The 57671-nt window shown below is 63.5% G+C and carries 38 protein-coding genes and 2 pseudogenes (1 of these 40 running past the window's edge); 22 read left to right on the forward strand and 18 right to left on the reverse strand.

The genetic code is table 11. The features are described 5' to 3' along the window. Nucleotides 1-357 precede the first annotated feature (357 nt). Nucleotides 358-1515 (forward strand): pyridoxal phosphate-dependent aminotransferase, encoded by a 1158-nt coding sequence (locus tag DLM46_RS33550; protein WP_115108306.1) that lies wholly within the window; start codon nucleotides 358-360, stop codon nucleotides 1513-1515. Between the two features lie 504 nt (nucleotides 1516-2019). Here the strand turns inward: DLM46_RS33550 and DLM46_RS33555 are convergent. Further along, the gene (locus DLM46_RS33555) at nucleotides 2020-3033 is read right to left on the reverse strand and encodes a 1-aminocyclopropane-1-carboxylate deaminase (protein ID WP_115108223.1); all 1014 of its coding nucleotides are present in this window, start codon (nucleotides 3031-3033) and stop codon (nucleotides 2020-2022) included. Nucleotides 3034-4336: 1303 nt separating this feature from the next. Between DLM46_RS33555 and DLM46_RS33565 the strand changes: the two genes are divergently transcribed. Next, nucleotides 4337-5524 carry a TIGR03118 family protein gene (locus tag DLM46_RS33565; RefSeq protein ID WP_115108227.1) on the forward strand — a complete coding sequence of 396 codons (1188 nt, stop codon included), beginning with the start codon at nucleotides 4337-4339 and terminating at the stop codon, nucleotides 5522-5524. A gap of 587 nt (nucleotides 5525-6111) precedes the next feature. Then, complete coding sequence (locus DLM46_RS33570) at nucleotides 6112-7239, forward strand: amidohydrolase family protein (RefSeq protein WP_115108229.1); 1128 nt, start codon at nucleotides 6112-6114, stop codon at nucleotides 7237-7239. Between the two features lie 213 nt (nucleotides 7240-7452). Here DLM46_RS33570 and DLM46_RS33575 read toward each other — a convergent pair whose 3' ends face one another. Further along, nucleotides 7453-8433, reverse strand: coding sequence for an MBL fold metallo-hydrolase (locus DLM46_RS33575; RefSeq protein WP_244306466.1), 981 nt, complete (start codon nucleotides 8431-8433; stop codon nucleotides 7453-7455). A gap of 435 nt (nucleotides 8434-8868) precedes the next feature. Here DLM46_RS33575 and DLM46_RS33580 point away from each other — a divergent pair, with 435 nt between their 5' ends. The 3 genes from DLM46_RS33580 to DLM46_RS33590 all read left to right on the forward strand — a co-directional run bounded on the left by DLM46_RS33580 (nucleotide 8869) and on the right by DLM46_RS33590 (nucleotide 11216). Beyond that, a complete protein-coding gene (locus tag DLM46_RS33580) occupies nucleotides 8869-9513 on the forward strand; it encodes a DUF1326 domain-containing protein (RefSeq protein ID WP_115108231.1) in 645 nt (214 codons plus the stop codon). Then, nucleotides 9510-10301, forward strand: a complete 792-nt coding sequence (locus tag DLM46_RS33585; protein WP_115108234.1) for a DUF2182 domain-containing protein — start codon at nucleotides 9510-9512, stop codon at nucleotides 10299-10301. Before DLM46_RS33580 ends, DLM46_RS33585 begins: the two co-directional genes overlap by 4 nt. 612 nt (nucleotides 10302-10913) lie before the next feature. Next, on the forward strand, nucleotides 10914-11216 hold the full coding sequence (locus DLM46_RS33590) for a DUF1330 domain-containing protein (protein WP_115108236.1): 303 nt from the start codon (nucleotides 10914-10916) through the stop codon (nucleotides 11214-11216). A 301-nt stretch (nucleotides 11217-11517) separates the two neighbouring features. On the opposite strand, the gene DLM46_RS33595 is transcribed toward DLM46_RS33590, so the two are convergent. After that, nucleotides 11518-12339, reverse strand: coding sequence for an IclR family transcriptional regulator (locus DLM46_RS33595; protein WP_244306467.1), 822 nt, complete (start codon nucleotides 12337-12339; stop codon nucleotides 11518-11520). 44 nt (nucleotides 12340-12383) lie between these two features. Here DLM46_RS33595 and DLM46_RS33600 point away from each other — a divergent pair, with 44 nt between their 5' ends. From DLM46_RS33600 to DLM46_RS33620, 5 genes and pseudogenes are all read left to right on the forward strand, one after another. Continuing rightward, nucleotides 12384-13349 (forward strand): nitrilase-related carbon-nitrogen hydrolase, encoded by a 966-nt coding sequence (locus DLM46_RS33600; protein WP_115108237.1) that lies wholly within the window; start codon nucleotides 12384-12386, stop codon nucleotides 13347-13349. Further along, the gene (locus DLM46_RS33605) at nucleotides 13346-14272 is read left to right on the forward strand and encodes a threonine/serine dehydratase (protein ID WP_115108239.1); all 927 of its coding nucleotides are present in this window, start codon (nucleotides 13346-13348) and stop codon (nucleotides 14270-14272) included. The genes DLM46_RS33600 and DLM46_RS33605 overlap by 4 nt, the downstream gene beginning before the upstream one ends. 471 nt (nucleotides 14273-14743) lie before the next feature. Further along, nucleotides 14744-16525 (forward strand): Rieske (2Fe-2S) protein, encoded by a 1782-nt coding sequence (locus DLM46_RS33610; protein WP_208866386.1) that lies wholly within the window; start codon nucleotides 14744-14746, stop codon nucleotides 16523-16525. Between the two features lie 393 nt (nucleotides 16526-16918). Next, entirely contained in the window at nucleotides 16919-17488 is a 570-nt protein-coding gene (locus DLM46_RS33615) for a YdeI/OmpD-associated family protein (RefSeq protein WP_115108241.1), read from the forward strand. Between the two features lie 158 nt (nucleotides 17489-17646). Continuing rightward, nucleotides 17647-18075, forward strand: a pseudogene (locus tag DLM46_RS33620) (transposase); the annotation flags it as partial. Nucleotides 18076-18622: 547 nt separating this feature from the next. Here DLM46_RS33620 and DLM46_RS33625 read toward each other — a convergent pair. Continuing rightward, nucleotides 18623-19846, reverse strand: a complete 1224-nt coding sequence (locus DLM46_RS33625) for a S53 family peptidase (RefSeq protein ID WP_115108242.1) — start codon at nucleotides 19844-19846, stop codon at nucleotides 18623-18625. A 460-nt stretch (nucleotides 19847-20306) separates the two neighbouring features. Here DLM46_RS33625 and DLM46_RS33630 point away from each other — a divergent pair, with 460 nt between their 5' ends. The 10 genes and pseudogenes from DLM46_RS33630 to DLM46_RS33675 all read left to right on the forward strand — a co-directional run bounded on the left by DLM46_RS33630 (nucleotide 20307) and on the right by DLM46_RS33675 (nucleotide 42997). Next, nucleotides 20307-21011, forward strand: coding sequence for a hypothetical protein (locus DLM46_RS33630; RefSeq protein WP_115108243.1), 705 nt, complete (start codon nucleotides 20307-20309; stop codon nucleotides 21009-21011). A 340-nt stretch (nucleotides 21012-21351) separates the two neighbouring features. Next, nucleotides 21352-21723 carry an HAD family hydrolase gene (locus tag DLM46_RS33635; protein WP_115108244.1) on the forward strand — a complete coding sequence of 124 codons (372 nt, stop codon included), beginning with the start codon at nucleotides 21352-21354 and terminating at the stop codon, nucleotides 21721-21723. 53 nt (nucleotides 21724-21776) lie between these two features. Then, nucleotides 21777-23357, forward strand: coding sequence for a methyl-accepting chemotaxis protein (locus tag DLM46_RS33640; protein WP_115108245.1), 1581 nt, complete (start codon nucleotides 21777-21779; stop codon nucleotides 23355-23357). A gap of 359 nt (nucleotides 23358-23716) precedes the next feature. After that, nucleotides 23717-24190, forward strand: a complete 474-nt coding sequence (locus DLM46_RS33645; protein ID WP_133300423.1) for a hypothetical protein — start codon at nucleotides 23717-23719, stop codon at nucleotides 24188-24190. A 160-nt stretch (nucleotides 24191-24350) separates the two neighbouring features. After that, nucleotides 24351-24626, forward strand: a pseudogene (locus tag DLM46_RS40690) (M20 peptidase family dipeptidase); the annotation flags it as partial. A 75-nt stretch (nucleotides 24627-24701) separates the two neighbouring features. Next, nucleotides 24702-25991, forward strand: coding sequence for an MFS transporter (locus DLM46_RS33655; protein ID WP_115108250.1), 1290 nt, complete (start codon nucleotides 24702-24704; stop codon nucleotides 25989-25991). A 389-nt stretch (nucleotides 25992-26380) separates the two neighbouring features. Beyond that, nucleotides 26381-27592: a type III secretion system cytoplasmic ring protein SctQ gene (gene sctQ / locus DLM46_RS33660; protein ID WP_115108252.1), complete on the forward strand. Its 1212-nt coding sequence runs from the start codon at nucleotides 26381-26383 to the stop codon at nucleotides 27590-27592. A gap of 3 nt (nucleotides 27593-27595) precedes the next feature. Further along, complete coding sequence (gene sctR / locus DLM46_RS33665; protein WP_115108254.1) at nucleotides 27596-28264, forward strand: type III secretion system export apparatus subunit SctR; 669 nt, start codon at nucleotides 27596-27598, stop codon at nucleotides 28262-28264. Beyond that, nucleotides 28261-29079, forward strand: coding sequence for a lytic transglycosylase domain-containing protein (locus DLM46_RS33670; RefSeq protein ID WP_115108256.1), 819 nt, complete (start codon nucleotides 28261-28263; stop codon nucleotides 29077-29079). The genes sctR and DLM46_RS33670 overlap by 4 nt, the downstream gene beginning before the upstream one ends. A gap of 220 nt (nucleotides 29080-29299) precedes the next feature. After that, nucleotides 29300-42997, forward strand: a complete 13698-nt coding sequence (locus DLM46_RS33675) for an LWXIA domain-containing protein (protein ID WP_165848117.1) — start codon at nucleotides 29300-29302, stop codon at nucleotides 42995-42997. 56 nt (nucleotides 42998-43053) lie between these two features. Here the strand turns inward: DLM46_RS33675 and DLM46_RS33680 are convergent, their stop codons facing one another. The 14 genes from DLM46_RS33680 to DLM46_RS33745 form a co-directional block, all read right to left on the reverse strand. After that, a complete protein-coding gene (locus tag DLM46_RS33680) occupies nucleotides 43054-44085 on the reverse strand; it encodes an EscU/YscU/HrcU family type III secretion system export apparatus switch protein (protein WP_115108260.1) in 1032 nt (343 codons plus the stop codon). Nucleotides 44086-44092: 7 nt separating this feature from the next. Then, the gene (gene sctT / locus DLM46_RS33685; RefSeq protein ID WP_115108262.1) at nucleotides 44093-44896 is read right to left on the reverse strand and encodes a type III secretion system export apparatus subunit SctT; all 804 of its coding nucleotides are present in this window, start codon (nucleotides 44894-44896) and stop codon (nucleotides 44093-44095) included. Continuing rightward, a complete protein-coding gene (locus tag DLM46_RS33690) occupies nucleotides 44890-45477 on the reverse strand; it encodes a hypothetical protein (RefSeq protein ID WP_115108264.1) in 588 nt (195 codons plus the stop codon). The genes sctT and DLM46_RS33690 overlap by 7 nt, the downstream gene beginning before the upstream one ends. Then, complete coding sequence (gene sctN, locus DLM46_RS33695; protein WP_115108266.1) at nucleotides 45470-46879, reverse strand: type III secretion system ATPase SctN; 1410 nt, start codon at nucleotides 46877-46879, stop codon at nucleotides 45470-45472. The genes DLM46_RS33690 and sctN overlap by 8 nt, the downstream gene beginning before the upstream one ends. Beyond that, nucleotides 46876-47505 (reverse strand): type III secretion system stator protein SctL, encoded by a 630-nt coding sequence (sctL, locus tag DLM46_RS33700; RefSeq protein WP_115108268.1) that lies wholly within the window; start codon nucleotides 47503-47505, stop codon nucleotides 46876-46878. The genes sctN and sctL overlap by 4 nt, the downstream gene beginning before the upstream one ends. Further along, nucleotides 47487-48176 carry a SctK family type III secretion system sorting platform protein gene (locus tag DLM46_RS33705; protein WP_115108315.1) on the reverse strand — a complete coding sequence of 230 codons (690 nt, stop codon included), beginning with the start codon at nucleotides 48174-48176 and terminating at the stop codon, nucleotides 47487-47489. Before DLM46_RS33705 ends, sctL begins: the two co-directional genes overlap by 19 nt. A gap of 98 nt (nucleotides 48177-48274) precedes the next feature. Next, a complete protein-coding gene (gene sctJ, locus DLM46_RS33710; protein ID WP_115108270.1) occupies nucleotides 48275-49147 on the reverse strand; it encodes a type III secretion system inner membrane ring lipoprotein SctJ in 873 nt (290 codons plus the stop codon). 48 nt (nucleotides 49148-49195) lie between these two features. Next, on the reverse strand, nucleotides 49196-49714 hold the full coding sequence (locus tag DLM46_RS33715) for a hypothetical protein (RefSeq protein ID WP_115108317.1): 519 nt from the start codon (nucleotides 49712-49714) through the stop codon (nucleotides 49196-49198). A gap of 100 nt (nucleotides 49715-49814) precedes the next feature. Continuing rightward, complete coding sequence (locus DLM46_RS33720) at nucleotides 49815-50018, reverse strand: hypothetical protein (protein WP_115108322.1); 204 nt, start codon at nucleotides 50016-50018, stop codon at nucleotides 49815-49817. A 163-nt stretch (nucleotides 50019-50181) separates the two neighbouring features. Then, complete coding sequence (gene sctD, locus DLM46_RS33725) at nucleotides 50182-51564, reverse strand: type III secretion system inner membrane ring subunit SctD (protein ID WP_115108272.1); 1383 nt, start codon at nucleotides 51562-51564, stop codon at nucleotides 50182-50184. Continuing rightward, nucleotides 51545-53578: a type III secretion system outer membrane ring subunit SctC gene (gene sctC, locus DLM46_RS33730; RefSeq protein WP_115108274.1), complete on the reverse strand. Its 2034-nt coding sequence runs from the start codon at nucleotides 53576-53578 to the stop codon at nucleotides 51545-51547. The genes sctD and sctC overlap by 20 nt, the downstream gene beginning before the upstream one ends. Further along, nucleotides 53578-53856: a type III secretion system export apparatus subunit SctS gene (gene sctS / locus DLM46_RS33735; RefSeq protein WP_115108277.1), complete on the reverse strand. Its 279-nt coding sequence runs from the start codon at nucleotides 53854-53856 to the stop codon at nucleotides 53578-53580. Before sctS ends, sctC begins: the two co-directional genes overlap by 1 nt. After that, nucleotides 53856-56063, reverse strand: coding sequence for a type III secretion system export apparatus subunit SctV (sctV, locus tag DLM46_RS33740; protein WP_115108279.1), 2208 nt, complete (start codon nucleotides 56061-56063; stop codon nucleotides 53856-53858). The genes sctS and sctV overlap by 1 nt, the downstream gene beginning before the upstream one ends. A 483-nt stretch (nucleotides 56064-56546) precedes the next feature. Further along, nucleotides 56547-57338: an autoinducer binding domain-containing protein gene (locus tag DLM46_RS33745; RefSeq protein WP_115108282.1), complete on the reverse strand. Its 792-nt coding sequence runs from the start codon at nucleotides 57336-57338 to the stop codon at nucleotides 56547-56549. A 303-nt stretch (nucleotides 57339-57641) separates the two neighbouring features. On the opposite strand from DLM46_RS33745, the gene DLM46_RS33750 reads away from it, so the two are divergent. Beyond that, nucleotides 57642-57671: the beginning of a helix-turn-helix transcriptional regulator gene (locus DLM46_RS33750; protein ID WP_244306469.1), read on the forward strand. 834 nt of this gene lie beyond the right edge of the window; 30 of the gene's 864 nt are visible here — the first part of the coding sequence; the start codon lies at nucleotides 57642-57644; its stop codon lies beyond the right edge, outside the window.

A 57671-nucleotide genomic window follows, 5' to 3' on the forward strand; every position in this document is an offset into this window, starting at 1 on the left:
TCACCGAAGGCTTCAGCCATTTCGTTGCCTCCATAGCTGCTCCGGTTGCTTCCGGCTGGAGCGGTTGCCGGGCGGGACTTACACCCGCTGGAAAGCGCCACCTTTTCACGGCGCACACCCATTTCCGTCATTCGAATCCTCCCCAACTCGATGGCGGCTGTCTGAGTCCAACGGCCATTCGCTTCCGATGTCGGTCCGGCAGTAATCGATCATCGTTCGAAAACTGGCTATTTTGCGCTCCGCCTGGAGTGCTCGCATTGAAATACGCCCAAGTAGAAACAGCATGGATGCGTAATGTCACTTGCCCCTGGCCCGCTTTCCCATTTCAATGAAGTTGGTAGGGACAAGGAGGACATCATGGCAGTCACGCGCTTGCAAAACATTCCAGGCATCGGGGTTGACAGGATGGCCGACAAGGCGGACTCGATGCGAAACGCCAACATTCTTCGGCTAGAGAACCTCGACACTGACTTGCGGCCGCCACCGGCGGCGATCCGGCGCACGCACGACGCGATCGATGACGATGCTGCCAACAGCTATCTACCATTCATGGGACAGCATGCGCTGCGGGAAGCCGCAGTCGAGCGCATTCGACGCTTCTCTGGCGCCACATACGACCCTGATGCCGAATGCATCATTTCCGCGGGTGGTTTGGCCGGAATCCTGAATGTCCTGCTATCGACACTGGAGAAGGGGGACGAGGTCGTACTCACCGATCCGACCTATGCAGGCCTGATCAATCGCGTCTACCTCGCTGGGGGCGTGCCAAGATTTGCGCGCCTCATACCAGGGATCGATGGCTGGCGACTTGACCTGGAGAGTCTCGCTGACGCGATTGGGCCCCGCACACGAGCATTGCTCATCATGTCGCCGTCGATGCCGACTGGCTTCGTCGTGTCTGCGCTGGAGTGGGGGGCGATCGCCCTGCATTGCGAGCGGGCCGGTGCGTGGCTGGTATATGACGCGGCCATGGAGAGAATCCTGTTTGACGGTCGGAAGGTCGTCCACCCCGTTTCTCTGCCTGGTATGCGCGAGCGCACCATCACCGTCGGCTCAGTTTCCAAGGAGTACCGCATGATTGGCTGGCGAGTCGGCTGGATAGTCGGGCCGGAGCAGCTTATGGCCGACGTTCGGCTGACCAGCCTATCGAACGTCGTGTGCCAGGTCGGCATCGCAATGTCAGGGGCTACTGCCGCATTGACTGCCGACGATGATGGCGTGGCCGCGGCGACGGCAGAGTGGGAAAGGCGTCGCGATGCGGTGATGTCCGCGCTGACGGATCTTCCCGTGATTCGTCCGCACGGCGGATGGTCTCTTCTGATTGATACTCAACAGCTCGGTCTTGCACCGTCGGAGGCCTCCAGGCGCTTGTTGGAGCGAGGCGAAGTGGCGGCCACGCCGATGGATAACTGGGGGCCAAGCGGTAGCCGCTACCTGCGCCTCGTATTTGCCAATGAGCCCATCGAGCGCCTGGCTGACATTCGCGCGCGGATTCGTCTGTCTTGGGACATCTGATACGTGCAAGCCTGGCAGGCGCTTGTTAGTGAGCTCATCCTTCGTCGGTCTCCACCTCGGCCTTGCAATTCACAGGCGCGTTATGGAAGCCATGGCGAGACCCGACGTTCGAATGACTGAGTGATCGCGGGGATCGACGACGCTTCGTGGCCGGCTTCGGTCCGATGAGGGTAGGACGCTGGTCGTCGCTTCGCGACCCACTTCTGCTGTTCGGTCCGGCGGCGACGCAACGGCTGCTTTCAGGAGCTTGACCAAGAGATCTTCCCCAGTGCGTGACACAGCCACGCCGGATCGCGGATCCGACGTTAGCCGGCCATAGGGTTCCGAGACTCCCTCACGGACGCGGCTTCCGCGCCCCGCATTCCCCCGAGGCCAGCGGCATCCAGATCAATTTCTGCAAGGCCCCACACGCGGCAACTTCTGCGTCGCACAAGACGCAAAATCGTCGACCTTTCCAGAAGTCCTGGAAGCCCCTACAGACTCACACGATCTTGTGCAAGCCGATCATGCGAACGCCTTGTAATACGCGTTGAGAGCGGGCGCGCCGCCCAGATGCACGTACAGCACGTTCGTTCCCTTCGGAATCTCACCCGCCTTCGTCATCGCGATCAGACCCGCCATAGATTTGCCCTCGTACACCGGATCGGTGAGCATCGCCTCAAGCCGCGCTGCCGTGCGGATCGCATCGATCGTCCGATCGTCGGGCAGGCCATAGTCCGGGCCCGCGAAACGCGGATCGACGATCACGTCGGCGTCGTCGATCGACTTGCCGATGCCGATCAGTTCCGCCGTCTGTCGCGCGCTCTTCGTCACGGCGCGGCGCGTCATCGCCTCGTTGCATGCGGTATCGATGCCAATCAGGCGGCGTGGTCTGTCCTGCGCCTTGAAGCCTGCAACCATGCCGCCCTGTGTCGAGCCGGTGCAGGTCGCGGTGATCACGGTGTCGAAGAACACGCCCATTTCCTGTTCCTGACGCGCGAGTTCATCGGTGAAGTTCGCATAGCCCAGGCCACCAAGGGGATGATCGGATGCACCCGCCGGAATCGCGTAAGGCCTGCCGCCTTCCCGACGCACCTGCTCGAGGGCGCGCGACCACGTCTCCTTCACCTCGGTCGAGTAGCCCTCGCCCTCCAGCAGCGTCTCGGCGCCCATCAGCCGCGACAGCAGGATATTGCCAACCTTGTCATAGACCGGATCGTCCCAGTGTGTCCACTCCTCCTGCACCAGCCGGCAGCGCATGCCGAGCACCGCCGCGACGGCCGCAACCTGGCGCGTGTGATTCGACTGAATGTTGCCGATGGAAACGAGCGTGTCGGCGCCTTGTTTCACTGCGTCAGCGGCGAGCCACTCAAGCTTGCGAATCTTGTTGCCGCCAAACGCGAGCCCGGACGATACATCGTCGCGCTTTGCCCACACCGAAATGCCGAGCACATCGGACAGGCGATTGAGCCGATGAATCGGCGATGGGAAGAAGCCAAGCGAGATGCGGCCGAAGCGATTTTCGAGATCAAGTGCCATGGCGAACTCCCTGTCGAAGAACGGGGGAAAGATTGATTCTAGATTAGGTCCAAAAGGGCGAGATATTGGAGCGTGGCGCGCATTTACCTGCGGCGCCTCGCCTAGGGTCGAAGTGGAATTCAAATAGAAATTGTGTCGGGTACGCCCTCGCTCTGGGCGGAATGGTTGAGGCGCGAACATCACATTCGAGCGAGCTGCTTCGGGCGTGTCCACATGAGACGCTCCTCACCGTAGTGCAGGCTGCGTACCTTCATTGACGATTTGCTGGCACGCAATTGCCGCGGCGGCAATCCACCGGGTCTCTCTTGTATTGCACGGTATAGCCCGAGCACCAATGCAACGATCCGACGTGGTTATCAGGTCGGATCGGATTTCAACAGATTAATGGAAGGGCTTGGGGCTACACCGGCCTTTCATCGTCACACAGAGCGGCGGCGATGGCCGATGATTCGACCTGCATAGTCGGTGGCCGAATGGCTGTTTCCAATAGAGACCGGTCGGCTGAGCGTCTCAGTCCATAGGCCGTCGAACGACGCCTCGTGGCCGACTCGGGACCGTTGCAGCAAAGCCCCCGTAAGCGCCCAGTCCGGCCTCGGTTCGAGGTATGCCGCAAGAATTCCGAAAATGATTCTCACGGCCGCGGCCTCGCTTGTCGATCGGGTTGCCTCGCAGTCGCGGCCACCCTGTCTATCGACGCGTACAACCTACGCAGACGCGGTACCGCGTCATCACACAGGAGGACAAGGACGTCGCCCACCAATGCCGACATTTCAGTGGCCGCCCGCCGCGCGTGCCGTGCGAAGTAGTATTCGCCTCGCGGCGAAGCGAGCAGGCGCTTCCAGTATGCGACCGCGACGGGGAGCGGAACCCGTTCGAGTATTGCGCACAGCGACAATGGTGCGGAGCCGATCGCGTGCCGGTCCATGGCCTCCCATCCCTCACGGATAGCCAGGATGAAGGCTCGAACCCCGGCGCTATCCGAGGAAAGGCGTAGGGGGTCGCCGGCGACTTCATAGAGGGCGCCGCTCAAGGCGGTCACAAACACCGCGTGGCGACGCAGCCACGAATCCATGTCGCCCACCCTGGCGACGCGAAAGCCGGCATATCGCGAGCGCTTGCTTGAAGCACGTTCTGATCCATGAATTGAGTCGAAGTCCCACGGTCGACCCTATCGCGCCATTCGACCGGGTGGTAAGTAGAGTTTTTGAGGACCGCGGGAATTTTTGAACTACAGCGATCGTTTACTCGCCTCTGGCGCTATCGCGGAGCGATTTCTCGCCCAGTCAGATGAAGGAGGGTAGTCATGTCTCAGGTCTCTTGGGGTCTCAAAGCAGCGGCCGTGATCGTCCTCGCCGCCGGTTTCACAATCGGGCATGCCGCTGACGATAGTGCGTACGTCGTCACACCACTCGTGTCCAACGTGGCAGGCGCTGCCCCGAAGCCCGACACGGTACTACAGAACGCTTGGGGTATTGCCTTTAGTCCGGCAGCAAGTCCATTCTGGGTCAACGACAATGCCACAGGCTGCTCCACGCTGTATGACGGCCAGGGGACAAAGGTAACGCTGCAGGTCTCCATCCCGCTGCCAGGCAATGTCGTACCGCCCAGCGCCTGCCGTCCCTTCTCTCCCAACAATCCACCGAGTCCCGCGCCCGCGGCGCCGACCGGAATAGTGTGGAATCCGTCACCGGCGTTTCTCGTGCCAGGGACCAAGATCCCGGCCGTATTCATCTTTGCGACCGAGGATGGCACGATTTCCGCTTGGGCCGGTGGGTTAAATCCGGCGGACCACGCCGTGATCGCGGTCGATAACTCGTCCTCTCCCTCCGCCGCCAACGGGGCCGTGTACAAGGGGCTCGTCTTCGGTGTGAATGCGAAAGGCGGGTTCCTGTTTGCGACGAACTTTCGCTCGGGGCGGATCGATGTGTTCGGGCCGAGCGGTACGAACGGCATGTTCACGCCCGCGACGACGGACGGCAGCTTTACCGACCCACACATCCCGGCCGGCTACGCGCCGTTTGGCATCGCGAACATCGATGGCGACCTTTTCGTCACCTATGCAAAGCAGAACAATGCGAAGCACGACGATGTTGCTGGTAACGGTCATGGATTCGTCGATGTATTCGATACAGACGGCCACCTGCTGCGCCGTTTCGCCAGCCGAGGGCCGCTCAACTCGCCTTGGGGAATCACACGCGCATCGTTTGCATTCGGCCGCTTCAGCGGCAAGATCCTGATTGGCAACTTCGGCAATGGCCGAATCAATGTCTTCAACGATGACGGCTCGTTCGTCGATCAGCTGGAGGATCAGTTCGGCAATCCACTGGCTATCGACGGCCTGTGGACTCTGACACTCGGTGGCGGCCGCAACTCGAGTCCGGACACGTTGTACTTCTCGGCAGGTCCTAACGAGGAGGTCAATGGACTGTTCGGTACCATAACGCCGAAGAGCGCCTCCAAGGCACATGCGTCGGCTGAGGACGGGCAATAGCCGGCAGTCGCGCGTGGTTCCCTGCGCCACTTCCTGGCAGTGACCGTCACCGCCAGGAAGTGGCGAGCAGACGTCTTCTTCGACATGGGCTGGCCTGCCCGATCCTTACGAACCGGAGTCCTGGAAACCAACTCTTTCCTCTGAAAAACCTTGACTGACTACCTCAGGGCGTGAAGCGGGCCGTCAGGGCATCGTGCAGGCAACGGCCGGTGTCGCAAGCAAACAGACATTCTTCATACGCGACAGGCTGCGGACATATCATCAGCCACCGCTGCACATTGCGCGAGGCGGACTCAGCGAACAAAGGGGGGCGTTGAAGTTCTCGAACGCGCCGTTCTCCTTGTTTCCCGACTAGCCGGCAAGTCTGCCGTCCGTCGCCATAGGATTACCCGTCGAACGTACCGCCGGCCGCGTGGCGTCAAACTTCCGAGCCCGCCGTGTTGGAGAGAGCGGTTGCGTACAGTCCCGCGCTGCGTCCTTGTTGACCAACAGCCAATCGTCACCTTGAATGTAGAGAGATGGGGCCAGCCACGAATTTCCTGACACGCTCGCGACCTAATCGTTTCTTTCGTCACAGGGAGGAGCGTATGTACGATCGCTTTGGGCAACGTCTGCTTCTCAGTCGCTGTGGCTGCTGCAATCCTTCGATCCCCGACCCAGTCAGTGAGAAAAGGCGAGGATTCCTCACCGGCGTCGCAGAGGTAGCGCTTTCCGCCGCAGCGATCGGGACTGGATGCCTTTCGCGCGCATTTGCGCAAGCGCCGGCTATCGTGAAGTCAGACCTGGTCGATGTACATCATCATCACATTCCACCCTTCTATCTCGCTGAAAACCGTGAACGGATCACTGCGTCTTTCGGCGGCAAGCTCACTCCAGCGTGGAACACCTGGGCGCCCGAGCACGCGATTAACGCAATGGACGGCAGCGGTGTTGGCACCGCCATACTGTCGCTCACGACACCGGGCGTTTGGTTCGGTGATGCGCAGCAGGCACGGAAAACAGCTCGCCGGGTCAACGAGTATGCGGCGGATCTCGGCCGGACCTATCCGGGCCGCTTCGGGCTGTTTGCCGCCCTTCCGCTGCCCGATCAGGAAGGTAGTCTTCGCGAAATCGAGTATGCGTTCGACGTGCTGCAAGCAAACGGAATCGGTTTGCTGACCAGTTACGGTGACAGGTGGCTGGGTGATGCAGCGTACAGGCCTGTTTTCGAAGAACTCGACCGCCGCAAAGCGGTGGTGTTCGTGCATCCCACCGTGCCGTTCTGTTGTCGAACCTTGCTGGCAAACGTCCCACCGGTAGTGGACGAGATTCCGCAGGATACCGCGCGCGCCATTGCGAACCTGTTGTACACAGGCTCTTTCTCCCGATACAGAAACGTACGCTTTATCTTCACGCACGCGGGCGGCACCATGCCGATGATGTACGGACGCATGCTCGAGTTCCCTCCAGTAAACCTTGCGGAGAAGGCCCCTAACGGCATTGAGTACGAACTCCGTCGCCTCTACTACGACATCGCCGATACAGCCTTCGCTCCGGCGATCGCCGCACTTACCAGCCTGGTGCCGACGGCACAGATTCTTTTCGGGAGTGACAACCCCTACGCACCTTTAGCGGAGACAGTCCGGCGCATGAGGCAACTCGGCCTCTCTGACGCAGATTTGCGTGCCATCGGCCGGGAGAACGCGCTCGCGCTTCTGCCGCGTCTGACGCAGTGATAGCTTGCCTGACAGTGCTCGCCGAGCCAATACAACCACAGGTGCAGGCGCGGTCATGGGAGGCAGCTTCGGCGGCTTTCTCTTCCTGACCAAAGTCGTGAGTCCGACGGCAACGCGACTGCGGGTCGACCACGAACCTCGACTGTCGACCCTGAACTGCCCCTCGACCCGGCTCAGACTGGCCGCACGTCACTAGCTAGACCTACCGATCAGCTATCGGGCGCCGCGCCGAAAAACCGCGATGCCCTCGGTGCCGATGTCGAACGCCATCAGGTCTTCTCCGACCACGAGCGCGCCTTTGTAGGTCTCCCGCGTCTGGGACACGATATCGTCCGTGGTGACGTGTGGCACCGCTGGGGTGCCGATCACTGAAAGATGAGTGTAAACCGCGAGCTTTGGATGCGCGCGGCTGAACAGCATGCCCGCCTGCTGCGGCGTCACGTGGTGCGCGGCGATGAGCTGGATCGCCGGGCTCTTCATCAATTCCGGCATGACCGCAAACACCTCATGTACCAGAAGGTCGGTGCCGGTGCCGTATTTGACGACATTCTCGTCCATGCTCGTGTCGCCCGAAACGAGCACCGAGTGCCCGGCATAATCGATGCGATAACCGTAGGACGGCCTCACGGCGGGGTTGTCATGGTTGTTCTCGAACGCGGTAACGCGAAGCCCATCCTTCTCGTAGACGACGCCCTCGGTTTTGAACTCCTCGACGGTAACGGCGACGCCCTCCGGCGAAAGCTTCTGGTCGTCCATCCGCACCTTGATGTCATTGGAGTAGGCGCGCTTGAGATTCGACATCAGATCGGCGGCGCCGACAGGTCCGATCACATGGAGCGCCGAATTGCGCCGCCCGAAGGGCGGCGGGAGCCATCCTGTCAGCCACAGATCGGGGATTCCGACGGTATGGTCCGAACGGTAATGGGTCAGAAAGAGTACATCGATTTTTCCGAGAGGGATCTGCAGTTGATCCAGCCGGATCGTAGCGCCTCTTCCTGCGTCGATGAGGATTTTCTGTTTTCCCGCCTCGATCAGCGTGCTCGAGCCGAAGCGGTCGGGCAGAGGATCCGGGGCGCCAGTGCCGAGAAGCGTTACACGGAACAGGTCCTGCGCGGTCTGCGCCGTCGCAGCATTTGGGCGGCCGACCACAATCAACGCACTTGCGAGTGCGACGATGAGCAAGAATCTTTTCATTGTTCGATCTCCCAGATCGGCGGAGAACTTCGACGCGAGGCGCTGCCGTCGAGGCACGTAGAACATATTTCACCAGCTTCACGCGGCGCGCGAGCAACCCGACATCAGTTGCAGTTAATTCGAGCAGGGAACCGCGTCGATTGCAAGAACGGCCGGTTTCAAATGCAAGTCGCAACAGCTAGGCGTCTAGCCTGGGTGGGCGTTTCGATTGTCGCTGATCGACCCGGAGCTGCCTGCGGACATTCTCAGGGTCAATGGCAGGTTTGGGATCAGGTAGCGGCCGTTCCGACCGCAGGCTCCTCCGTCAAAACATCAGATGTGCCGCCCATCACAATAACCCGCGCGCCCAGCCAACCCAAACTTTGACTTCCCACCCCCCTGCCATACACTAGATTCGAACCACGCTACTCATCGTGGAGCACAAGGAGAACAACCATGACTCCCTGGGAAATCCAAGGCACCGAACTGTTCAACTGCAATTGCTCGTACGGTTGCCCGTGCCAATTCAGCGCACTGCCGAACAACGGCTTCTGCGAAGCGATGGGCGCCATCTCGATCAGCAACGGTTACTACGGCGACGTGCGACTCGACGACCTCAACATCGCGGTCGTGTTTCAGTGGCCGGGACCGATCCACGAAGGCAAGGGCAAGTGCCAGCCGATCGTCGACGAACGGGCCAGCCCAGAGCAACGCGATGCCATTCTGAAAATCATGACGGGGCAGGACACCGAGCCGTTCGCCACGGTATTCTCCGTATTCGCATCGACGCTCGAGCAGGCATTCGATCCGATCTTTACGAAGATCGACTTCGATGTCGATGTCGATGCCAGACTCGGTCGGATTCATGTCGAGGGCGTATTCGACGTCGTCGGCGAACCGATCCGCAATCCGGTGACGGGCGACGAGCATCGCGTTCGGATCGACTTGCCGCACGGCTTCGAATACGAGCTTGCCGAGATCGGCTCCGGCACCAGCCGCTCGCACGGAAATATCGCCCTGGATCTCAAGGAGACTTACGCGCAGTTCGCGCGACTGCACATGAATAACAAAGGACTGATCCGGCATCGCGCTGCCGCATGAGTAGCGTCGAAAACATCCTCGGACATGAGCGCGTCATCACCGCGCTCGGCATCGTCGCCGTCGTCGCGTTGTCGTGGGTCTACTTGTGGACGGGCGCCGGAATCGGCATGTCCGCGCTCGAGATGACGGTCGTCGCGCTGTTCCCGCATCGACTGGCAGACGGCGGCGGGGGAATGGATCCGTCGCTGCCGACCGTGATCCTCATGTGGTGGGTGATGATGATCGCGATGATGACGCCCAGCGCGGCGCCGCTCGTCCTGTTGTATCGACGCGTACTGCGGCGCCACGACGCGATCGAGGCCAGGTCGGCCATCCCGTCGTTGTTTCTCCTGGCCGGTTACCTAAGCGCATGGCTGGGTTTCTCGATCTGCGCGGCATCGCTGCAGAAGGTGCTGCAACCGACCGGCCTCATTTCGGAAATGATGTTGTGGTCGAAGAGCGCGCCCCTTTCCGCGATCGTTCTGGCCGCGGCAGGCGCCTATCAGTTCTCGCCGCTCAAGCGCGCCTGCCTGACGCAGTGCCGTTCACCAGTGAATTTCCTCACCGCGCACTGGCGTCCTCGAGTCACAGGCAGTTTCCTGCTCGGAATGCGTCATGGCATTTACTGCGTGGGCTGCTGTTGGCTGCTGATGGCGTTGTTGTTCGTCGGCGGCATCATGAATCTCGTCTGGATAGCCGCGCTGTCGCTGATCGTTTTCGTGGAAAAAATCCTGCCCGGCGGTGAACGTGTCGGCCGCGTGCTGGGCGTCGTGCTAATCGCCTGGGCAGGCGTCACCCTGCTGGTGTGATCGGCTTTTCTCTTCTCACCCGGTCACTCAAATGACCGAACGAAGCCTCACTCAGCTTTTCAACTCTCTCGCTTCGATCATGGAGCAACCCGCACGCTTCGCGGCATGCGGTATTTCTCCGCTATCGCGAGCAACCAACGGTCCCAAACGCCACCTGGCACGCGAAAGCAACATCTGTTCGACGCTTTAAATAACGCCGACGACGATAGCTGACCGCGGTCCCATAGATGCATCTCATGACGTCGCGAACCACTCCACACCCCCCTCCCACGCAGTCACATTTGGTCGGCAGATTGTCGCGCTAACCAACCAATCGAGCCTCCCGGCAGTTGGCATTCTGAATGACCGGTTCCAGAGAAATCGAACAAGCACTAACGACCCATCTCTGCTGTTGCAGGCATCGCGCGCAAACGGCAGCTTATCTAGGTAGAACGGCCATCCTCGACTTCACCGCAGTCTGCACCTATTCCGCGGTTGCGGTTGTTCGAAGCTCCGGCCTGTTAAGCATTCTTTTCGGAAACCGGCGGTTCTTTAGTCGGCTTGACACCTTTGCCGACTACAATAGTGCGGTCACAGTCGGCGGTGGGACCACACCGCGAAAAGGATTGCGCCATGCCTGCCTACCTGATTGCCGATGTCGACGTAACAGACCCCGCCCTTTTTGAAGAGTACAAACGAGAAGTACCTGCTACTGAGGCGCGCTACGGCGGAAAATATTTGGGCCGTGGTGGACTAACCAAAGTTCTCGAAGGCGATTGGCAGCCGCATCGTCTCGTCATCGTCGAGTTCCCGGACATGGCTTCGTTAATGGCTTGGTATGACTCGCCAGAGTACGCCCGTCTCAAGGCGATCCGTGAAAGATGTGCGACGACAAGGATTATCGCGCTGGAAGGGGTTGCGGCCGTCCCGTCGTAGTAAGTCGGTTTAGGCCGATGAGTTGCCGGTCGCAGTCGCCCGTCGAAAGGCGGTCCTTCCCTCGTGAACGGTCTTTCGCGGATCGATCGCGAAGGACCGTTCATGGCCGAACCCGGTCCGACGCATATGTCGATCGATCGCTGATCGCAGCAGGTATGCGAAAGGCATAAAGCGACCCACAGGGGACGGCCGAGGCGCTCGATACCGGACATACGAACCCATTGCGGTACGCGGGTAGCCTGGAAGCTCGCCTCACGTAAGAAATATGTCTGCCGGTCGGACACAGAATTCCTCACGACCACTACAAGGATGTCGGCGCCGTTTTCGCGGCTGCTTGCAGGATCTTCGCCAATGCTTTTGGATTGCCAAGTCGGGCCGTTGGGCCGGCAACCGATATCGCTCCGCGAACCCGTTCTCCGCTCATCACCGGCACCGCAACGCAAGTCAGGCCGTCAATCAGCTCTTCGTCATCCAACGCATATCCTTGCTTGCGGATTTGCGCCAGTTCTGCCTGAAGCTGCTCTTTTTCAATGATCGTGTTTCGCGTGAATCGTTCCAGTCCATGATCGCAAATTCGCGAAAGCAAACTCGCTTCTGTCGAAGCAAGCAGGACCTTGCCCACACCGGTTGCATGTAGCGGTCCGCGCCAGCCGATCTGGGAAAACATGCGAATCGGATGCGGAGAATCGACTTTCGCAAGGTAGACGACGCGATCACCATCGAGTACGGCAAAGTGAGCCGTTTCACCCGTTTCATTCACCAGATGATGCAACAGCGGCATCATTCGCTCAGCCAGAGCCGCCTGCGCGCTCGCACCAGCCCCACCGAAGAGCCCTGTAAGGCGGAAGCTGAGCCGATACGTCTTGTCTTCCTGGATGACCCATTCTCGTTGTGCCAACGTTTTGAGCAACCGGTAAACCGTCGCCCGCGGCAGGTCGAGGGACTGCGCCATCTGGCTGACGCTAACGACATTCGCCGAACCGGCCAGCAACTCGACGAGACGGATCGCGTGCTCAACGCTATTGACCGTCGCGATTTCACCCATCACCTCTCTCCTCAGCAGTTGTACGAAGACGAACACGCATCGCTTGCCCAGAATCGGGTAAGCGACTATGATGTTCATTATAGATACTAACATGTTCACTATAGATACACAAGGAGGCGGCAATGAGTGAGTCGAACATGGGAACGCCGTGGACCGCTTCGGTCATCCAGGGAACACCGGTTCCTTTTGACCAGCGCCGAACTTTGGAAAAAGTTGAAGATCTGGTTGCATCTGCTGTGTCCCGAGGCGCCAAGCTGGTCGTTTTCCCGGAAGCGTTCGTGGGTGGTTATCCCAAGGGGCATGCATTTGGATCGTACGTCGGCGGACGCAGCGACGAAGGAAGGGATGCCTATCGCGAGTATTGGGAATCGGCGATCGATGTACCGGGGCCGTGCGTCGACGATCTCGGCGCGATTGCGGGGCGTCACGGCGTTCATATGGTGATCGGCGTTATCGAACGCGATGCGGGAACCCTCTATTGCTGCGTCCTCTTTTTCGGTCCGACTGGGGATTTTCTTGGCAAACACCGCAAGCTGATGCCGACCGGTGCCGAACGTCTTATCTGGGGTTATGGCGACGGCTCAACCATGCCTGTGCTGGACACCGCACTTGGAAAGCTCGGCGCGGTGATCTGCTGGGAGAACTACATGCCTTTGATGCGCACCGCCATGTATGCGAAGGGAATTCAGCTCTACTGCGCACCGACGGCCGATTCCAGGCCGACGTGGGTCGCGTCAATGCAACACATTGCCATCGAAGGTCGATGCTATGTACTTACAAGCAATCAGTTTCTCCGGCGAGGCGATTTTCCTGACACTTATGCGAGTCTGTTCGGAGACGATCCCGAAGCGGTGGTTCAGGCTGGGGGTAGCTGCATCATCGATCCATTTGGACGAATCCTTGCAGGTCCCGCGTTTGGCGAAGAAACCATTCTCACAGCAGAAATAGATCTGCGAAATATTGCACGTGGCAAGTTTGATTTTGATGTAACGGGCCATTACAGCCGCCCTGACGTATTTCGCCTGACGGTTGACGAGCGTCGTCAGGCGCCGGTGACTATCATCCCTTCGGAGGATCTGCTCAAATGATCACAAAAGACGACATCCGGGTGGCCGCGCAGCGTATCGCCCCGTACATTCGTACCACGCCCGTTATCCAGCTGGAGGCCGGTTGGTTCGACGTTCCTGGCGACACTTTCCTGAAGCTCGAATCCCTTCAGGTCACAGGCTCGTTCAAGCCACGAGGTGCTTTCAATCGTTTGCTCAGCGAGCCTATTCCGCCTGCGGGCATTATCGCGGCCTCTGGAGGAAACCACGGTATCGCCGTCGCATACGCAGCGCAAAAGCTAGGCGTCCGTGCGGAGATCTATGTGCCGAGCCTTGCGACCGCGCTCAAACGCAAGATGCTGACGGATCTCGGTGCGCAAGTTGTTGTAGCCGGAAATACCTATGTCGAGGCACTCGCTGCTAGCGAAGCTCGGGCCGCTGAATCGGGAGCGCTTAACGTGCATGCGTTCGACAATGCCGCTACTGTCGCAGGACAAGGCACGATTGCGATCGAACTCGACGCGCAGTTGCCGGACATCGACACAGTGCTAGTTTCAGTGGGCGGTGGCGGATTTATTGGCGGTATCGCAGCGTGGTTTTCCGGACGCGTAAAAGTCGTCGCTGTCGAACCGAAGAACTGCCCGACGCTAAACCGCGCGTTGCAGGCTCGCGTGCCCGTCGACGTCGAGACAGGGGGCATTGCCGCGGATTCTCTTGGGTGCAGGCGTATCGGTAAAGTGCCTTTTTCCGTTCTCCTTCCAGCCGTGAGCGACTCCGTGCTGGTGTCGGACGAGCAGATTCGCGATGCGCAAAGGGTTCTATGGGAAAAGCTCAGGATTGGCTCGGAGCCCGGAGGCGCAACCGCTTTCGCGGCTCTGGTTTCGGGCGCTTATGTCCGCTCGCCCGGTGAGAAAATAGCCGTGGTCATCTGCGGAGGGAACGCTGATCCAGCGTCGTTCGCGTAAGAAGCATCCATACTACATGGGCTTCAGCGATCTGCCTGATGGGTGTCTGGACCATGCCCTTTGTCTGTGAGTGACGGCCGTTGATCCGAGGTTGATTGCTAACGATCCAGGCACCGATGCCGAATGGCCGCACGGAGACCTTGCCTTGCCGCTAATTTATTGTCGCAACGGAGACAGATTTATTGCGGTCTACGCCAGCTCAATATCAGCGAATGGGAGTGCCAGCCCGAAACGCAAATCGGGTCGAGCCGGAAGCGTGTTTCGTGCACCGGGCGGAATGTGACCCGCCTGGCGACCATTTGGGAAGCGTCGCCAAAATAGGCATAAAGTTATCAACAGAGTGCTGCGCCGAAGCTACGCGTTGTGAGTGCTCAGCCCCGCTCGGCGGCATTTCCTGTTTTGCCCGAGAATTGCCAGGAGATCGCGGGCAGCTACTACGTCCCTGAAGGGACGCGTGTAGGAGGTATACGCATGGATGCACCGAACAAGGAATTCGTGCTCGTGGGAAGCCTTGAAGAGTTGAAGGCGAAGGGGCGGCTGGTTGTGGAAGGTCGCCATCGTCCGATCCTCGTCATCTACGACCGCGGGCGCGTCTTCGCCCTCGACAATCGTTGCCCGCACATGGGCTTCCCGCTCGAGCGCGGCAGCGTCGAGGACGGCATCTTGACCTGTCATTGGCACCACGCCCGCTTCGACCTCGAAAGCGGCTGCACCTTCGACCTGTGGGCGGACGATATACCGAGCTGCGCGGTCGAGGTACGCAATGGCGATGTCTGGGTAACGACCACGTTCGGTCATCCCGATCCCGCGGCGCACTGGCGTCAGCGGCTTGCGGACGGCCTCGCACACGACCTCGATCTCGTCATCGCCAAGGCCGTGCATGGTCAACTCGCGGCCGACCTGCCGATGGCCGATATTGTGCGGCAGGTAGCGCTGTTCGGGGCGCACAACCGCGACGGCTGGGGCGTCGGCCTCACGATACTGACGGCACTGGCTAATCTCTTCCCCATGCTGTCAGAGGACGAAGCCTATCTTGCCCTGTTCCACGGAGCGCGCCGCGTGGCGGCGGACTGTGACGGCGAGGCGCCGCGGCGAGAACGTACGCCGCTTGGAAGCCGGCCGGAGCCGGCCGCACTCAAGCGCTGGCTGCGCCTTTGGACAGATGTGCGCCATCGCGAGGCGGCTGAGCGCACCCTGCTGACGGCGATTGCGGCCGGTGCCTCGCCAGCTGTGCTCGCCGATGCCCTGCTTTCGGCCGGGACCGAAAGAGCGTTTGCCGACACCGGTCATTCGCTCGACTTCATCAACAAGACCTTCGAGTGCCTCGACCTGATCGGTTGGGAGCACGCGCCAGCTTTGCTGCCTACTATCGTCGGCCAGATGGTGGCCGCCCGTGGCGCGGAGGAATCGACCGCCTGGCGCCAGCCCGTTGATCTTGTCGCGCTGTGTGAGGAATCGGCCAGCCAATTGCGGGAACTGTTCACTGCCGCGCGCACCTTGCACGGATGGTCGCACCACGCGGCGCTCACCCAAGAGTTGCTCGGAGACGATCCAGCTAAGATCATTGCTGCGCTGAAGGCGGCGATCCGCGCAGGCGCCGCTCCTGCCGACATGGGACGATCCCTCGCTTACGGAGCGGCGCTGCGGGTGGCCCGCTTCGGCAATGCCAACGAGCACGCCGACTGGGAGACGGCGCACCACGTCTTCACCTACGCTAACGCGGTCCACCAGATGCTCAAGCGGATCGGGACCGCCGACATCGACAGTCACGTCACAGCCGTGCGCGCCATCATGCACGGAGCCATGGCGCTCTACCTCGCTCGCTATCTGAATGTGCCCCCGGCCCGCATCCCAGGCGAGGACAGCGACCAGCCCGACGAACTCCCTGCCGATGTGGAGAAAATCCGCACCGCCTTGCTCGATGCCTTCGACAAGCAGCGACAGGTCGATCTTGCGGCAAGGCTGGTGGCGCGACATCTCACGCTCGGCCATTCGCCACAAGCGCTGATCGCCACGCTTGCCCTTGCGGTGCTGCGCGAAGATGCAGGCTTCCATGCCTATCAGATGCTGGAGGCTGGGGTCCGGCAGTTTACCGCGTGGGGCAATACTCGCGAGGGCCGGCACGTTCTCATTGCGGTCGCCCGCTATCTCGCAGCCCATTCACCGACCGAACGCGGGGCGCCGCAGACGGCGGACATCGCCCGGCGCTTGATGCGGGGCGTCGCCCTCCATGAGGGGGCTGGAGCATCGTGACAACGCGTGCCGGTCATCGATGTCTGCAACGGCTCGGCAGGCGAACCCTCGCGCGCCCGCCGTCGTGCGGTGTCATCGCAGTATCACGACGCGTTGCGGCAAAGCGGCACCTGTAGCGAGAACGGGTGCTCGCGCCGACGCATGGGTGTCGGGCGACGAGGAAGGCGCTTGACGACCCCAAGCGGTCGTCGCCGGAACCGATGGCAATGGCAGATGTTGGCGGGAAACCGGTCAACTGGATGCTCCGCCAGGAAAGACCTCCATCTTCCCTCCGATGGATACACGCTGAATTGTCGATAAATCGGGTATTCCCAAATCCGCGCAAATCGGTAATCTGCGAGGTTTCAGTGAACGAAAAGTCTCGCCGCCTGAATGCAACCATTCGGATCCTCCATGACTGAGCCTCGTCTGACATTCCTTGACCAGAATGAATGGGAAAACTGGTTGACGCAAAACGGCGGTACCTCGACCGGGATATGGCTGCGCCTTGCCAAAAAGGGCGCCGGGCAGCCAACCTTGACTTACGAACAGGCGCTGGAAAGTGCCCTGTGTCATGGCTGGATCGACGGTCACAAACAGACTGAAAGTGAAGAATACTGGTTGCAACGCTTCACTCGACGCTCCGCAAAAAGTATCTGGTCCAGGCTCAACAAAGACCGGGCCGAAGCGCTGATCGCCGCACACAGAATGCTTCCTCCGGGCATGCGAGAAATCGAGAAAGCCAAAGAGGATGGCCGCTGGGAGACTGCCTATACGTCGGCCAGCAACTCGGTCGTGCCGGACGACCTGCAGGCCGCACTGGATGCCAATCCCAAGGCCCGCGCGTTCTTTGCGACGCTGAACGGCCGAAACCGCTACGCCATCCTGTTTCGGATACAAAATGCCAAAAAGCCCGCAACACGGGTGCGCAAGATTGAGGAGTTCATCGGCATGCTGAATCGCGGCGAAACCATTTATCCCTAGACCAGGAAGTTCGACAGGCGACGAACGTCGCCGGACGATGCCGCGCTCAGGGCGGGCAACCCGCAGCGCTCTCCACGCCTCAGCGCTGGCGAGCGTCGATCAATGCTGGCTTACGGTTTATTTATCTCTTTGGCCGCTATTCGCGCGTGACCGGCCGTTTCGTCTACGTTGCCGAAGATGATGAGTACCGTTGCCCAGCGCAACAGCGACTCACCTGGCGTTTCACAAACATCGAGCACGGTATGAACTTGCATTGCTACTCGAGTTCGGCTTGTGCTACCTGCGCAATCAGAAAGCAATGCACATCCGGGAAGCAGGCCCGCCGGATAAAGCGCTGGGAGCATGAGGACGTAGTCGAAGCAATGCAGCAGCGACTCGACCATCATCCAGAGATGATGCGCATACGCCGTCAGACCGTGGAGCATCCGTTTGGTACGCTCAAGTTCTGGATGGGCGCGACGCACTTCCTGATGAAGACACGCGAGCATGTCAGCACCGAGATGAGTCTGCATGTGCTCGCATACAACCTCAAGCGCGTCATGGCGATCTTAGGCACTGCGGAGTTAATGCAAAAGATGAGGGCCTGAGGAGAGGCCTTACATCAAACCGGCTGCACCACGGCGAACCGGAGAGCTTCTGGGCTCGTCGACGAACCTTCGCATTCTGACCGGCCTGAAGGTCCTCCAACCATACAGCGGGCTAAAACAGCCGCCAATGGCCGTGATCGACGGTGCGAAGTCATCGAGCCACATCGGTTGGCGTTTTTACACAGGCTGGATCCGAAGCTGACCGTCGACGCGTCACACCGGAGATGGCAGCTATCAAAAGCAAAGCGGCCGCTACGTAGAATCAGAACAGCGGCTTTACGCCATGCGGCGTCGAGGTGGCCGACCATCGCGACGGTCGCGCCAGTCGATGCCTCACTTCAGGGGACGAGACCGAGAGGGATACGCGTCGGACCAAGGCGAATTCGTGAATAACGCTTCGTCTCGTTCTCGCGCGATGGCAGCGAAACTCGCCCGAATGGTGCATCGCGCCTGGAAGTCGTTGGCTGGTCACGGAGCCGGCCTCAAGGGCCAATCTGATTCCCACCAAATGTGACGGGAACCAGATTCATAGACACTGCGCACAGGATCACGGTTGGTTAACGAGTGCCTGAACTAAATTCAGCGCTTGCGCAGAGCCGAGGCCCGTCACATAGTCGTATCCGCCACTAGCGTTGCAGATCGCACCGCAGGTGCCGTTGTTGCCAGTCGTCACGTCGTGGTAGTCGCTGCCATACTCCGATAGTCCGGCCGTATAGAGCCGGCTGTACGTACCGCCGAGGTGTGATTTGCCCGCCGCCGCACGAATCGAATTCGCGATGGCGAACAGTGCTGCCCATTGCGGTGCGCCGGCACTGGTGCCACCGACCTGGAACCAGCCTGATTGACCTTGATAGGTGACCGAGTCGTAAACGGCGAATCCCGAATACGGATTGCCGTTGTAGCTCACATCGGGAATGCCACGGTGGCCCGCATACGGAATGGGCCATGCTGCCTGCCCGGACGGCTCCGGCTCGTAGGCGCTCACCCCGCCACCACTGCCACTCCAGGCGGTTTCACTGACGTAGTTACCAGACGCGTCGGAGGATAGTGTTGTGCCGCCAACTGACACGACGTACGGCGACGCCGCCGGGTATTCCGCACCATTGCCGCTGTCGCCCGACGATGCGACGAAGGTAACGCCTGATCTCGCGCTGAAATGGCCGTCGAAGCTCCCTTCCGAACTGAACTCAACGCCGCCGAAGCTCATCGAGACAACGGACGCACCATTGTTGACGGCAACGTCGACGGCCTTCATCAAGTCGCTGAAACTGCTCGATGCGGCCTCGACCAGGATGATCTTCGCGTTCGGCGCGATCGCGTGCGCCCATTCGACATCGAGCGATATTTCAAGCGACCAGCCCGAATCGGTTTTAAGCCTGCCGCTGCTCGCGTAGATCTTCTTGAAGCAGCCGTTCGCGGTGGTACAGGCGGGCAGCGAGAAGGTCGAGTTGAATACACCTAGATCCGACTCGATCTTCGGGTCATCGAACGCGTCGACGATCGCGATCACCATGCCGTCGCCCTGGTTCGCGATAGTGTCGAAGCCGTACGCGTGCCGTATCGACGTGGGCGTCAGTCCAACAACGGATGTGGCGGAGGCATGATGTGCCTTGTCGACGTGAAAAGGCGGGCGCGCAAAGCCCTCCGGAACACGAGTGCCTTCGACGTACGATGTAGATTGTCCGTCGCCCTGGGCGAGCGCTAAAGTGGACGCGAAGGCCGGCAGGCACACAGTCGTTATCAACATCGACGACAACAAACGGTTCTTCATCCGATGATCTCCTCGCTAATCACGTCGACAACCCGGCACCAACTGGTATAACGGCTTTTTGTCGCTCAAACTTTAGGCCGACCACCTGAGGGCGGCGGCGGTGAGAACGGGCTTGCCATCAGCCGCCGCATTCACAGAAGTCGCAAAGTTGTCACCGTCCTCGCGCAGTCCCTTGTGGTGTCGATCCTCCTGCGATCGAATCCGTGCAGTGGCGATATTACCGGTAACGGTGCGCTCGAGAGTGTGTGATAGCGCGCACTTCGCGCCCGTGCTCGTCCCGCCTTGACTCGACTGACGTGGCATGCAGAGGCACTTTTTGTCAGGCGGAGCGGACGTTCGAACGTCCGCGTTCGTGTCCAGGCGAACGTCTCAAACTGGCCCGATTTGCGCCGAAGTGATCCCTTGGAATCGTTACAATGGTCCAGATGAATCACCCCCTCAACTGCATCGAGTGCGAGACATGCTGACCTCCTATTTCTGGAGTGGCGACGCCATCCGCAGTCGACGCGTGAGCGACATCGTGCTATCAGGCACGGTCGACGTGCCTGTGCCCCCTGCTCGTCTGCTTGCAGATTGGGAAAGGGAGACATCGTCGCGCCTGGCCCTGGAGCCCGGGGACGTCGAGGTAATGCCTTTGGCGCGAGCACGGGCGCGCTGGCCGGACTACACGCGCTGCGTGCAGGCAATGTCCGATTGGACCTGCGCGCTTGGACTGCACGCGGTGCTTGCCTCCAGTGACGTCGCTCTCATGGCCTGCCGCGGCGCGAAGTACCACCATGACGGCGCGCAATATGGTGGTGCGGCCTTCTGCAATCTCTTCCTTAGCGAGGACAGAGGTCTGGACTTGCATTTTCCCTCTTTGGGCCATCGCATTCCTCTGACCTGGGGAACGGCTGTGATATTCGATACGGGCCAGCCTCATGGCGTAATTCAGCGCAGCAGCAGCGGTTTTAATGTGGCCGACTTCGCGCCGGACCAGGATTACATCCAGATATTCCTGACCTGGGAGCTTCCCATCGAAGATGCCCATGTCGGACATGCACTTAAGGTTGCCTTCGACGTCGCCCCTTCGACCTCGTTTCAGCTGAATGAAGAGCAAGTCAGGCTCAACGGCGAACAGGCCATTGTTTGCCCAGACTCTGGTCGTTGGTGCCGGGTTGGCTAATCGTCAGGGCAACACCGCGGTGTTGCCCCCGAAAGGGCGGACAGGCTCGTGCTCAGCGCGATCGGCGAAAGTCGACCCTCAAGAGATATACAGAATTCCCGAAAGCGGCCATTCAACCGAACCAAGCGTTTGCTTCGATGTGCGATGTCAGTAATCAAGGTTGGCTGAATCAGCTTCATTAGAGTTCGTTGGCATCTTGACCTGCAAACCATGCAACTTGCTTTTCAGACGCCCTCTTACAAATTCAGATATTTGCCGAAATATTTTTTCACTGCGGCTTCGTTGTATTTGTCCTCTCCGCGCCAGTGCTCCATGAAATGCCAGTCATGCCTTCCTCGCGATGGTCTGCCATAAGACGACGGTTGCAGGATACCTCAAGCACGATCCGCGTATATTCGCGTGGATCTGCGCCGAGATAGGTGTCTCCTCTGCTGACGTTGTGATGGTTGGAGATACGTTCTCTACTGATTACGTCGGCGCGACGTCGTTTGGCATGCTTGCGTTTCATCTTGATAGGGTTGGGGTCTCGAGACTCACCGCGGAGATTCTCAGACGGCCGTCGATGCATCCATTGCGAAGATGGGCTCCGCCCGAGGTGACTGCCTTATACGGATATCCTTACTTGCATTTCTGGGATGGCTCATCGAATAGTGCCTTCAGCGGTCGGCGTTTGCAGCCGTATACCAGTAGTGAGGTAGTGAGCGAACTCTGATAGTCCGTATTGTCAGCGGGTATTTTTCCCTTTAGTTATTGAAGAAAGCGACTATGCCGACGTTTATTTCCAACCTGCCCATCGCCAAGCGACTGGGGGCGGGCTTTGTTCTGGTGTTGATCATGTCGATGATCAGCATCGTCATAGGGCTTGCGCGCCTGTCCTCTGTGGCGCAGGCAACCCGCGATCTGGTTGCCAATCCAATCCAGACCGAGCGGCTTGTCAACGACTGGTCGCGCAATATCAATACCGCAGTCACCCGCACGACCGCGATTGCCAAGAGCGCTGACCCTGGCCTTGCCAGTTACTTTGTGGAAGAAGCAACAGCTTCGTCCAAGGTGTCGGGAGCGTTGCAAAAGTCGATAGAAGCTTTGATGACCACCGACGAGGAAAAAACCTTGTTTGCCGCAATTGGTGAACAGCGCAAAATTTTTATCTCTACCCGCGACCAGATCTATGCACTGAAAAAGTCGGGCAAAGCCGAGGAGGCGAACCAGTTGCTGGAGCAACAGTTCATACCCGCTTCCAGGCTCTTTGTGGCGAAAGTTGACGCTTTAGTGAAGCACCAGCGCGAAGAAATTGACAGGGTGGCCACGCAGATCGAGGCCAACTACGAATTCAGCCGCACGCTGATGATCGCTCTTGGAGTGGTCAGCCTGTTGCTGAGCATGGTGTTTGCGTGGCTGATCTCCGGCAGCATCACCAGGCCGCTGGTAAAAGCCACCGGGGTGGCCCGCCAGGTCGCCGAGGGCGATTTGACCGCCCGTATCGATAACCACAGCACCGACGAAGTCGGCCAGTTGCTCAACAGCCTGAGAGACATGCAAACCAGCCTCGTGCGCGTTGTCTCCAACGTCCGTTCCGGCTCGGAAAACGTGGCCACCGCCAGTGCCGAAATCGCCCAGGGCAACGACGACCTCAGCTCCCGTACCGAAAGCCAGGCCAGCGCCCTGGAGGAAACCGCCGCCTCCATGGAAGAGCTCAGCTCCACCGTGCGCCAGAACGCCGAGAATGCCCGCCAGGCGAACCAGTTGGCCATGAACACATCTGACGTCGCCGTCCAGTGTGGCGAAGTCGTCAATCAGGTCGTGGAAACCATGAAAGGTATCAACGACAGCTCCAGGAAAATCGCCGACATCATTGGCGTCATCGACGGCATCGCCTTCCAGACCAACATCCTCGCCTTGAACGCCGCGGTGGAATCAGCCCGTGCCGGTGAACAGGGCCGCGGCTTCGCGGTAGTGGCCAACGAAGTGCGCAGTCTGGCCGCACGTTCCGCCGACGCGGCCAAGGAAATCAAAAAGCTCATCAGCGCCAGCGTGGAACGCGTAGCTCAGGGTTCGGCCCAGGTCGAGCAGGCCGGCCTCACCATGACCGAAGTCGTCCGGTCCATCCACCGCGTCACCGACACCATGGGTGAGATCAGTGCCGCCAGCAACGAACAATCCCTGGGCGTGGCCCAGGTCGGCGAGGCGGTCACCCAGATGGACGAGGCCACCCAGCAAAACGCCGCTCTGGTGGAAGAAATGACCGCCGCGGCCAACAGCCTGCGCAGCCAGTCCCACGAACTGGTACAAGTCGTCTCGATCTTCAAGCTCGACGGCAGCGCACGTCTTGCCACGTCGCTGGGTTGAGGGAGATCGACGCATCCTTCTGGAGCTGCCGGAGAATCGCGCGATCGACACGGTTGGTCAGGGTGCGTGAGTGGTGTGGGTCCAGTTGATTCGTGCGTTCTTTTATTGTGCAAATTGGCATCTACACAAAATTTTTAGACATCAATGTCTTGATGATATTTCGTAAAGTAAGTATTGGATATTTTCTTCGCAATCTGATTTCGCATCAAACTCTTTACACTTTGAATCAGAACTGCAACGGCTGATCCATTCGGTCGGCTTCACGAAGCGATGAACGCGAGTCTGCTGATCCGCCTATTGTTGATCGCCTCTAGCTTGTCAGGTGTTTTGAAGGGACGTTGACCTTTCCGGAGGATGCAATGGGTAGCCTGGATTCACACGATATGTCGAGCGCGGATTGGGACTGGATACTGCGGGCATCGGAATTCACGCAACTGTGCATCGTCGTCGACTGGAGCATTCCGACTTCGGTTGCACGCGCGCTGGCGCAGCGTTTCGCCGCCGTGTCCCAAGTCTCGATGCTGCGAATTCCGGAGCCGGTATCTCTGCATCGAGAATGGATCGAATCCAGCGAACGCGAGACATTCTCCGGGACTATGGCGACGGGGGATGCCGCAACATCGATGCGACAGTTATCCCGGGCCGTACAGCTGTTGCTGTGGTCCAGTGTGCCGGAAGAGCTGGATTGGTTCGGCGGTGTTCATGGGCAGCCCGTCTTGCACATGCGCTATCGAATCGATGCGGACGAGGCGTCGGCAGTTCGGCTCGGAATCGAGCGAGTCTTTGCTGTTCTCCGCGCAGTCGTCCTGCGCAACGTGGCGACCGGTTATTGACCGAATCGGGTGTATGGGCAGCAGGTTCACTGCCAAGCCCTGACTGCTCCGCCCGAAGCGTTCTCGAGTTCCTCGACGGGCATCGTGCTGAATGTTTCGAGCGCGCCTGACAGGAACCTGCCGCGCAGCGATTGCAACTGGACACTGCGCAGTTGCATGGCCGTGGGTCAACTGGGCGCTCGATTCAATTCAAGCTACGACCGGCAAGAAGGTGGACCTGCTACCTAACCTCGGCGGCTCAATACCCAACAGCGCGTTTGCCGATGTCCTCGGCTTACCGACGCTCTGGATTCCCCATTCGTACGGCGCTTGCTGCCAGCACGCCCCCAATGGACACCTGCTCGGCAGCATTGCCCGTGAGGCTCTGCAAATTATGGCTGGCTTGTTTTGGGACCTCGGCGAGGACGGTGCCGACATTCTTGCCCGGAGGCCATGACAGTAAAGGATTGACGGACTGGTCTGAACTTGCGCCGTCGAACGGGCAAATCGATTTCTCTTTATGGAGCATGTCATGGATACACCCGCAAGCGTGAGCACCAGCCTTCTTTCTCAACCGACGAAGACCAGGTTCTATCTAACCATATTCGCTGCGACTATCGGAAACGCTTTGGAATGGTTTGATATCCTGATTTATGGATTCTTTGCAACGACAATTGCGAAGACGTTCTTTCCGGCATCCAGTCCCGCGCTATCGCTGCTGGTAACGCTTGGCACTTTCGGCATTTCCTATCTTGTTCGACCCATTGGTGCTCTGGCACTTGGCTCCTACGCCGACCGGCACGGCCGGAAAGCGTCGATGCTGGTATCGATCATGATGATGATGGTCGGCACACTCGTGATCGCCGTCATGCCGGGATACGCATCGATCGGCGTGGTTGCACCTATCGCCGTGCTGGTTGCCCGGTTGCTGCAGGGTTTTTCCGCGGGAGGCGAGTTTGGAAGTACGACCGCGTTTCTGGTTGAGCAGGCGCCGCACAGAAGCGGCTTTATGGCGAGCTTCCAGTTCGCGAGCCAGGGACTCAGCTATCTGCTGGCCGCAGGGTTCGGCGCGGTGCTGACCAGCACCCTGGATACGGCATCCATGGAATCATGGGGCTGGCGCGTTCCGTTTCTCTTTGGAATTCTGATCGGGCCAATCGGACTGTACCTTCGCAAACAGATGAAGGAAGAGCGTACCCCGGACAATTCGCCTATCGCGCGTACGCCTGTCAGAACTGTTCTAGCGCAACAGAAGCTGCGCATGCTGCTCTCGATCGGCGTGTTGGCCGTGTCGACTGGCACGAGCTACGTGATTCTTTATATTCCGACCTATGCGGTCAAGCAACTCCATATGCCGGCGACCTTCGGATTCACCGCGACTGTGTTGACGGGTGCGATTCTGATGCTCGTACCGCCGTTCGTCGGCCTCCTCTCGGATCGGGTGGGCCGAATTCGCTTGATGGCGGCCTCTGGCGTGATCTTCACGTTGTCGATCTACCCGGTGTTCGACGCATTGATCCGTCATCCGAACCTGGGCGCGTTAATGGCAATGATGGCGTGGATCGGTCTGCTGAAAGCCGTGTATTTTGGCGCGCTGCCCGCGTTGATGGCAGATGCCTTTCCGAAAGCAACACGCGCTACCGGCATGGCAGTCAGTTACAACATTGGTGTGACAGTCTTCGGCGGGTTCGCGCCGTTGATAGTCGATTCTCTAATTCAACTCACCGGCAACAAGCTTTCACCTGCCTTGTACCCGGCATTTCTCGGCGCACTGAGTCTTGCGGCCTTGTGGAAATGCAAAACCGCTTTGCGGTTGCGCTGAGTCCGACATCCTGCGAATTGACTTGCATCCTCGGAACATGCCCTCCTCAAAACAACGTCAGAGTGCCGCCGTTATTCCGGGATCTGATGGGCCCCGGGGCCGAACTCATCAACCAGTGCCGCGCAGCCCGCGAAAAATCGTGACGCGCCTTCAATCGGCGCGCTGCCGAACGCGTGGCATTTCGTAGAGACAACTCAAACCCGCGCACCACAGCGTCCCGAAACTACGAATTGCCGCACCGCAGACACCATGCCCCGTCAATACAATCGACTGTCGAACCTGCTGATCCGCTCCTGACCATCCGTTCTCCTTCCGCCGGCTTGCGCGATGAACAACTCGATCCTGCCGCGCGCGCGCGGTCTTTCCGCTGAGCCGACGACCCCGCCTGAATGGGTCCGCTGATGCGACGCGACGCGCTCATGCCGCCCGCCGGACTCGCGACACCCTCCGCGCTCGACGCTTCGCCGCTCCTGCCTCGCCTCACCGTTGCGGCGGCCCGTGGGCTCACGCGCGCCTACACCGCGCAAGCGCCGCTTGCGGTGACGATCGGCACGACGCCGTATCAGCTCGCATGGCGCACACATGCCGCGCCCGCTGACGATGCGCGCGCGTATCGTTTTGCGGTCGGCCCCGCGCACGGCACGCTCTGGATCGACACGCTCGCGGAACACACATGGCTTGGCGACGCCGCGCACGAAGCCGTGCCCCCCGTGCTGCGCTGCGCGCTGCTGGCGGACCTGTGCGCCGGCATGATCGCAGGCTTGCAGGCGCTCACGCGGCAGCACGTCGAACTACTGCCACCGCCCGTCGGCCAGCCTTTTAATGCGCCCGCCGCAGCCGCCGGCCAGGCGTCCGAACCGTTTGCCGCGCGCGGCTGGCGCACGGACCCGGCCGCGCTCTGCTTCGAGTTGAGCCGCGCCCAGGACGGCTGGCGCTGTCACGGCGCCCTCACGTTCGACGCGCCGGACGCGCTCGGCGTGTTTTTCGGCGGCGCACCGGCGCCGGCTGCCGGCGCGAGTACAACCTACGCGCAGCTGCCGGTGCCGCTCACGTTTGAAATCGGCCGCACCGAACTGACGGTGGCGGAACTCTCGGACGTCGTGCGCGGCGACATCATCGCGATCGAGCGATGGCGCGCGAAAGGCCAGAACCTGCTTTGCTCGGCGCGCGTACCCGGTGCACCCGGATGGGAAATCGAGGGGCGGCCGGCAGGCAACCGAATCGTCGTCGAACGAATCAAGGAGATGCCGTTGGAACAGTCACAATCGCCTGACAACTCGCCCACGTCGCCCACATCGGCCACATCGGCGGCCGGCGCGGCCGATGACTCGCCGCAGCAAGCCGGCGCGCGCCAGCTCGATACGCTCGCCATCGACCTGGGCTTCGAGTTGCCGTCCCGCTCGATGCCGCTCGCGGAACTCGGCGCGCTGCAGCCCGGCGCCGTGATCGAAATGGAACAGGGCATCAACCAGAGCGTCATCCATCTCGTCGCGAACGGCATGCTGATCGGCACGGGCACCCTGATCGCGGTCGGGCAGAAGCTCGGCGTGCGAGTCACCGCGATCAATCCGCCGGCGCCGCACAACGCACGCGAGCGCTAGGCGATGGGCAATCTGCCAAATCCCGTCGCGCTGGTCGCGGTCATCGCCGCGCTCGGCATTGCGCCGTTCGCGGCGCTGATGGTGACGAGCTACACCAAGCTCGTCGTCGTGCTCGGACTGTTGCGCTCCGCGCTCGGCATCCAGCAGGTGCCGCCGAACATGGTGCTCAACGGCATCGCGTTGATCCTCTCGCTGTTCATCATGGCGCCCGTCGGCATGACGATCCGCGACGGTCTGCAACAGCAGCATTTCGATGCGTCGGGCCAACTGTCGGTCGCCGACGTGACGACGCTGGCCGATTCCGCGCTGCCGCCGATCAAGGACTTCCTCGTCTCGCACACACGGCTGCGCGACCGCGAGTTCTTCGTCAAGACGGCGACGAGCGTCTGGCCGAAAAACCGCGCCGACGGCCTGAAAGACGACGACCTGCTGGTGCTCGTGCCGAGCTTCACGCTCGCCGAGTTGACGAAGGCATTCCAGATTGGCTTCGTGATCTACATCGTATTCATCGTCGTCGATCTGCTGGTCGCCAACGTCCTGCTCGCGCTCGGCATGCAGATGATCTCGCCGACCACGATCTCCGTGCCGTTCAAGCTGCTGCTGTTCGTCGCGCTCGACGGCTGGTCGCTGCTGGTGCACGGCCTGGTGTTGTCGTATCGGGTGGCGGGATGAAAACGGCGCCCGGCGCATGGCTGCTGCAAGCGCTGCTCGCCCCGCTGTTCGCCCTCCTGTGCGCGCTGGCCGCGGCCGGTTCCGCGCACGCGCAGAGCGTGACCAACACCGGCGACACGTTCTCGACCCTCGCACGCGAATGTGCGCCGAACGTCGATCGTGAAACGCTTGCCGCGCTCGTGCGCACCGAATCGGGCTTCAATCCGTATGCGATCGGCGTCGTGGGCGGGCATCTGCTGCGCCAGCCGGCGACGCTCGCCGTGGCGCTCGCCACCGCACGCGAACTCGATGCGCAAGGCTTCAGCTACAGCGTGGGTCTCACGCAAGTGAACAACCGCAATTTCGCGCGCGCGGGCGAGACCGTCGAGTCGATTTTCGAGCCATGCCGCAATCTGCGTGCCGGCGCAGCCGTCCTCACCGAATGCTTCGCCCGCTCGCGTGGAGCAACGCCGAACCCGCAGCAGGCGCTGCGCGCGGCGCTGTCGTGCTACTACAGCGGCAATTTCACGACCGGGTTCGAGACGGGTTACGTGAGTCGCGTCGTCGCGAACGCACGGGTTCAGTCGGAGGGCGGCGGCGTTCAACCGATACCGGTGGTGCGGGACGCTCCCGCTGCGCCGCGTAGCCCAAGCCTGCGAAGCGCGCCGCTTGCAATGCAAAGCGCAGCGCAGCATCCCGCCGGCGAAAACGGCTTGCGCACGAACCGCAACAGCGCGTCCGCCTGCCGTTCCCGCGCACCGGTCGTGATGACCTGTCGCGGCCTGTCCGTCGTGCAAGCGCGTGCGATGTGCGTGCGCTGCCTCGACGCGCGCTGACAGCTGCGGCTCCCACACGTCAGCGCCCATCCTGCCGGCAATTCGGCACATTTCGTAGATCGCGCTCGCTGCGCCGCCCGCACCCCGCATCACGCTACGAAACACGATACGGCCAGCGGCGCGGCACGTCCTTACACTCGAATGAGCACTGCACGCGCGGCGCCTGGACGCGCACGCCTGTATGCGTCACGCGGTGGCACATGGTCGATCGGAGGCATTCATGTTGTACATAGACGGCATCGGTATGGGCGCGAACTGGCAGAACTTCCTCGCCAACTCGCTCGACACACTCGACAAGCCGCAACCGGTGCCCCCCGCGAACAGCAGCAGCGGCACGCAAAACCCGGTCACGGTGCCGATCCCGGTGCAATCCGGTCCGAACGTCGATCCGTCCAAACCGACCAACGAGGAAATCAGCGCCGCCACGAGCCTGCTCCAGAGCACCGCGGCCCAGTACAGCGCGACGCCGCCCGACATCACCGTCGACGACGACCAGACCAAGGCAGCCCAGCAGGCCATTCAGGGCGCGCAGACCCAGTACGACCAGGCGCTCGCGAACGAGAAAGCGAAGCGAGGCGTGCTGACGATGATGCACCACGACCCGGAGACGACCCCTGCGGATCTGAAACAGGCCGCGGCCGACTACACCACCGCCCAGCAAGCGACACAAAAGGCCCAGCGCGAGTTGAACGTCACGACCGCCGCGGGCTACATGATCGTGTACGGACAGCAGGCCGACGCGGACGGTGGCGGCCATGTCGACGGGAACACGACGCCCCCGGCACTCAGTGCGGCCCAGACCGATGCCGCCGCCAAGGCGCAGGCGTTCAAGGCGCTCATTCCGGGCGCCGGCGACAACTATGTGCCCACGCCGCAGGACATCCAGAAATCGTCCAACCCGTACGCTGCCCGCGCCGCCTACGATGCCTGGCAGATCGCCGATGCGAAGAGCGCCGCCTTGCAGGGCAAGTACGGTGCGGACGTCGCCAACTCGAATCTCGCCTACACGCAATTCCAGGCCTATGCGGCGGATCCCGAGTACAAGGACGCGCTCGATGCCGGCGTCGGCCGCCTGAACGACGCACTGGCGCCGCTCGGCTTGCAGATCACGCCGCCACCGCCCCCGGACGGCAAACAGAATCCCACGGACCAGGTGAACAGCGCCGCCAAGCTCGCAAACTTCGCGGATGCGTGGAGCAACGCGACCGGCGACGCGCTCAGTGTGGCGAACGCGCAGCAGGCCTACGACGCCAACGCCGGCTTGTTCGGGCCGACTGTGACGAACCAGGCGCAGACCGCCGCCGACCAGAGCGCGCTGATTCACGCGCAGACCGCCGCGTCGGTGAGCAGCAGCTACTTCAACCTGGTCGCGGCGCAGAACCCCGACCTGTTGTCGAACAACGGCAACGGCAACGGCAACAGCAACAGCAATGCTTCCGGACAAGCCCCTCTCACCCAAAGCCAGCAGGTGCAGCTCGCGCACGACAGTTTCGTCATCGCGGTCGGCAACTCGCTCGCGCTCAAGTACAGCGACGCGGCGAATCAGGTCGACGATCAGATCCAGCATGAGAACCTGTGTATCGCGAACGACCCGCTGACTGGCAACGAACGCGCGTTGAAAACCGTCGTCTCGGCGCTCAACGCCGCGGACTCGCGTCTGCAGAATTCAGTCAACGACGAGGGCGCGAAGTTCGTGCTCGACAATCAGCAAGGCGCAATCGCCGCGGACAAGAAAACGCTCGCCACCGTGCAAGCCGAATACGACAACTGGAACCAGCAGCACGGCAGCGCGAATCCGGGCCTATTCGGGCTCGCCAGGCCGCAGACCACGGACGGCATTCCGTACGCGCCACGGCCGCCCCTCGTGCCCAATCCCTTCGCGCAGCAGCTCAGCGACGCCCAGGCCGCATACCAGAAAGCGAACGATGCGCTCCCGGCGGCACAAACGAACAGCGCCATCACGCATCAGCAAGTGCTGCTCGATCAGTTCAGCGCGAGCCTCCCCGACAACTTGCTCAATCCCCAATCGGACAGCGACAAGGCCGCTCTCGCTCAACACCTCGCGGACTTCTACAAGCAGCATCACAGCGAGATGTCGCAAGGCCAGCTCGACGCGGCGAGCGGCAATACGTTCAAGGGGGCGACGGTCACGTTCGGCGACACCGGCGCGAACGCGCTGAGCACCGACCAGCAGCGCAACCTGATCGGCACCGGGCTAGGCTTGCAACCGGACCGCACGCCAGCCGCAAGCGACCCCAGCAACCCCGCGTCGATCGACAAGACACTCGACTACAGCGGCGACGCGCTCGCGGCAATCAACAAGGTGCGCGACGAAATCGCCAAAGTGGGCGGCCCCAATGCGCAGGTGAGCGTGATGCCGGTCGTCTATGCGTCGAAAGACAGCGGCATGACGACCACCGCGCTCTTCAAGGTAACGGGCAAGGACGGCTCGACGAACTACATCGACGACCAGGGCGGCAAGTACTCGAGCATCAGCAACTATGTCGACAACAATCATCTGTCGGCGAGCGGCACACTCGATATCGCGACCGGCTATGACAAAAACGGCATCCTGCAAGTGCAGCAGAGCGCCGCGCATCACAACAGCTGGCTGGAGGATATCGGCGGCGGCAACCTCAATCTGGGGATGCTCGGCGCGGGCATCCTGCTCGACGCGACGGGCTTCGTGCTCGACGCGACAGGTGTCGGCATCGTCGCCGGGGCGGTGCTCGATACAGTGGGCACGGACATGATCACCACGTCCGTCACCGCGGCTGCGCTCAACTCGGCTAACGATCTCGGCGAACGCTTCGCGCACGACCAAAGCGTGAGCTTCTCGGATCCGGGCGCGCGCTCCGATTATCTCAACCTGCTTCCGGTCGCGGCGGACGGCGCGGCGCGCGGCATCGAAGTTCTGACCAACGCGGCGAGCAAGGGCACCAACCTGTTCACCCGCACAGCGGACCTGCTCCACGTGAAGCCGACGACGCTGGCCAGCGCGATCAACGGCACGGCCAAAACGGGCGCGCGCCTCACCGCGCTCGGCGGCGCGGCGGAAGGCGTGAACCAGTTGATCGACGACATGAAGCACGGCCGCAGTATCCAGCAGGATCTGGTGTCGATCGGCGAAAACATCGGCATGCTGGTCATGCACGGCGGAGTCAAGCTGCTGTCGCGCGGCGTGCTCCGATATACCGCGCCGTACGCCGCGCGCAACGGCGCCAACGAGCTCGTTACGGCAGGGGAATCGAACATCGGCGTGTACCGCGGCGACCTGTCGCTCAACCGCACACGCGCGACGCTCGGCGGCGAGACAATCGACGTCGCGCGTGACGGCACACTGCAGGTGAACAAGGTGCCGATCACCTATGACGGCATGAACGTGCGCGTACTCGGTCCGAGCAACAGCAAGGGATTCGAAGGCAAGACGGCTTTCGTCGACCAGGACGGGCGCATCTCGGTGTTCGATCCAACCAGAGAAGGCTCGCCGATCACCCAAACCGACGAACAGATCACGTTCGGCGACAAGGGCGAAGTGTCGCTCTCGGACAATCTCTCGCTGGGCGCTTCGGGCAAGGTGCCGTTGCTAGGCACGACCTCCTCCGCGCCCGCACCGCAAACGCAGACGGCAGGCGCGAGCCAGAACCAGAACCAGAACAGCACCGCGGACAACCTCCCGACCGAAGCAGCCGCCACGCCGGTAGAAACTTCCGCGAGCACCGGCCAGGCGGTAGAAGCGAGCGCGAACCAGACCGCCGCACGCACAAGCGAGCAACATACCGCCGACGATGTCACACGCACCGACGACACCCGTGCCGACCAGCGTCGCAGCGATCAACGGCAGGTGCAGTTTCGCCGTGTCGTCGACCCGCACAGCAGCGCCGGCGCCGGTGGGCCCGGCGAAGCGTCGCCGGTCAGCTTCAAGGCGCGCATCGCAGCGTCCGTGCTGAACGCGGACGAACCCGTGCCCGTTCAGCGCAGCCTGATTGACAGCACGCCCACAGGCGAGCCGCCGCAAGCAGATCCGGCCGCTCTGCCCTTCGACAGCAGTCACAGTATCTATGTCGTTCGTGCGGCGGGCATGCCGGAAAGCGCGCCTCGCACGGCGGCCGTGCCACCGCGCAATCTCTCCGGTTCCCCGGAAGTCGAGCCGCCGGCTGCAAACAGCAAAGCGCTCTCCGGCAGCGCGGCCAACGCGTCGGGACCGATCGATCTCTCCGATCATGTCGGCGAACTGGCCGGTTACGCCGTGCAGAAAGGCGCCGTCATCAAGCCGACATCGCCCGCAAGCTTCATGGCCCCCAAGCCGTCCCCCACCAGGGCCGAGCAGCGTGGACCGGCGACCCAGGCCGAATTCAACAGCCTTGAGCAATGGCGCCGGCTGTCATTGCAAATGCGAACGGCGAACGGTTTGCTGAGCCCCGCCAACCGGATTGGCGCGCGCCTGACGGTACCCGCCGAAATACGCGTCGACCACGAATCCGCCTTGCAAGCGCAGGGGTTAAGCCACGCTGACGACGTCGCGCCGAACGAAACGAACCTCGCGGCGCACGGCGTTTCGAGCGAGCCCGGGGACGCCGCGACATTCGAACCCGAGCGCCACGCCGGCACGCTCGCCGCCGCCGGCGCGGGGTCGCGCGCCGGCCTCCAGATGCCGCACCCCGACATGGCTGAAGGTGCCGACGCCACGGATGGGCCGAAGCCCGGACTGATCGAACGCATCCAGATGCGCATGGGCGGCGCGCCGCTGCCCAACGAGGTGAGCGCGCTTGTCCAGCAATCGGGCACGCTCTCACAACAACTGCGTCTGCTCGCCGAGAATGGCTGGAAAGTGCGGCGCGGCAAGCCCGGCAGCGGTAGCCGGATGGACACGAAGCGGCGCCGCGTGACGATCGACGGCCGCGTGCGCGATCCCGGCGCGGCGACCTATGTGCTCGCGCATGAAACCCAGCACGCGGTTGAAGCCGCAACCGGCACGCTCGGCCTCGACTACAGCGGCAAGCGGCAGTTCACCCGCAGCGCACTGGAAGCAGAAGCGCGTGCGCAGTTGAACGCCTTCGAGGCACGCTACGAAATCTCGCTCGCGGGCGGTGGCGACATCGGCGAACATGCGGGGTTGCCCGAATCCATCGAACGCGAATACGACAACTGGCGGGCGGGCGATCGCGCCGGGCTCGCGCAGCGTCTGCCCGCGGCCTTTGCCGAGGCCGCCGTTTCCATCGAGGGCGGCAAGACCTATCAAGCGTTTTACGATGAAATCTGGGCAAGCCAGAACGCCCTCGCGATGCCCGCTCCCGACGCCACCGGAGCGCGCTTGCCGGCCACGTTCCGGGAGCGCACCGACTGGTCGCGCGAGAACGCGCAGGAAGACTTGCCGTTCGAGCGCTCGCTGCTCTCCGGCAAGCACCCCGACCACTCGGTGCCGATGGGCCCGATCTCGAGGCATCACTACGGCGAGCACCATCTCTACGTGGTGCGCGGCTTGGGCACGCCCGAAGGCGAGCTTCGCGTCGGCGATGGGCCTGCGCTCTCGGGCCATGGGTTCGCGCTGGGCTCACGCTATACGTTTGCCGAGCCGTACGAGATGCGCGAGCCGGTCATCCTGTCGGTGCCGAACGCGGAACTGAAGTTCGCGCCGGAGCTCGCCAACGTCTGGCAGAAAACGATTTTCGTCGCGCCGGAGGGCGCGATCGGCAGCGACGGACAATTGCGCGCAACGAGTGGTTTCCTGCGCATCGACCCCGCGCCGTATCGGTTGCGCGATCTGGGCCCGCTGACCGCCAACATTGACGGCGTTTTCTTCGACGGCGGTTCCCACGGCCCCGTCGACCTCGCTGAGCACCTGGGCTCGCTGCTCAGCTTCGGCGTCCAGAAAGGCGGCTTCGAACTGGGCGCGAACGCGGTGGTCGGCGTGTATTCGCAAGGGGGGACGAGCGCAGCGGATCATGTGCAGTCGGCCATGACCGAATTCGAGAGCCTCGATACGCTACGCTTGCTGGGGATCAGGACACTGACCATGAACGGCGTGTTCAGCGTGGCCAACCGCGTTGCGGTGCTGTATCAGCCGCGCGGCGAAGTGCACAGCCACGAGGTGGATGCCGTTTACGCGCATCTGCGCAGCCAGTTCACCAGTCGCGAAGTCGCGGCCGGCAAGCTGCCGGCGAACATCCTCAGCGCAACGCTGGATCAACTCGATACGACCCGCACGATCGTCGCGCAAGAGAAGCTCGCGTTCGACTTCCAGGGCATCTACCGCGACGGCCATTTCTATGTGAGCGATCCGAACCGGATCGAATACGGTGCCGGCGAATATCACGACGCGACGCTGCAAAAGGTCGACGAGCAGATCAACGCGATCGCACGCGGCATTGCCGAACACAAGATTCTGGTCGACGGCGCACCGCTCGACATGCCGCATCCGGCGATGGCGGAAACCGGCCCGTACAGCAGCAAGCCAGGACTCATCGACCGCATTCGGATGCGCCTCTTCGGCGCGCCGCTGCCTGACGAAGTGAGCGCTCTCGTATCCCAGTCGAGCACGCTGTCGAACCAGTTGCGCATGCTCGAGAGCAAAGGCTGGAAGGTCGTCCGCGGCAAGCCGGGCAGCGGCAGCCGGATCAGTACGAAGACGAAGACCGTGACGATCGACGGCGGGTTGCGCGACGCCGGCAGCATGACCTATGTGCTCGCGCATGAAGCCCGGCACGCGGTAGAAGCGGCGAGCGGCACGCTCGGCCTCGACTACGGCGGACAGGGCCGGTTCACGCGCAGTGCGCTGCAGGCGGAAGCCCGCGCGCAATTGAATGCCTTCGAGGCACGCTACCAGATCTCCCTCGCAAACGGCGTCGATATCGCCGCGCACACGAGCCTGCCTGAGACGATCGAACGGGAATACGGCAACTGGGCGACGGGCGATCGCGCCGCCCTCACGCAGCGTCTGTCCGAAGCCTTTGCCGAGGCGCCGGTTTCCGTCGAGGGCGGCAAGACCTATCAGGCGTTCTACGACGAAGTATGGGCGCGCCAGAAGCCCAACGCGCCCCACACGCCGCGCACCCAGCCTGCGCCAGCCGGCTACGTTTCCGTCGACGCACAAGCCGTGGACGAACGCACGGTCAGGCTGACAACGGCGGACGGCCATGCAGTCGAGGTGCGCGTGTACGGCGGAGCAAGAGGCGCACGGCCGACGGAGCTCGCCGAGATTCGCATGCCCGGTCAGCCCGACAACCGGCAACCCTTCGAACTCCTGCACGATCCCGAGACCGGTGCGCCGGCCATCATCCGGCGCATCATGGGCGCAGCCGAAAGTCCCGAGCCGCAGCCCACGCCCGCGGTTACGCCGGAAAACCTGCCATCGAGCTTCGATGAACGCGTCGCCCACACCCTCGCCAACGCGCGAGCGGAGTCGCCGTTCGCGGGCGGCCAGGCCCCCGATGCCGCCTCGCTCGGCCGGCGCATGGGCGCCACCACGCTCGTCCCCGGTCATCAACTCGTCGTCCTGCACGCAGAGGGCTCCCCCGACGGCAGACTGATGCTCGGCGGCCGGCCGGTGCCCACCCACGACTTCCTGCTCGATACACGCGAGACCCCGCGCGACGTCGACTTCGGCTGGATTCTCTCGGCCCGTTACGCCGATGTGCGAAGCGCCGCCGAAATGGCGAACATCTGGCAGATGCCGATCTACGCACCGCCCACCGAAGCGGTTCGCGCGGACGGCACGCTTGTAGAGGCCGACGCGATGCGCCGCTACGACCCCGCGCCGTACGCGCTGCCCGACCTGGGGCGGCTCGCCGTCGATCGCCAGGGCGTGCACGCGGCGGACGACCCGGCCAAACGCATCGACGTGGAGCGCTACCTGGGCGCGATGCTCGGCATCGGCAGCGAAAAAGCCGTGTACGAACTGAGCGTCGACACGGTCGTCGGGCTGTACGACAAAGCGCCTTTCACGCGACGCGCCAACCTGGAAGCCGCGCGCAACGAGTGGGAGGGCCTCGTCATGCTGCGCCAGCTCGGCCTGCGCACGGTGGCGATGCACGGGCCGTTTTCGGTCGCCAACCGCCTCGCCGTGCTGTACCGGCCGCGCGCGGTGCTCGATAGTTTCGAGGTGATCGAAAACGGCACGCTGCCCAAGCGCATCACGCAGGCTGCGATCGATCATCTCAAGCAGATCCGCGCAACCGTCGAACGGGAAAAACTCAGGCTCGACCTGCAGGGGCTTTTTACCGAGAACGGACATTTCTACCTGAGCGATCCGGGCAAGGTCGTCGCCGGAAGCGACGGCTATCGCGAGTCGTTCGACCGCGCCGACAGGTTGCTCAAGAAACTGCTGCAAGGGCTCAAGAGCGGCGACATCGAACTTGCGCACCCGGCAATGACCGAAGACCTCGGCCCGGGCGGCGACTATGCCCCCCGCCCGTCGCTGATGACGCGCATCCTGATGCGCTTTCGGGGCGTGCCGGTATCGGGCGACGTCAGCGCGCTCGCGCAGCACTCGAGCCTGCTTTCCGAATATCTGCGCCTGCTGAGCGATCGTGGCTGGCAGGTGAAGATGGGCCGCGTAGGCGGCGGCAGCAAGATCAACGAACGCAAGAAGCAGATCGTGATCGACGGCGGCCTGCGTCGCACCGGCAGCATCGTCTATTCGCTCGCGCACGAGGTCGGTCACGCTGTCGATGCCATCAACGGCACACTTGGACTCGACGGCAGCGGCAAAGAGGCGTTCGTCGAGAGCGCGCTCGAGGCCGAGGCGCGCGCGCAGACGGTCGCCTTCCGGGTACGCGACGAGATCGAGGCGGCCAAAGCGATCGATATCGCCGAACACGTCCGCCTGCCGGATGCAATCGAACGCGAAGCCGGGCGCGCTCGCGCTGACGACCCCGTCTCGCTCGAACGGCTCGCGGCCGCCTTTGCCGATGCGCCGACTTCGCTCAAAGGCAACCGCACGTATCGGCAGCACTACGAAGCGGCCTGGGCGAAGCAGCGGATGCGCTGGCACAGCGCGGACGGTATCGAGATGCCTGCTGCGGGCACGCCGAATCCAGCGCCTGCGCCGGGCGGCTCGGCGCACGCGGAACGCGCGGCGCAGTGGCTCGACGCACGCGGGTTGCGCAAGCTGCAGCGTGTGGAAGGCGCACGCGCGTCGAGCCTCGCGGTCCTCGCGGCAGAAGCGGGCCCCGGCGCCCATGTGCTGATCGCGGAGCGCGGCGCACGCCGGGCCGGCGAGCAACCGACGTTCATCGCGCACACGCAGCTCGACAAACACGGCGTACCCGGCGAAATCCACCCAACAGCGGCCGACGGCAAGGTACCGCCGCTCGTGAAGCGCGCCCTCAGCCACCTGGACACGTCGAACAAGAGCGTCAAGGCGCGCGGCAAGCTCGATTTCTATATCTCGCCGGTGCCGCTCGAGACGCTGAACGCGTTCGGCGGCGCAGCCGAGATCGCCGAAACGGGCGTGCCGGAGACGGAGAAGCTGCCGGCCGCCGCGACAGGCGTCAGCCAGCAAGTCGCGAAAACCATCGGCAAGCTGGCGAACGCCCAGCATTTCGCCAGCGCCAAACAGGCCGCAGACCATGCCGTCCACGCTACCGACACGATCTATGCGGTCGACGCGAAGACCGGCGTCCCGTTAGGCCACGCGCGCAAAATCGCCGACGCCTGGGAATACACCGAGAATGCGCCGGTTGCCGGAACCCGAGTCACGTCGGCGAAACTGCAGAGCGCGTTCCGCGCACACGCGGGCCGCATGCCGATGCCGTGGACGTCGCGAAATGGTGTGCGCTTCGTGATTAGCGACCAGTCACCCGAAACGGTCGAGGCGTTCGGCGGTTTCGACCCGATGCTATCGAAGCGCGCCGCGCGCAAGGCGGAGAAGCCAGCCAGGGATCCGCACCGCAGCGGCGCCGACCTGACCTTGCTCGGCATCTACAAAGGCCGGGCCGGACTGCACGCGCTCGCGCGACTGCGCGAAGCTCAGCGCGCGGCGCACCGCAAGGAAACGGCCGCGCGGAAAACGAGCCCGGTAGCGCGAGGCATCGCGCCGAACCTGCTGCCGGAACAGGACCTCCATGCGGTCAATTTTCGCGGCGCCGACATCCAGCATTTACTGGAGGCCGCGAAACAAGGGCGTCTCGAAGAAGGCAGGCATTACGTCTATGTCTACGAGAACGGCCAGGACCTCGCCCATTCGACGACCGACGCGCAAGGCCGGCTCGAAATGCGCGGCGATCAGCTGCGCTGGTTCCCCGACTGGAAGAACCCGGAGCCTGCGGCGCAGGGGCTGCCACTCGATGCGTCGCCGCTCGGCAAGCCGCCCTACGGCGAGCAGGTGCAATTCCTGTTGACGGACCTCACGCCCGCTGCGCTCGAAGCGCATGCGAACGCGGGGGAGCGCGTCCGGGAACGGCATGGCTTCAGCCGGAACAAGCGGCAGTTCACCGACCTCGACATTGCGCGGTATAAGCCGGAGCGACTCAAGGCGCTGCTCACGGTTCACGCGGTCAATTTCCGCGGCATCAACTTCGTGCATTTGCTGCGAGCCTCGGAGCTCGGCGCGATCGAAGAAGGCAAGCACCATATCTATGTGTACGACAGTGAAGGCGACATCGCGCACATGACGAACAATGCGCGCGGCCGCCTCGAAATGCGCGGCAAGGAACTGCGCTGGTTCGGCGACTGGAAGAATCTCGACGCGAACGCGCCCGGGGTATCGATCGACGAATCGCCGATCGGCCGCGGTCCGCATGGCGCCAACATGCAGTTCCTGTTGACCGAACTCGAGCCCAAAGCGCTGGAGGTGCATGCCAAAGCCAATAAGGGCACGGGTCTCCTCGGCGCGCGCAGGAGGACCACCGATATCCAGATCAGGCCGTACCAGCCGGCACTCTCGAGCGCGACGGTCACCGAATTGATCGCGCGCTACGGCAAGACCAAGGAATCGTCGCTGTTCCCGCAGCTCGCGGCCCTCAAGGAGTATGCGAGCCGCCAGCGCAACGCCTCCGCTACGCCTGTCGAACTCACCGATGCCGCGGTCGGCCAGGCGCCCGACGTCGTGGTGGCCGACGCGACCCAGTGGAAAGCGCTCCACCTGCCGCTCCACGTCGCACGCGACGACTCGCCCAACGGCTTGTCGCAGTTTTCGCCGCTGCCGACGAGGCGCGCCGCCAGGCATCTGGATACGGCAACCGGTTGGCAAGCCAGGCTGCTTCGCAACTACGTGCGCGCCGGCAGACGCCTGAGCGTGGCGATGGCCAGCGATACGAAACTCATACGGCACTTTCTTTCCGCGGACCCCGCGGTTCAGGATCGCGTCGCACCGATGGGACGGGCGTTTACGCTGCTCGACAATCCCGAGCAGGCGGTCGAGAGAGTCAAGCGCACCGGCGGAGCAATGCCCGTCGTCACGCTCGTGGTCGATCCGAATACGCTGAACGCGGCGCAGGGCAAGAAGCACGATCCCGAGTTCGTCGCGGCGGTCAAAAAGCTCGGTGCGTTGAACGGGGCGACTGTCGACTATGAAAACGGCGTGATCCGCGGCGCGAACAATGAGGTTCTATCGCTCGACCACCTCAACGAGAAAACGCTCTTCGCCTGGCTCGATGCGGCGCGTGAGGCCGGCTTCGCGCTGCGTCTCGAAACAGCGCCGTCGCGCCATCTGGTCTCGGCGCACGACAAGGCGATCCAGGCCGGCACCAACGACAGCTACCACGACTACGTCCGCACGTTCTCCCTGCTCGAAGACTGGGCGAAGCGCAACACCGGCACGCGCGCGCCCCAGGTGATGGTCACGTTCCACGGCTGGGATACGGTGCTGGAATCGGTGCCGGGCGGCGGGCACGCGAAACTGGTGGAAGCGGTTCTCGATCGTCCGACGCTGGACTGGGTGCATATGGGTCTCGGGTACGGTACGCACGGCTCCGATTCGATCGCCAATGAAGAGCTGACCACCGCGCTCGCCCGTCTGATCGTCAAGTATGTGGGGGAGCCGGAGAAGCTCGCACGGATTCACGGCGACGATGCGCTGACCCGCGTGTTCGATCGCCCCGCCGCGTCGCTCCTTGTCGAGCAGCAGCGGCCGCTGCTCATCGAACTCGATCGGGTGGGCCGCGAACACGGTTTGTCGCCCGCTGAGATTGCCGGCATCCGTGAGCGTATCTATCAGCGCAATACGACCGACTTCGTCAACCAGGCCAGGCTCGCCGAGACGACCTACGCGCAGCGCCATTGGGACCAGTCGGGGAACGCCGCGCACCGGCCGGAAGGCGGGAAGGCGCAGGACTACGCACGGCGCTGGATGACCGACGTAGGCAGCCATCTGCAGAATCCCGGCAACCGCACCCTGCCATCCGCCCCTGGGAAGCTGACCCCGTGGGCCCAAATCGTCAGCGATCCGGCGTTGAAGAACGACGCGAAGAAAGCTGTCAGCGAGAGCCGCGAGACCTCCGCGCAACTGGGTCAGGACGAGATTGCGGAGGATGAGCAGGCACTCGCCGAGCTCACCGCGCTGCACCTCGCGCCGGTCGAGAAAAACTGGCGCACGCGGTTCCTGACCGGCGCGACGATCGTCGGGCTGGGCGGCGCCGCGACCGTGCTCGGCACCAACCAGTTCAACCTGTTCGATACGCTTGGCCTTGCCAACCTGAAGACCGCCACGCCGCATCTGATGACGGCGAGCCGGATCGCCCGCCTATTCCAGGCGGCGCACCAGGCCTCGGTCAGAAGCCTGCAGAACGGCGATCCGCGCGTCTTCGACAAGGTGGCCGATACGCTGGTCGAGCGCCTGTCGAGCCAGTTGCCGAACTACGACCGGACCAGCAAGCGCAGCGCCCAGTTGCAACTGCTCGCCGACGAAGGCAAAGCCAACGTCGCGCGGATCCGCTGGCTGCACAAGGAACAGGGCTTGAGCTATACCGACGCAGTCGAGCAGACGAAGATTATCGTGGGCGACATGCTCGGGCAGATGCAAGGCGCCTTCACCGGCACGGCGCTGAAACAGATCCACCAGGGCAATCCGCGACACTGGCTCGGCACGGCCGCGCGCATCTCGGCGCTGGCGGGCTACACCGGCACGCTGGCGATGGATATCCACGCGCTCGCCGGCAACGACCCGTGGCTGACCGTGCTGCCGACCGCCGGCGTGGTGCTGTCAGGCACGTATACGGGTATGGTCCTGCTGGGTCGCCGCCAGGGCGTGAACGTCGACCAGCGCAGCCGCGTTGCGCGCTTCGCCGACTCCGCCAGCGACGCGTTCACGGCGTCCGGCGGCCTCCTCGGCGCGAGCTCGCAGTTGATCGAGAACCACTGGTTCGCAGGCGGCACGGCGGCCGCGTCGTCGCTGATTCTGTCGGCGGGCTGGCTCAACGCCCGCTTTCCGAACGCCACGCCGAAGGTCAGCAACGTGCCGATCTGGCTCGCACTCCTGCCCATCGGGATCTTCATCGGCAACCAGATCGCGCCGTTCTTCATGACTAGCAGTAACAGCAGCGGCAGCGGCCACACGGGCCCCCAACCGCCTGCGTCGACGAGCACGCCGAACGCGAGCGCAACGCCTTCGCCCGGCGTCAGCGCGAGTCCGACCACGGGCGCAAGTGCGTCGCCGGGTCCATCGGCTTCGCCGTCAGCCGCGGCGACGGCCGGCGCATCACCCTCGCCGGGCCAGCCGGGACAAACCGCGCAGTCGCCGCAACCGACACCCACCGCACAGCGCTATCTCGTCGCCGAGGGCGATTCGTTATGGGTGATCGCCGACCATCACCGCAAAACGCTACTCGACGCCGCGCACGTGTCAGCGGCCGATCAGCAACGCATGTCGGAAGGCGAGCAGGATGCGCGCGCGTTACAGGAGATTTTCCAGCTCAATCCGCAATTGGCCGGAGGTAGTGCGAATCTCGTGTACGCGGGGCAGCAGATCGTGATCGGGTGACGGGTGCAAAGGACGGCGCAGGCGAAGCTTCAGCTACCGCCGCATGACGCGCCCGTTCATTGCGCCCCGCGCGCCCACTTCAACAGCCGCGCCACTTCATCGAAATGGCGCTGCGCGATCGTGCCGTTCTCCGGCGTCGATTCATACAACGCATGCGCCAGCCCGACATTGGCAAGCGTCGGGCGCAGCGCCGCGTGCGCGAGCTTCACGATGCGCTCGGCCACCTCGCCTTCACCGCGCGCGAGCACCCACGGCAGCGTGCCGAGTCCCGAGTAGTAAAGCGCAACCGCGACGCGCGACGAATACACCACCACCGCCGCATACTCGATCCGGTCGCCGAGCGAGCGCAACTGCACCTCGCGCGCGAGTTGCCGGCGCATCGCCTGCACGTGCGGGTCGCCCTCTTCTTCCTTGTATTCGCGCCGCACTTCCTCGATCGACATCTTCATCTTCTGGTTGTGCTCGTGCCGCTGGTGCACGATGTCGATCAGCGCCATCACGATGTAGATCAGCGCTGCCCAGCCGAGCAGCAGCAACAGCAGGTGCATGACGAGTGCGAGGATCGACAGCGGCTGCGTGAAGCCCGACTGCACGGCCGGATCGAGCGACGCATCGATCAGCCAGCCGAGCGTCGCGCCAAGCAGCAGGGTCTTCACCGCCATCTTCGCCAGATTGACGAGATTGCGCATCGACCACATGTTCTTGAGGCCTTCGGCGGGATTGAGGCGCCCGAGCGACGGCACGAGCTTGCTCCACGCCATGACGCCGCCCACTTGCACGAGGCCCGCCAGGACCGCGAGCAGCACGCCCGCGAGCACGATCTCGAGCGAGGCGATCATCCAGTCGCGCGCCGCCGCGTGGCCGAGCGCCACCATCCGCGCACCCGGATCGGGCGCACCCACCGCGTCGAAAACGAGCGCAAAGAGGCGCTGCACGCGCCCGAACAGATCGCCTACGCCTGCCGCCACCGCCGCGCCCACGCCGATGAACATCGCGGTCGAAATCGTCTCGGCGCTCTTCGGCACGTCGCCGCGTTCGCGGGCTTCGCGCTGGCGCTTCGCGGTCGGCTGCTGGGTCTTTTCCGCCATCGCGCGCTCAGTGCGGATTGGCCATCAAGCTCTGCAGCAGTTCGAGCATGCCGTTCCCCGGACTCAGCAGCCCATGCAGCGAGGTGTACACGAGCGGCAGGAACAGCACCATCATCAGGAAGGCCAGCGTGCTCTTCAATGGCTGCGAAAACACGAACACGTTCAGTTGCGGCACCGCGCGCCCGATCAGACCGATACCGAATTCGACCAGCACCAGCACGATCACGATCGGCGCGGCGAGCTTCACCATCCACGTAAAGATGGCGTCGGTCTGGCGCACCACGAAGGTGGACAACACCGCGGACCAATCCGGTCCGAGCGCGCCGATCGGCCACCACACATACGACTGTGCGAACAGCCGCACGAGCGACTGCAGCCCGCCCGCCGTCACGAACAGCGTCAGCGCGACGAAGTTCAGAAAACCCGACGTGGGACCGCCCTCATGGGCGCCCATCGGATCGAAGAACGAGGCGTTGCCGCTGCCGGTCTGGAAGTCGATCAGGTAACCGATGCTCTGGATCGCGAACAGCACGGCGCTGAAGGCGCCCGCGAGCAGCACGCCGACCACCGCCTCCTTGGCGACGAGCAGGCACCACAGCAGGAACGGCATGCTGACAATCTGTGCCACGTCGATCGCCGGCGCGACGAACGCGGCGATCACGACCGCAAGGCCGTTGCGCACGAGGCCCGTCACGATCTCCTCGTTGAACACGGGCACAATCAGCATGATCGGCAAGAGACGCGGCATCACGTACATGAGCGGCCGCAAGCTGCCGGCGATATCGTTGAAATCCTGCACCTGCGCTAGCATCGGCCACCCGGGCGCGCAGACGGAACGGCGGGGCCGTCGTCGTTGTCGTTGCCGTTATCGTTGGCTTCGGCTTCGTCCTGCACGAGCGCGTGCTGCACGCCGAAGCGGCGCACCGCGAAGCCGTCGGCGACTTCGTCCGCGAGCCGTTCGGTGCGCGCAGCGAGCGAGCGCGTATGGCGCTCGCCGGCTTTCTCCAGCTTGTCCTCGGCTGCTTTCGCGCGGCGCGCCGCATGCTGCAGCTGCGCGAGCTGCGCTTCGTTACCGTCGTGCTGCGTCCTTGCGTCGGCAAGCGAGCGGTTGGCCGCGCCGATCTGCACGTTCGCCGCCCGCGCATCGACGGCGGCATCCTGCAAGGTGCGCGCCGACGCTTCGCGCGCGCCGACAGCCGCGAGCCGCTGCTGGATCGCGGCCTTCTCCTCGATTTGCCGCGTCAGGCCGTCTTGCGCCTCGACGAGCGCGCGTCGGCTTTGCGCCGCGATGCCCTGCTGGCGGGCCGCCGCGACGCGCGCCAGCTGGCTGCGCATTTCGCGCACCCGGCGCAGCCGCGCGAGCGTGGTCAGGATTTCACCGTCGTCAGGCATGGTCGTTCGCCAGTTTGATGAGCCTCGCGAGGGTCTCCTCGAAACGGATGTCCTCGCTCGCCGTCTGCGTGCAGAACGCGCCGAGCAAGTCGCGCGCGCGCAACGCCAGATCGCCGAGCCGGTCGCTGCCTTCGCGGTATTCGCCGATCTGCACGAGCAGTTCGATCTCCTGATATTTCGCGAGCAGTTCGCGCACGCGCGCCGCGCCCATCTGATGCGCGCGCGATGCGACGAGCGGCATCACGCGCGACAGGCTCGCCAGCACGTCGATCGCCGGATAGCGGTTGGCGAGCGCGATCTTGCGCGACAGCACGATATGACCGTCGAGGATCGAGCGCACTTCCTCGGCGATCGGATCGGACTCCTCGTCGCCTTCGACCAGCACCGTATACAGCGCCGTGATCGAGCCGCGCTCGCCCTGCCCCGCACGCTCGAGCAGACGCGGCAGCACGGCGAAGGTGGAGGGCGGAAAACTGCGCCGCGTCGGCGGCTCGCCGGACGCGAGGCCGACTTCGCGCTGTGCGCGCGCAAAGCGCGTGAGCGAATCGACGAGCAGCAGCACGCGCTTGCCCTCGTCGCGAAAGTACTCGGCGATCGCGGTGGCGACCAGCGCCGACTTGACACGCTCCATCGCGGGCCGGTCGGAGGTCGACACGACGACGATCGAGCGCGCGCGCACGTCCGGCGACAGGCTGTGTTCGATAAATTCGCGCACCTCGCGCCCGCGCTCGCCGACCAGCGCGATCACGTTCACGTCCGCTTGCGCGCCACGCGCGATCATCCCCAACAGCGTGCTCTTGCCGACGCCGGACGGCGCGAAGATGCCGACCCGCTGGCCGACGCCGAGCGTCATCAGGCCGTCGATCACGCGCACGCCGGTCGCGAACGGCGTGTCGATCATCTGCCGCGCGAGCGGATTCGGCGGATTCTGCTGCGTCGATACCCAGACGGCGCCGGCCACGGGTCCGCGGCCGTCGAGCGGCTGGCCGAGCCCGTCGAGCACGCGCCCGAAAAGCCCCCTACCCACCGCAAACACATGCTCGCGGCCGGACGGCACGACCGTTGTTTCGGGCGACAAACCGGCCACCTCGCCAAGCGGCGTGAGCAAAGTCGTCTGCCTGGAGAAGCCGACCACCTCGGCGAGCAAGGTCGGCTGGTTCGGCGTGCGCAGCTCGCAAATTTCACCGAGCCGCGCGCGGATGCCGGTCGCGTTCAGAATCTGCCCGACCGCGTGATTCACCCGCCCTTGCACCGAAACCGGCGAGAAAAACGCGAGCCCCGCCTCCAGGTCGCCGACCAGCCGGCCGCGATCGAGCGCTTCACCGCCTGCCGCTGGGTCGGCTTCGTCGACGGGGTCGTCGGCGTCCGGCCGCGGCGCGGCGCCGAAGCGGAATTCGCTCATCGCGCGGCGCCCCCGAGCGGCTCGCGGCGAATCGCCTGGCGCAGCGCATCGATCTGCAATTCGAGGCTCGCGTCGATACGGCCGGAGGGCGTTTCGACCATGCACGCCGCGCTCGCCAGATCCTTGTCTTCGACAATGCGGATTTTCTGCGCGCGCTCGTGGCCGGCAAAGGCGCTCGCCAGCGCTTCTTCCATCTCGTCGTGGCGACCGGGCGCCACATGCACGATCAGAAACGGCTCGTCGCGCACCAGCGGCGCGATCCGTTCGAGCGCCGCCGCATGGAGGCGCGTCACCGGCATCTCGCCGACAATCGCGCGCACCGCCTTCACGACGATCTCGGCCATCGCGTCTTTCATGGATTCCATGGTCTGCGCGGCGGCGAGCGCCTGGCTATACGACTGCGCCGCGGACGCCTTCTGCGCGCGGCGCACGCCCTCGTCATAGCCGGCGGCCTGGCGCGCCTCGTATTCGCGCTGCGCAGCCGCGACGATGCGCTCGGCCTCCGCGCGCGCCGTGGCGATGACCGCGGACGCATCGAGGAGCGTCGCGTATTCGCGCTCCTTCAGCACCTTGCGCTCGGACAACAGTTGCAGGTTGTCGCTCGTGATCAGAAAAGCCAGTCCCATGTGTTGAGCCTCTCGGGAATCAGGAACAGAAACACCAGTTCGCCGACCATGTCGCGCTGCGCCTGATTCAGCAGATACGGCGCCTGGCTGTCGATCGCACGGTTGAATTTCAGGCGCGCCCGCGCGTCTACCGGCACGCCTGCCGCGGCAATGAAATCGGCGAGCAGGCGGCCGCCGCGCGCGCGGATCGTCGGCGGCAGCGCGGCGGGGTCGGCGCGCCAGGGTTCGAGCGTTTCGCCGAGCGCATCGAACGCGGGTGCGCGTTCGAGCGTCAGGTCGAGCGCGTCCGCACCGAATCGGGCGGCCACCTCGGCGCGCACGCGGCGCACGCTCAGCGCCTCGCGCAGCCACGCACGATGCAGCAGCAAACCCGCGTAGGCGGCCAGTTGTTCGAGCGCCGCGCCCGGCAACAGCGCAAGCCGCGCCACCGGGCTCGCCGCGTTGAAGTCGTAGTGCCCGGCCACGCCGGCCGCGTCGAGCAGATGCCGCGCGATCAACCGGCGCCCGGCAACGCCGAACGACGTCAGCTGGCGATAAGCGACCGGCCACGTATCGGGCACGCGCGTGACGTGCAGATAGGTGTCCGGACGCAGGTTGAATTCGCAAACCATCCGATAGAACGGCACGCGCTGCGGCGGCGCAGGCGCATCGAGCGTCTGCGTCCATGGCATGGCACCGGCGGCGGCGAGATCCATCAGCGTTTCGCCTCGCACGAGCGGCGCATGATAACGAGCGGCGGCAAGGCGCGCGGGCGTCTCATGATTCAGCCTCAGGTGCCGGGCTCGCGCGTGCCGTCGGACGCGCGAATCTGCGCGGCAGGGCCGCGCGGTGCGGCGGCCCGCGCGCCGCCGCCGAGAAGCGATGCCAGCCCGCGACCGAATGCACCGCGGCGCGCGCCGACGAGCACCACCATCGCGAGCGTCAGCAGGATCAGCGCGAACACGAGCCAGCCGAGCGGCGAGCGCAGCCGCACGATATCGTTGAGCGCGCTGCCGACGCCGTCGGCGCGCGCCGGCCGCGCGTCGGCCGGCTGCAGGAACAGCGACACGTTGTCGTATTGCAGACCTTCGATGCTGTGCGCGACCAGATCCTTGACCATGGGCGCCATCGCGCGCAGATCGACGCCGGATTTATAGCGGATGTACACCGCCGCCGACGAAGGCTTGATCTTGTCGGCCAGTGGATCGTTCTCCGGAATCACGACCTGCACGTGCGCGACCACCACGCCCTCGATATCCTGCAGCGTGCGCGACAGGTCCTGCGACACGCCGTATAGATAGCGCACGCGTTCTTCGGCAGGCGTGGAAACCAGCCCCTGCTTCTGGAATAGCTCGCCGAGACTCTCATAGCTCGGCTTCGGCAAGCCTTGCGCATGCAGCACCGTGAGCGCGGCATGCAGGTCGCCGTCGTCGACCGTGAGCTGCCAGGCCTGCTTATCGGAAGCGTCGCGCGCGTCGTTTTCCTTCTCTGCCGGAATACCCGCATCGCCGAGCACCGCCAGCATCTGGTTGGCATCGGCTTCGGAAAGCCCGGAATACAGTTCGCGCTGGCAGCCCGCGAGCAGCAGGAGCGCGCACACGAGCGCGAGCCGGGCAAGCGGACGCGCCGCGCGAGTTGGCCGGGTCGGTTGGAAATTCGTCATTGCTGGGCTGGGCTCATCGAGCCGCTGTCATGGGTGATGTGTCATTCGTCATTCCTGATTCTTCAGAATCGAATGCGAAAAGCCGTTCACCGCCTGCGCGACCGACATGCTCAGTTGATACTCGGCAATCGTCGTGGAGGCGGACCACTGGAAGTCCATCATCTGCGCCATCTCCATCAGCGGGTCCTGACCGAGCTTCGGCATCGACGTCAGCATCTGTTCGCGATGCTTCTCGATGCCCGCGTACCGCTGATCGAGATCGTTGCCGTACGTGCGCAGGCGCTCCGCGAGCGACGAGCGGCTCGCTTCGGCAGGCGTCATCTGCACGCCGGGGATTGCATCCGGCGCGCTGTGCAGTTGCACCGACTGAATCGCGGAGGCCGGTTGTGTTGCCGCCGGCGAAGTCGACGAAGTCGGCGAAGTCGGCGAGGTTGCCGCCTGCGACTGATCGGGTTTCCCCATCAGCGTGTCGAAATGCTTCACGTGAGCCGGATCGCCCGCGCCGTTCGTCTGCGTGGCGCTGGCGAGCGCCGCCGCAGCCGGCGGCGCGACCCCTGGGACTGTCATGATCTGCTCCTTCAGGAAATCACTGCGCGCTGCGGGCAAGCCAGCCGCTTCGTGCGTGCGCACGCACGCCGGTCGTCGGACCGGCGGCTGGCGCCCGCTTTCATGCGCGACCGGCCGAGCCGATGTGCTGCGCGGCTTGCGCGGCTGCGGTGCCGGCCTGCGCGGTCACCGCCGTCGAGGTCTGGAACGTGGCCGTCGATTGCTGCACCTGGAAGTTGATTTCGGTTAGCTTCGTTTGCTCCTGCATCAGCTGGTTGGCCTGGTCCTGGACATCGTTGTTCGAAACCGGGGTAGTCGCACCCATTTGCTGCTCCTTCACTTGGTAGTTGAAAACGCCGGCCGCCGACAGGTGTCGGCGCACCGGTCCCGCCTGCCGTCGCATGAATGCGGCGGCCTGCGTCCTGGTGAGCCCGGCCGTGCGGGACACACTGCCCCGGCACGCCGTGCCATGCAAAAATGCGTCGCTGCTACCTGGCCGGCGACGCCGCCGACCTCGCCGCCGACGCCGGCAGCGCACCCGAACCGGCGGAATACGCCGCCGCCGCGGCAACCGATGCCGAAGCCGGCGCCTGCCCCGCCACCGGCAGCGCGACACCCGCAGCCGCGCCGCTCGCGGCAACCGTTGACGTTGACGCGGCGGCCGTGGACGTTGGCGCGTCGGCCGCGCTGCCGTTGCCGCCGGCGGTGAGCGGTATCGTGATGCGCCGCCCATCGCGCTCGAACACCACGGCCTCGGGACTGATCGACGCGACGCTCAAGCCGTCCTTCATCCGCGCGCCTTCGAAATAGCGGCTGCCGTCCGCCGTTTCGATGAAACGCTGATCGTCGTCGCCGGCAAATACGGTGGCGATCTCCGGCACGCCGCCCGTACCGCCGAGCGTTGCCGCGCGGTTCTCACGCTCGTCCGCGTAGTGGATGTGATCGACGACTTCGAGCGCGGGTCGAGCGTCCTTCACGTAGTTCTGGAGGCGCAGCGCGATCTGCGCCTGCGGCGCCTCGCCAGTCACTTCGATCCGCCCGCGTCCGAGATAAGACACTTTCAGCGGCGTATCGCTGAAATAGGTCTGCGCAGTCGCGATCAGGTCGCCCACGATGTACACGGTGCCGAGCGCAGCGTTATCGACGCCCGCCACGATTTGCGCGACCCGGTCGCGCTCGGCCGCGCTCTTCACATAGCCGGACACGAGCTCGCCGTCGTCGCGCGCTGCGACGGCGAGCTCCGGGTACGCGCGCAGTGCCTGCTGCAAGCGGTGCACGCGGCCGAGCGGCGATTCGTGCTGCCACGGCAGGCTGCCCGACAGCGCGACGAGCCCATAGCCGAGCGCGCCGAGCAGCACGCCGACCCACAGCGCGACCAGCACCAGCACGGAGCGCCGGCTGCCGAGCCGCCGCAGCGCGTTCGCGGCCCAGCCGAGCCAGGCGGCATCGCGCGCGGGGCGCACCTCTTCCCCGTCCGCAGGCAGCGGCGCAGCGGCTTGCCCGTTGCTGGCGATACCCAGCTTGATCGAACCCACCGTCACCACATCACCCGGCATGAACGAACGGCGTCCGGCGAGCGGCTCGTCGTTGAACAGCACCGGCGCCGTGTCCGGGCCGCCGTGGTTCTGCACCGTCACCGCAAGCGCGCCGACTTGCAGGCACACCTGGCGCGCGCCGATCTCGCGATCGGGCAGGATCACTTCGCAATCCGCCGCCGTGCCAACCCAGTTGGCGCCACGCGCGAGCGACATCGTGCGGCCGTACATCGGCCCGCTCAGGAAGCACAGGTTCCACGGCGAGGCCACCGCTTCCTGGGGCGCTGCGCGCAACCCTGGCGCGCCGGCATGCGCATCAAGGGTGCTCGTTTGCATTCGGCGGTCCTGCGGTCGGCTTCGGCGCCTCGGCGGCGGGATCCTTCGGCGGCGGGGGCAGCGGCGCGCCGAGCGGCGTGCCCGGCAGCGGCTTCGGGGCGAGTGGCACGAGACTGTCGTTATCCGGCGCGCGGTACATGGCGAGACCGCTCGCGTCGGGCACGCTGTCGAAACTGGGATTGACCGGCGAGCCGTCGGGCGCATACATGGTCGCGTTGCTGACGATGCGCGGCGTGAGCAGATAGAAGCGTTCCGAGTGCTGGCCGTTCTTGTCCGTGTACCTGAACAGGCTGCCGATCAGCGGAATCTCCGACAGCCACGGCACGCCGCTCTTGTTGAGCTGCACCTGGTCGTTGTTGAAGCCGGCGATCAGGAGGCTCTTGCCTTCGTCGATCATCGTCTTCGTCACGATGTTGCGCTGCTGGATCACCGGCACGTTCGACACGCTCTGGTTCGGCACGATGTTGCCGTCCTGAATGTCGAGCGACATCATCACGCTTTGCGCGCTCGCGCCGCTCGCGTCATGCGTGCGGTCGTCGACGATCAGCGGCGTCACCTTGATGCTCGTGCCGCTCGTCACGCTGTAGAGCGACGAATCCTGATAGCCCTGCACCTGCACGTAGAACTGCGTGAGGTTTTCGAGAATCGCTTCGGTATTGTCGAGCGCGAGCACCTTCGGCTTCGAGTGCAGCTCGGCGTGGCCGGTCTGCTGCAGCGCATTGACGCGCGTGAGCAGATAGTTGCGCAGCGCGCCGCCGATCGATGCGGTCAGCGCAATGCCCGTCGGCATGAAGGTGCCGGTCTGCCCGGCTTCGGTCGAGCCGGTGCCGAACGTGAGCGGCGGATTGCCGCTGGTGCCGTACTGCGTGTTGCCGTTGAGCGGGTTCTCGCCGTTGCCGATCTGGATATCGCCGTGCGTGGTGTGCAGGCGCCAGTCGATGCCGAGGCTGTCGAGCGAGTTCTCGTCGATGTCGATGATCGTCACGTTGATCTCGACGATGCGCGGACGCACGTCGAGCTGATCGATCAGCGCCTGATAGCGGTGCATGTTCTCAGGCAGATCGCGCACGACGACCGCGTTGATCGCCGCGTCCGCTTCGATCTGCGGCAGCGTGTCGGTGCCGCCCGCATCGCGCAACAGCGGCGAGCCCTCCGCGGCGCTTCCGCCTGCCGCTGCGTAGCCGCTCGAACGCACGCCGCCGGCGACATCCGGGAATTCGATGCGCGGCACGTCGATCGTCAGGCCCGAGCCGAGCTTGACCTGCCGCGCAGCTTGCCCAAGCGGCGCGCCGACGCCGCCGGCGCTCGTACCACCCGTCTTGCCGAAGAGCCGGCGCATCATCGTCGCCACGCCAGGGATCACGACTTCCTTGCCCGAGCGGTTGATCGTGAAGTCCGAGGCCCAGCCGTATTTCAGGCGAAACGCGCGGATGTCCGCGTTCTGACCGTTCGACGCGGGGTCGCCCACCGTGCTGACCGCCTGTCGCACCAGCTCGACATAGCGGCGCGGCCCGGATACGTAGACGCTGTTCGCGCGGTCGTTGATGACGAGCGCAAAGCGCTTGTCGACGATCTGCATGGTTTGCAGCGCCTGGCCGACCGCGCTCGCCGAGTTCGGGGGAATCGGGATCACCTGCGTCTGCGACTGGTCGGCGGGATCGATGTAGAGAAACGAGCCGTCATAGTACCAGGCGAGGCCATAGGTCGCGCAGACCGTGTCGAGCGTTTGCTGCGGCGAGCCGGAGAAACGCCCGCTGATGGTGCCGTCGATCTTCGAATCCACGATCGCCGTGACACCTTGCGACGACGCCAGTTCGCGAATGAAATCGGCGATCCGCTTGCCGTTCGCGACGATCGTGAAGGGCCGGTTGCGCCAGCGCAGCTCGGCCGCGCGCGCGGGTTGCGCAAGCGCCATGAAAAGCGAGACCGACAACAGTATGGACGCGACGAACACCATTGCGGCGGTCTGCGCACGCCGTCTCTCGAACGATCGCGAAGCTGCACGAACGTGCATCAGGACACTCCCATGGAAAACACGAATCCCCGTTCCAGCGCCTGCTGAGCAAAGCGCAGCACCTCGCCGCCCAACCAGCCCGACAACAGCACGAGCGCGACCATCACCGCGATCAACCGCACCGCGATGCCGATGCTCGCGTCCTGCACCTGCGTCACCGCCTGCAGAATCGCCACGACGAGCCCCGTGACCGTGGCGATCGCGACGATCGGCAGCGACAGCAGCAGCACGAGCATCAGCGCCTGACGCGTGAGATCCAGAATCGTCGAGCCGGTCATCAACTGCTCCCGCGCACTTGCGCGCCTGCGCCGGCGATGCCGTTATCCGGCGGGTTCTTGACCCAGCCGACCGTATGCAACTGCACGTCCTCCTCGATCTCCTGATACGAGAGCACCGGCAGATCCGGCAGCACCGGCTCCAGAATCGTCTTCACGTAACGCCGCGCGCCGAGCGCAACCATGACCGCGAGACGCGCGCCTGGCTGGGTGCCCGCGGGTGTGCCGGCTTGCGTGCCCGTCAGGCCGGTCAGACTCGCGATGCCGCGCACCTGCTCGCAGATGTCCTGTTTCACATCGCTCGGCAGCGCGAGGAAGTTGCCCTGCTTCGTGCGCATCACCGCGCCCTCGACGCGCTCCTGCAAGTTCTGCTCGAACAACACCACGCGCAACTGGCGGCTCGCGCCCGCGTAGCGGTCGGTGATCATGCGCCGCAAGTCGATACGCACCAGCTCCACGAGCGCGATGACGTCGTCCGGTTCGTTCGGCGCCCATGTGATGAGGCTTTCGAAAATCACCCGCAGGTTGCGGATCGGCACCTGTTCGCCGAGCAGGCGCCGCAGCACTTCGGTCACGCGCTGCAGCGGCACGAGGCGCGTCAACTCGCCGATCAGCTCCGGATGGTCGCGCCGCACCAGATGCACGAGCGCCTGCGTTTCCTGGATGCCGAGCAACTCGTCCGCGTGCTGGCGCACGATCTGCTCGACGTGCGCCGCCAGCACGGCTTCGTTGTCGAGATACCGGCCTTCGGGCGGCTCGCCGTCGGCGGTGCGAATCCAGAGCGCCGTGGTGAACGGGCCGAAGGCTTCCGCGGCCTGCCGCTCGGCATCCTCCGGCAAGGGCGAGACGCCGTCCCAGAGGAGCCAGCCCGGCTTCACGGCGCCGCTCGAGGCCAACACGTCCTGCAAATAGATGCGGTAACTCGCGGCGGGCGCCGCATCGTCGTAGTTCAGCGTCATGCGTGGAAACACGGTGCCGACGTCGGCATCGACGCGCGCCTTCGCGCTGGCGAGCGCCGCCTGCAGGCGGGCGAGATTCAGCTCCGCGCGCAAGTCCTCGGCAAGCGTCACCGCGATCAGCGACGTCACGCCCGCGTGCTGCGTGCTTTCGCTGCCGCCCGCCTCGGCCGCTTCTCCCACGCGCCCGGCGATGCTGATGAGATTGAAGGCAGGCAGCGTCGTCTTGCGCCGCAGTTGCAGCACGGCAAAGGTCCCGAGCCCGAACGCCAGCAGCGCGAACGACCACTTCGGAAAACCCGGCACGGCGAGGAAGCCGAGCAGCACGAGCGCGGCGATCAGCAGCGCGCGCGGATGCGCGCCGAGCTGCTCGCCCAGTTGTTCGCCGAGCTGGCGTTCGCGCGCATCGCGTGTGGCGACACGGGTCGTCACGATGCCGGCCGCGATCGACACCAGCAACGACGGAATCTGCGACGCCATACCGTCGCCGACCGTCAGGATCGCGTAACGTTGGAGCGCTTCGCCGATGCTCATGCCGTGCATCAGCGTGCCGACCGCGAGTCCGGCGACGATATTGATGAACGCGATGACCAGCCCGGCGATGGCATCGCCTTTGACGAACTTCATCGCGCCGTCCATTGCGCCATGCAGTTGCGACTCCTGCTCGAGCCGCTCGCGGCGATGCTTCGCTTCGTCGGCATTGATGATGCCGGCGCGCAGGTCCGCGTCGATACTCATCTGCTTGCCCGGCATCGCATCGAGGGAGAAGCGCGCACCGACTTCGGCGACCCGCTCCGAGCCTTTGGCGATCACGATGAACTGCACAACCGCGATGACCAGAAACACGACGCCGCCGACCACGACGTTGTTGCCGACGACCAGCCGCCCGAATGCATCGATCACATGGCCCGCGTTGGCGTGCAGCAGAATGAGCTTGCACGACGCGATGTTCAGCGCGAGCCGGAACAGCGTGGTGAACAGCAGCAACGCCGGAAACGACGAGAAGCTCACGGCCGAAGGCACATAGGTGGAGACGGTCAGCAGCACGACGCTGACGGCGAGATTGACCGAGATCATGCCGTCGAGCGCGACCTGGGGCAGAGGCAGGATGAAGAGTGAGACGACAGCGACGATGAAAGCCGCGAGAAACAGGTCGGCGCGCGGCGACGCGGCGGCAAGCCGCTTGCCGGACATGCCGCGGCCAGCAGTGAACATCCGCTGCCAATCGCGCGGAAGCGCCTTCGGATAGGCCATCGTTTCTAATCGACTCCCTGTACGTGTGCTGTACGGCCGCTCAGAGGCGGCACGCAGGTAAGAACCCGGTGCTGGGGAAATGCTTGCCTTTGCGCGTGTTTAGTATTGCTATTCGCGCATAGCCGCGGACTCTTTCTGCAGACGAGTTTACTGGGCCGGCAATCGCTATGAACGCGCTCGCCTCGTAGCCGGAGCCAGTCGACACAGCCCTTTGGTGCAGGTGCACTACGAAACGGGGCGTGAGCCTCAAGGTTCACGTGGCCTGGTATTTGCCCACTTGTTTTTCAATTGCTCTTTTTCTGGCCGGCCGATTTATCTACGTTATTTCGTAGCGGCCAATTAGCAATGCGTCGGCCACCGGCGCATTGCGTCATTTTTTGAATTCATCGGAAATAAATGACGTCAGCACGACGCATTTACAATTCGACCTGGAATAAATGACCGAATGCCCGTTTACAAAGTCAATGCCGACCGGCAAACCCACTATTCCTCCGGAGCCAAACGCGCCGCCATATAAGCTAATTGAGCGCGATTTTCGACATTGAAAGTATTTTGCAAGATTTTGATGTGGTAATTGACCTTATGCAGCGAGGTTTGCAGTGCAGTCGCGATCTCCTGATCCGACAGGCCTTTGACGAGCCGGTCGAGCACGGCCAACTGCTCGTCGACCAGCCTGATGTCGCGCGCGCTACGCGAACGCGCCTCGATGTAGGGCTGCGCGAACCGGTGCACGGTCAGGCTGACGGCAAGCGCCGCGCCCATCACGCGGTCGTCGATCCAGTCAGTGTCGTGCGCCTCCGACGTGAGACTCACCGCGACCCGCAAGTCCCTGCGCGGCGCCGACAAGCCGAAGATCACGCCGCTATTCATCCCGTGCGCGCGCAAGCTCGCTGAAAGCATGGCCACCTGGCGATCGGCTCCGCCCGCCATTTCCGCTTCGAACCGGTCCGCCCGCCATACGACCGGAAAGCCGCTTTGCCGCACCGCCATGAAACGCGGATCGACTTCGTAGAGGAGGGCTTCCATGTACGGTTGAATGAACGAAGCCGGTGTCAGTTCGCGCATCAGATACGCGCGCAATACGCGCCGGCCGATCATTTCGAAAGCCATGTAATTCAAGGTGCTGAAGCCCACCTGTCTGAGCCGGTCATGGCATCCGGCAAGGTCGGCTGCGCGGCTTGCGGCATCCGCCTTGGGGTCGTGCTGTTGAGAATAAGCAAGCAGGTCGGCCTGTGAAAACCATTCAAGCGCCGGGAATCCGTCATTCGGTGTCATTGGGGGTTGCCTCGATGTGTATTGCCTCGTACAAGGACCCCGTACTTGCGTTTTTCAGTGAGTGCCTATTCAGTTGATTTTCTTTCCTATTATTATTACTTAATATTACTCGTGCGAACGCAGTTCTGTACAATTCCTCGTTCGCGTTGTGGATAACTGCATTCTGTTGTTGTATTCGCGTCGCGCGGCATCGAAAGTCATGGCTTATTCGCCACTCGCTCTTTTCATGTTCGTCGCAAGCGGGATATCGATCAGAGGCCCTATATGTATAGCGTCGAAATACGCGAGGACGAGCCGGTCGCAATGCCTCGTTCCTGTTCGGCTCATCGTTCG

It is taken from the genome of Paraburkholderia lacunae, assembly GCF_003353175.1.
Classification (GTDB): Bacteria; Pseudomonadota; Gammaproteobacteria; order Burkholderiales; family Burkholderiaceae; genus Paraburkholderia; species Paraburkholderia lacunae.

What these genes read in the sequence shown, in the direction of transcription:
- DLM46_RS33550 (WP_115108306.1), top strand. Translation starts at nt 358, where the DNA reads ATGGCAGTCACGCGCTTGCAAAACATTCCAGGCATCGGGGTTGACAGG.
- DLM46_RS33555 (WP_115108223.1), bottom strand. Translation starts at nt 3,033, where the DNA reads ATGGCACTTGATCTCGAAAATCGCTTCGGCCGCATCTCGCTTGGCTTC.
- DLM46_RS33565 (WP_115108227.1), top strand. Translation starts at nt 4,337, where the DNA reads ATGTCTCAGGTCTCTTGGGGTCTCAAAGCAGCGGCCGTGATCGTCCTC.
- DLM46_RS33570 (WP_115108229.1), top strand. Translation starts at nt 6,112, where the DNA reads ATGTACGATCGCTTTGGGCAACGTCTGCTTCTCAGTCGCTGTGGCTGC.
- DLM46_RS33575 (WP_244306466.1), bottom strand. Translation starts at nt 8,433, where the DNA reads ATGAAAAGATTCTTGCTCATCGTCGCACTCGCAAGTGCGTTGATTGTG.
- DLM46_RS33580 (WP_115108231.1), top strand. Translation starts at nt 8,869, where the DNA reads ATGACTCCCTGGGAAATCCAAGGCACCGAACTGTTCAACTGCAATTGC.
- DLM46_RS33585 (WP_115108234.1), top strand. Translation starts at nt 9,510, where the DNA reads ATGAGTAGCGTCGAAAACATCCTCGGACATGAGCGCGTCATCACCGCG.
- DLM46_RS33590 (WP_115108236.1), top strand. Translation starts at nt 10,914, where the DNA reads ATGCCTGCCTACCTGATTGCCGATGTCGACGTAACAGACCCCGCCCTT.
- DLM46_RS33595 (WP_244306467.1), bottom strand. Translation starts at nt 12,339, where the DNA reads ATGAACATCATAGTCGCTTACCCGATTCTGGGCAAGCGATGCGTGTTC.
- DLM46_RS33600 (WP_115108237.1), top strand. Translation starts at nt 12,384, where the DNA reads ATGAGTGAGTCGAACATGGGAACGCCGTGGACCGCTTCGGTCATCCAG.
- DLM46_RS33605 (WP_115108239.1), top strand. Translation starts at nt 13,346, where the DNA reads ATGATCACAAAAGACGACATCCGGGTGGCCGCGCAGCGTATCGCCCCG.
- DLM46_RS33610 (WP_208866386.1), top strand. Translation starts at nt 14,744, where the DNA reads ATGGATGCACCGAACAAGGAATTCGTGCTCGTGGGAAGCCTTGAAGAG.
- DLM46_RS33615 (WP_115108241.1), top strand. Translation starts at nt 16,919, where the DNA reads ATGACTGAGCCTCGTCTGACATTCCTTGACCAGAATGAATGGGAAAAC.
- DLM46_RS33625 (WP_115108242.1), bottom strand. Translation starts at nt 19,846, where the DNA reads ATGAAGAACCGTTTGTTGTCGTCGATGTTGATAACGACTGTGTGCCTG.
- DLM46_RS33630 (WP_115108243.1), top strand. Translation starts at nt 20,307, where the DNA reads ATGCTGACCTCCTATTTCTGGAGTGGCGACGCCATCCGCAGTCGACGC.
- DLM46_RS33635 (WP_115108244.1), top strand. Translation starts at nt 21,352, where the DNA reads ATGGTCTGCCATAAGACGACGGTTGCAGGATACCTCAAGCACGATCCG.
- DLM46_RS33640 (WP_115108245.1), top strand. Translation starts at nt 21,777, where the DNA reads ATGCCGACGTTTATTTCCAACCTGCCCATCGCCAAGCGACTGGGGGCG.
- DLM46_RS33645 (WP_133300423.1), top strand. Translation starts at nt 23,717, where the DNA reads ATGGGTAGCCTGGATTCACACGATATGTCGAGCGCGGATTGGGACTGG.
- DLM46_RS33655 (WP_115108250.1), top strand. Translation starts at nt 24,702, where the DNA reads ATGGATACACCCGCAAGCGTGAGCACCAGCCTTCTTTCTCAACCGACG.
- sctQ (WP_115108252.1), top strand. Translation starts at nt 26,381, where the DNA reads ATGGGTCCGCTGATGCGACGCGACGCGCTCATGCCGCCCGCCGGACTC.
- sctR (WP_115108254.1), top strand. Translation starts at nt 27,596, where the DNA reads ATGGGCAATCTGCCAAATCCCGTCGCGCTGGTCGCGGTCATCGCCGCG.
- DLM46_RS33670 (WP_115108256.1), top strand. Translation starts at nt 28,261, where the DNA reads ATGAAAACGGCGCCCGGCGCATGGCTGCTGCAAGCGCTGCTCGCCCCG.
- DLM46_RS33675 (WP_165848117.1), top strand. Translation starts at nt 29,300, where the DNA reads ATGTTGTACATAGACGGCATCGGTATGGGCGCGAACTGGCAGAACTTC.
- DLM46_RS33680 (WP_115108260.1), bottom strand. Translation starts at nt 44,085, where the DNA reads ATGGCGGAAAAGACCCAGCAGCCGACCGCGAAGCGCCAGCGCGAAGCC.
- sctT (WP_115108262.1), bottom strand. Translation starts at nt 44,896, where the DNA reads ATGCTAGCGCAGGTGCAGGATTTCAACGATATCGCCGGCAGCTTGCGG.
- DLM46_RS33690 (WP_115108264.1), bottom strand. Translation starts at nt 45,477, where the DNA reads ATGCCTGACGACGGTGAAATCCTGACCACGCTCGCGCGGCTGCGCCGG.
- sctN (WP_115108266.1), bottom strand. Translation starts at nt 46,879, where the DNA reads ATGAGCGAATTCCGCTTCGGCGCCGCGCCGCGGCCGGACGCCGACGAC.
- sctL (WP_115108268.1), bottom strand. Translation starts at nt 47,505, where the DNA reads ATGGGACTGGCTTTTCTGATCACGAGCGACAACCTGCAACTGTTGTCC.
- DLM46_RS33705 (WP_115108315.1), bottom strand. Translation starts at nt 48,176, where the DNA reads ATGCCATGGACGCAGACGCTCGATGCGCCTGCGCCGCCGCAGCGCGTG.
- sctJ (WP_115108270.1), bottom strand. Translation starts at nt 49,147, where the DNA reads ATGACGAATTTCCAACCGACCCGGCCAACTCGCGCGGCGCGTCCGCTT.
- DLM46_RS33715 (WP_115108317.1), bottom strand. Translation starts at nt 49,714, where the DNA reads ATGACAGTCCCAGGGGTCGCGCCGCCGGCTGCGGCGGCGCTCGCCAGC.
- DLM46_RS33720 (WP_115108322.1), bottom strand. Translation starts at nt 50,018, where the DNA reads ATGGGTGCGACTACCCCGGTTTCGAACAACGATGTCCAGGACCAGGCC.
- sctD (WP_115108272.1), bottom strand. Translation starts at nt 51,564, where the DNA reads ATGCAAACGAGCACCCTTGATGCGCATGCCGGCGCGCCAGGGTTGCGC.
- sctC (WP_115108274.1), bottom strand. Translation starts at nt 53,578, where the DNA reads ATGCACGTTCGTGCAGCTTCGCGATCGTTCGAGAGACGGCGTGCGCAG.
- sctS (WP_115108277.1), bottom strand. Translation starts at nt 53,856, where the DNA reads ATGACCGGCTCGACGATTCTGGATCTCACGCGTCAGGCGCTGATGCTC.
- sctV (WP_115108279.1), bottom strand. Translation starts at nt 56,063, where the DNA reads ATGGCCTATCCGAAGGCGCTTCCGCGCGATTGGCAGCGGATGTTCACT.
- DLM46_RS33745 (WP_115108282.1), bottom strand. Translation starts at nt 57,338, where the DNA reads ATGACACCGAATGACGGATTCCCGGCGCTTGAATGGTTTTCACAGGCC.